The sequence below is a fragment of the Bacteroides ndongoniae genome, from assembly GCF_900108345.1.
Classification (GTDB): Bacteria; Bacteroidota; Bacteroidia; order Bacteroidales; family Bacteroidaceae; genus Bacteroides; species Bacteroides ndongoniae.
This window is the reverse complement of record NZ_FNVV01000013.1, coordinates 805,409-859,704: the sequence shown is the minus strand read 5'-3', so window position 1 is coordinate 859,704 and position 54,296 is coordinate 805,409. Positions and strand designations below refer to the sequence as shown.

Below are 54,296 nucleotides of genomic sequence, written 5' to 3'. Positions count from 1 at the left end.
GATTAAAGAGTGTATCAAGGTTATGGCGGATGACAGCCGCAGGTACGACGAACGCAATATGGCTTCACACGAGGAAGCGAAATGTATCATGGAGTACCTGAAAGAACACGGGAGAAACATACCATTAAAGTGATAGACCGATGAAAAAGAAAGAGGTGGAATTTGCCGGCAGAACTTATTCTTGCCGTGTGGTGAAATCAAATGAAGGTGAAGAACTCCTTATCGGCTCAACAGGTTTGCTTGACGCACTCCAGCCCGGTAGTTTCGACAGCGAGAACGAGGGCTTTGCGAGTAAGGAGGCTGAGAAATTATACGATGAGATTTTCTTCTTCACCGATGCCGGAAGTCTCGAGCTGCCGGATGACGAGCTGGTTGAGATGCTGAAAGAAGACAACCCGGAATGGTTTGAATAAAATGAATATATAAATCTATTAAAAATCAAGATTATGGATAAAGAGTATGTAATGAGAGTGGCTGCGACAATTCGCGAACAGCTGGTAACGATGACCGACACGCCGGTCCTTATGTCATGGGGCATCGGGGAGTTTATGGCAACAGTATTCAATGACCTGCCGGGACTGAAATTCCATGTAAACGGAAGACTCTTCCAAGGGGAAGTGCTGATCTGTCTGAACGGCTCGGACTATTATGAAGTATATCTCCGGAACGGGACAGACATAGAGTGCCTCAGTGACGAAGTCTGCTTCGATGAACTGGGAGAACTGATAGACCGCCATATTGAAAGCGGAACTGACAAAGAGGAATATGCACGCTTCTGTGGACAGGCAGCCATGTCATTCGGATTTGGCAATTGATGAAGTGCTGTACTTATAGGCTAACCCCGAAGGCTCGCGTCTGAACCTCCGGGGTTATTGCTGTGTTATGGATGTGTTTTGTCCTTGTCTGTATCTTGATTCTCACACCGGTTCCCTTGTTTGTCAATGTAGTACCAGTCATCACTTTCCCAATACCAGTGCTCGCTGCCGGAGCCTGCCACCTCTTTCCGTTCCCCCGAATCGGTGACTTTCGCCTTGCCACCCTCGAATGGATAGCCGAAGGCAAAACGAGGACGGATGACGGTCTTGCCTGTCTCGTCTGCGTAACCGATACGCCCTTTCCGGTCCACTATGCGGTACAGTCCTTCACTTACATAGTCGTCTCCGTTGTCATATTGAAACGCTGCATAATGTCTTGCACTGCCGCAACTGCACAGCAGCAATACGGCACTCAGATAAATGATAATCTTGTTCATGATGCGGGTTGTTTTCATTTGATAATCTGTATTTGTTAATGTCAAGGCAGCAGGAACTGCATGTTGAAACGGCAGAACAGCATCCTTCTTTCCCTGATTATATTCATGTCTTCTTTTCTCCATATTCCATTCAATGATACCAAGTAAAAAGCCAGAAGATTAAACATAAATCAATCAGCCACAGACCAAGCGGCAATAGTAACTGAAGCCAGAAATATTTTTTATCCTTTTTTTCAGGATATCGGCGGTAATAGGCTTGTTCTCTCGCTTTTGTGAAATATTTCTTTTCTATCCTGGAAAATTGACGGAAATACACCGAAAGATTCTCCCTTCTTTTTTACTCTTCAAAAAGCAGCAGATATTCCACCTTCCTTCTCCGCTCGATGCTCGGAACTACCTTGCCTTTATAGCAGCGGAAGGAAATGTACTCCTTGTAAATATCCCTGTTTCCGGCTTCCAGTTTTTGTATCAGCTTGCTTTTGGGAAAGTCTTTGCTACCTAAAAGCCGGTACGGGCCTACCTGGTAGGCAAGACACGAGAGCAACGTAGAATCACGCCCGAATCTGCTGAACAGACGGCAAAGTTTCATCATGTCCGCTCGCAGGATGGAGTCTCCCTGAGCTTTTGTGATGTCGTTGGTAAAACTCTCTCCGGGAAGAACCTTATGACCCCATCCCACATAGGGCCAATGTTTTTTCTCACCATGCCAACCCTCATAGTATTTCGTGCATCTGATTGCCCTCTCCAGCGGTGGCAGCTTGTATATGGACAGTTGGGCAGTTCCCGTTTCTGTCCCATGCCTTTCCTTCCCATAGACTGTTGCCACTGCAGATACCAGCAGTATGATGACAAACATCCTTACGTGCTTCATTTCGCACCCCGTTTGTTCAACACATCCTTGATCATCTCCTTCACGTCCTGACCCACCTGCACGAAGTTCTTGTACAGGATGCGTTCCCGTTCCTCCCTCGATTTGAAGGTGTAGAATCTCGGCAGCGGCACATACGCGGCTTCCTCTTTCTTTATCTCTCCCATATCGAAGTCCGTCTTGCAGAAAAACTTTGTGGTCTTGAACTCTTCCGACTCCTGAATGTTCATCGAGCCGCCTACGCCGGTCTTGGTTTTCACGAAGTCCCTCGCTGTCTGCCCGCATATCCATCCCGTTGCCATATCGGAAATCTTTGATGCCGGCACCAGACTGTCCATGTTCTCGTTCAGGTTAATGCTGGTCTTGTCACGGTCAATGGTCACGCCCTTCTTCACTTGCACGACCTTACCGAAAATGTCATTCGACAGCCATTCCAGTGTCTCTTTCGAGCGGGCCGAACCGCTGACCACGTTACCCACGGTCGTGATGATCTTCTGCATACCTACCTTGCCGTAGTCGGCCTCCAGCTGCGGCAGCTCCTGGAATCCCAAGGTCACGCTCACCTTGTTGCTTCGGGCAGTTCCTATCAGTCGGTCTATCTTGTGGAAATACAGCGTCGGCAGCTCGTCCACGATGATGCTCACCGGGATGTTCTTCCCTTGGCCTGTATTCACTCGGGTGACAAGACGGTTCAGGATAAGGGCGTTCAGCGCACCGATAATGCTCTCCATCTCCGGGTCGTTGGCGATGAGCAGGTAGCTCGGGTTCTTCGGATCGCTCACCTTCAGGTCAAAGTCATCCCCGTCACGGTGGAATATCCAGTACGATTCCTTGGTCGCCAGACGGGACGTATAGACACGCAGCGTACCGATCATACCTTCCAACTGCTCCATGGCCTTGTTCCTGAAGGCAGTCTGGAACGGCCCGAGCAGCGGTGCCACCTCGTTGTCAGTCTCCAGTACCTCAAAGATGGTCTGATAACTTTCGTTCAGGAACGATAATATGTGCGGCATGTCCGAATACTTTCCCAGCCAGTAGGCCGGCTCCACGATGTTGCCGCCCTCTTTGTCACGCACGACTCCGGTCGGCTTCCAGAATTTGGTTTCCGGGTCCTGACGTTTCTCCGCATACAGCATGTTTCCGTCCTTGTCATACGGCTCCCGTTCGTAATTGACAAAGAAATAGATGCAGGCAGCAAGGAAGTTCACAGCGGATGTCTGGAAAAACTGGTCGCTTCCGCCGCCACCTTCCTTCTTGCCCTTCTGCAATGACTCGAGCAGGGTTTCCGCCGTCTCACTGGCTGCCGCCAGGTTGTTGATGTATTTTGCCTGAATAGGATTGACACGACGGCTGTATTCCACGTCCACGAAGTTGATCATGTTGAACTTGCACCCCTTGGGAACTCTTCCAAGCTTCTCGTTCAGCTTGTAATGGTAGTAAAGTTTCGTGGCAAGTGTCGGGAATTTATAGTCATATACAACCATGGCAAACCCCTTGGCACTGTGCTGACGGATGAACGGTTCAATGATACTGAATGTTTTACCCGAGCCGGGAGTTCCCACGACCCACGTTCCGCGGAAAGGGTTGCTGATACTGACCCATCCCTTGCGGAACTTCCCCTTGTAATAGTAGCGCATCGGGATATTCACGCTGTATTTGTTCTCCTGAATCTCTTCGCCCTGCTCGAAACTCTCGTTCTCGAAGTTGAAGCGGTCCTTCATCAGGCCCTCCTTGATGAACTTGGAGATATTGTCCAGGGCTATATGTACCAGTATCACTCCCACGAGCGAAGCCGCCATGTATAGGATACGGTTCAGCGGCAGCGTATAGAGCCGCATTTCCATCGGATGTCCGAACAGCCATACGGACAGGACAAGCAGAAGCAGTCCGCCGGTCAGGGGAAAAATCACCTGCTTGCGGGCGTTGAACTCCAGATGCTTCTTGTTCCTCGTACCGATACAGGTGATGCAGATCAGCAGTATCGTGGCTATCTTGCTGTACACGAGATGGCCGTCCTGATAGATCGTCCATCGCTTGATACGTCCGTGGATGTCAGTCAGTATGCCGCCCCACTGGTCGAATACTGCCGGGTCAATGGCATACTCGAAGAACTCCAGCAGAACCGACACATAGACGACTGCACGGAATATCTTGTAGAATCCTTGTAACTCTTTGCTTTCTTCCATTTTTTATAGCTTTTTTATTGGGTTGTGGTTCTGATCGCCTCGGATATTGTTGGACTTGATTATTTTGATTCAGACGAAAATAAATGTCATGTTTTTGCAGTAAAAAACAAGACTTTTCTTATATTTGCATCCGGAACAAAACGATTCGATTATGGTGATTACTAAACAGGTACAGGAAATACTGGACGCCACGCCTCCGGGCAAGGTGCTTACCATTGCCGATTTCAATGTGCTGCCGGAGTACCAGCCTGCGTTGGTCAAGGCACTCAGCCGTCTGGTGGCAGAAGGCTCTATCTGCAAGATTGCCAAAGGACGGTACTACAAGCCTAAACAGACGGTGTTCGGCACATTGAAGCCTCCGGTGGCAGAGGTGGTCAAGGACCTTCTGGAACGTAACGGCAAGCCAATCGGCTATATGACCGGTACGGCAGCATTTGCGCAGTTGGGGTTGACGACACAGATCACATCGGCCATTACGATAGGCACGAACAAATACCGCCGGCCTATGAAACGGGGCGAATACAGCGTGTCCTTCCTTGTACAGCCTAATGCAATCACACGGGAGAACATTCCTCTGCTGCTGATCCTTGACGCGCTCAAATTGCTCCGTGAGATTCCGGCAACATCACCTGACGATTGTGTGCGGGGCGTTGCTCGGCTGATAGCCGCTCTGTCCGAAGGCGATCTGGAGAAACTGGCGGACCTGGCCGAAAATTACCAGCCGTATGTCCGGGCATTGCTGGGTGCCATTCTGGACAGTCTTGGAGCTGACACCCGACAATTGCGTGCGACACTCAATGGGGTCACGACCTACAAACTTCCTGTCACCGCACAGGCTTTACCCACCAAATTAAAATGGAACATCGTATGAGACTACACGAGAATCAGCAACTGTTTGCCGATGCCATAGAAGCGGCTGCACGTCCGGTACAGGACGGCGGACTCGGCATCAAGAGTATCTTTATCGAGAAAGACTATTGGATCTGTCGTTCGCTGTCGCTTATGGCTGCCGGAGACAAGGATAATCGTGCCATTTTCAAGGGCGGAACTTCCCTGACCAAGGCCTACGGCATCGGGGCACGTTTCTCCGAGGACATTGACGTGGCCATCGCCGAAGCATGGACACTGAGCGGAAACCAGCTAAAGAACCTCATACGCCGTACATCGAAGAATATGACAGCCGGACTGGAGGAACTGGTCATCCCCGGCATGACAAGCAAGGGATCGCATTACCACAAGGCGTTTTACACCTATCCACGGGCCATAGATACGGAACAGGTCGGAGCAATCCGGGCTGGGCAACTCCTGGTAGAAATCAACAGTTTTGCCAATCCATATCCCTTCGAGCGGCGTTCTCTCTGCAGTTTCCTGACAGAGTTCCTGCAGGCTACCGGCAACAACCGTATGATAGAGGAATACGGGATGCAGCCGTTCGAGGTAAATGTGCTTGACCGTCGCCGCACGCTGACCGAGAAATTGGTGTCACTCATCCGATGCTCGCTGGCCAATCTATATATGCCGCAGTTGACGGCCAAAATCCGTCATTTCTACGATCTGCATCATCTGCTGAAAGATGAAGAGTGCCTCACGTATCTTCATAGCGATGCTTTCCCCGAAGATTTCAGGTCACTGCTCGAACACGACCGGCAGAGCTTTGACAAGCCCGAAGGCTGGCGTGACCGGCGACTGGAGGAGTCCCCGTTGATGACAGATCTGCCGCAGGTTTGGGGCAACTTGCAGACAGTTTACATGGGTGAACTCCCGGATTTGGCATATCGTGCCATTCCGGCCCCCTCGGATGTCGAGGAAAGCATACGTCGCTTGATGGCATTACTGCGTGAATTCGGCTCTGGTTTGTAATCGTATGTTGTCCAACAATGTCAAAGAACGCAATCGTATATCTCTGGTTTACCGGTTGATGGTTATAATCGGGCGTACCTTGTGCGCCTGTGTCTTGGGTGTTTCCTGTATGGCTCCGCTGCCCATCGAGTAAAGCCAGGCTTTTGCCGTTTCCTGTTCTGCCACTTCCGTGGATGTCCAGTACCAGCAGTCGCCGTCGGTCAGGGGCAACGGATCGCCCCCGCACTGTTCGATGACAGGATTTACCGTTTCCCGGATAGTATATAGCAGACGCATCTGTGCCACCGACGGAACGTATGCGCTCTGCCCGTAACACCAGAGGTCAAAGACCGCTTCCGCCATCGGCGAAGCCGTTTCCTTCGTTTCATATAGAGCAAATGTATTGGCATTGCCGTCATGTGCCGCGAGGTCCGCAGATGTGCCTTGGGCAATACCGAGGCTGTCGGCAAATGCCTGCGGGGTGATGTCCCACAGGTAAACCGCGTAGCCGTTTCCTTCCGCACCCTCATGCTGCCGGGTGTCGAACACGACGGCCACAGCCTTTTTCCCGGATTGCTGGTATTCCGTGTAGGACAAGGCCGTTCCGTCCTCGCACAGGACATGTCCCGGGCGGACAGCCGTGTCCGGTACGTCTATATGCGCGTCACAACCTGTCACGGCGACTGCTGCGACAAGTACCGGTACGAACCGGCTCACCTTTCTGAAAATGTTCTGTTTCATCTTTTCCCTTATTTTATCGGTAGTTTCACACCAAGGGCTACACCTACCCGAAGCAGATCCGCGCCCTTTATCATCAAATCACTCTTCGCCTGCCAGTACAGCGTCCATCCGGACCGCAGCACATAATTGTGCTCGTAACCGAAATGCAGGCCGCCCAGGAACTTCTTCGTGTCGCTTCCTGCCGAAGCTCCTATACGCAGGTTGCCGTAATGATTGCGGCCCCGTACCACGCAAGGCTTGTATGCCACGCCAAAGCCATAGGTGCGGTAGTTGCGCCAGAAGGATTCCGGACAGATATGGCCGCACGGGCCGCATTCGGCCCACTGCAGGTAGCCGTTGGCAAAGAACTCCCACGCGTGCCGGTAGTTCATTTCATGTTCGTATGAAAACGTCACGTCCATACCGTTCCTGTAAAGCAGCCCGACCCCCAGTGAAAGACGGCCGCTGTTGCGTTGTGCGTTCGCGCTGAAGGCAAGGCACATGCAGGCAAACATCAGAATCAGAGTCTTTCTCATAATCATTCCTCCTCCAGCAGGTCAGCGTTAAACGAATCGGCAGACAACACATCCTCATAATCGATGTTCAGGCTGATATTGCGGCCGCTGATTTGCTTTTCCGTCATTTCGACAGTCAGCAGCTTGTCGTTCGGGAAGGTCATCTTCTTGATGACAAGCACATTCCTGTAGCCATGTCGGAATGTCTTTCCCGGTTCCAGTATCATCGCCGGAGTAAGCTCGATAGTCTGGGCGTTGGTGGCCTTGGCGAGTTTCTTGTCAACGAGCTTTACCCTGATCTCATCGATGTCGAAACGGATGTTCGTCTTGTTCTCTATGGAAAAGTCTATGAAGAAGTAGTCCCCGACAGAGTATATGTTGTTCAGGCGCATCACCATACGGTGTGCCTTGGTGGCCACATTCCTGATTCTCGCCGGAGAGTTCCAGATCCGTCTGGCAAAGCGCGTCATCTCGGCGGTTGACATCGATACTGCCGGATTGTTGTAGGCGTTGCGCTCGTGAGGGAGTATCTCCTTGTCCGTTACGGCTTCCTTAAGCCGTGTGGTGTAAACCAGCGCGTATTGCGTGCGGTAGCGTTCCGTGATGACGGTCACGATGGCAATCACCTCGCCGTCCTCGTGCCCGGCTTCTTTGGGTTTCAGCCGTACAATGTTGTCCAAAGGCTGGTCGCCAACCACCTTGTCGGTGGAAATGTCCACCATGCGTACCGGCTCCGATGCCGTGATGACGGTCGTCACCTGTTCGTTGACCGTCAGTTGTTCCATTTCCTCGTAGGTCGTCTGCGCCTGTGCATTCCGCGTTCCCAGCAGTCCGGCTGTCAGAAGAAATACCGTTCCGATTTTCTTGAGATTCATATTCATGTCGTTGATTGTTTATATTCCATTTGTTTTTCTTTTACCCTTATGTCGTCGTATGTATTCGCTCCAGTTCTTCCCGGATACGGAGTTCGGCGATGTCGCAGTACTCCTTCACGGTCTCGAATCCGATATAGTGCCGTCCCGAACGGATTGCGGCAATGGCAGTCGTTCCGGACCCGATGCAGTTGTCCAGCACGGTGTCCCCCTCGTCGGTGTAGGTGCGTATCAGGTACTCGACCAGTGCCACAGGCTTCTGGGTCGGATGATAGAATGCCCCTGTCTTGTGTTCTTTCGGGATGAAAATGACCGATGTCGGATATTTGTTGTCCGCCATGCGTACCGGTACCAGCTTCATCTCCCCGTAGCACCGGTTCGTGAAACTGCCTTCCGTCATGCTGCGTCCATGGTTTCTCCTTTCGGGAGGGCACGGTGTCATCTGCGGATGATACACGGGCTGCTTCATGTAGAACACCAGAATGTCCTCATGCTGGCGCAACGGCATCCGGTTGGCATTGAGATGGCCCGTAACACGGTCCTTCTGCCATACGAGGTTATAACGCCAGATTCCCGGTTGGGAAAGCATGAGATGCGCGGAGAATATTCCCTGGGCGAACAGGATGATCGGACTGTCCGGCTTGATAATCCTACGGTACTGCTCCCACAGCGGACCGAGGGGTATCTGCCTGTCCCAACATGCTGACCGGTTGCCGCGGTTCAATACACCGTAAGGCAGGTCGGCGATGATGGCATCGACGCTTCCCTCCGGCATACGGCTCATGCCTTCCAGGCAGTCCATGTTGTATATCTTGTCCGTCTCTATCATATCGCGTTGTTTTTCGGCCCTCCAAGCTGCAGGGCACTCGCCCAAGTACAACGTCCCTTCCGGTTTTCCCGGACCTCACACTCCCAGAAGGTATTCATCTCCGCGTGCTTGAAATTGACCGCCCCGTCTCCCGGCCCGTAAAAGCCAGTGTATTTCTGGAAGGCGAACAAGGCGATTCTCCGCCCGTCCTCTGCCAGAAAGTTGCATATCAGGGCGAAGCGTCCACCTTTCTGCCACCATTGGGTACTCACGAGTTGCCCGACGAATGTTTCGGCCTTGTCGGGAGCGAGGAAGTCATCGTAGTAAAAGCCGTCCGTTCCCTCATGTAGTTTTGAAATATCTGTTTCCATTGTCTCGAACCTTTTTATTTCCTTTTTTCCTGACCATTGACCAGATAGACGAAAGTCCCGTATTTCAGCTTGACCTTGTTTTTCTTGATGGCCTTGCTGATGGCGTTGCTCGTCTTCTGGTAAGCGTTGTTCACCGCCTGCATTCCCCATTGGGCGAGGCTGTTTCCTGTAGTTCCGGTACTCATGCTCATGTTGCCCGACATGGCACTGCTGGCCACATCCTTGCTCGTTTCCCGGAACTGGCTGTTCGGTACATACAGACCCTCCATACCGTCCGTGTCATAAAGCGCGAGACTGACCTTCACAAGCTCGTCGTCCACAAGGATGCTGTTGATGTTTCCCTTGACACGTCCGGACGAGAAGCCGCTTACCGTGGCGTACAGGTACGTACCCCGTTTCACCACGCACTCGTCTATTTCCACGTCATCCAGCAGGCGCAGCCTGATGCGTGAACCGTCCACAGCCTTGATGTCCTCGTCTATGATGGCCTGGATCAGCTTCGGTTCACGGGCATCCTTCGCCAGCGTGTTGAAATAGTCCGAGGTGGTCTTCACCTTGCGGACTACCGCGCTGGGCGGTTCGTCTGCCGACGGTGCTTGCACCGGACGTTTCTCCTCGTCGATGGTGCCGGCCTCCAGTACATTCTGCGGCGGAACGGTGTCCGTGGTATCCGCCTCTTCAGGGGGCATCACCATGTTCTGTCCTTTCAGCCGTGCTTCGGCAAGGGCCTTTTCCAACTCCGCGAGTGCTTCCTGTTCACGCTCTTTGGCGGCGGCAATTTCCGCTGCCGCTGCTTTTTCCTGCTGTTGCTCATCGAGCAGGGCGATGTCATCCTGCGTGTATTGTGATTCATATTCTTCCTTGTTTTCATCAGGTTCGTCTCTTTCTATGTTGCCGACCGCCGAGTAGTCCTGTATCTTGCCCCACGATTTCTCCATGTTCTCGTATTTGCTGCCAATGCCGTCATCCTTGATCTGCGCTTCCGGCAGTTCCGGATTCAGGAATTCTGTTGTCTGCAGCGTCTTGTCCGGTATATCCGCCGTTTCGGTATGAAACAGGTCGAATATGAAGTAGGACGCACCGAGCAGAGGGATATAAAGAATGGCAGGGAGCATGTACTTCGGCTGTCTGAAATTGATTTTCTCAAATATCTTTTTCATGGCAAGTCTGTTTTGCTACGGTTTGTATTTCCTGTCCCGGTTTCCCTCAGTTCCTCTTCCTGCAACATCCTGTGTCGCTCCCTCAATACCGAATCCTGCATCTCTGTCGCTGTCCTCTCCGCAGGCTGGTGACGATATACCACTGTTATACGGTAGATGTTCCATGCCAGCCCGCCCAGCACGAAAGCGAACACGATGACCAGAAAAAGAGTACGGTGCACGTTGGCAAAGCCCTGTACCTTGGCTGCCGCCTTGTCTATACGGGTCGCCTTGGCAAACTTGCGTCCGGCTTCCACATCACGCTCATAGCGTTCCTTGTACTTCGGATCATTCCTGTCAGGCATCTTTTCGCCCAGCAGCATCCGTCTGAATCCCTTGATGTTCATATCCTTGATTGTTTAATAGTTGCTCTTGCTTTTCTGTTCTATATCCTTGTTAAGGAGAGTGCGCCAGTTCACTATCAGCAGACCGTGAGGGTTGTTCTCCGTTCTCGGTACACGCTTGAGCTGACCGGCAGTCACCAGCTCACGCATCAGGATGTTGCTTCTGCGTTCGATTCGCTGGCGGCCGTAGTAGGTGAACTCCATGGTGCTCTTGTCAAAGCGGATGCTGTCACAATAAATCGAGAACACGGCACTCGTGCCGAGGATGTTGGAATAAAAACCTTTCTCCTTAAGAGTGTTATATTGCGCCAGACCTGTTTCGTCCACCAGGTACATCGCCTTTTCCATCGTGTATTTGATGTATTTGTCATCAGGCGGCAAGGTGAAGAAATAGTGGTGGAACATCTCCACATGGCTTTTGGCTTCCACGTCAAGCGTTTCATCCATCGTGGTACGGTTGACAAGAATGGGCACGTTGCCGTCCAGCACGTACACCTTTTTCTGTGCATCCGACACCATTGTCCTGGCTGTCCAGATGCTCGATACGCTGATGATGACACATCCCACGAGAAAGGCCGTGCAGATAATGCCCACCAGCCGTATCTTGTTTTCCAGATGCTTGATAATCATATCGGTTTATTGTCTTTTCCCGTTCAACATCATTACATATTCATCGTGCAGCATCGGCATGACTGTTTCCTGCAGTTCCGCAGCGAGAGCCCCGAACTCATCGGAAAAGACATGCACGTAATGGCCCAGCGTCATGACCTGCACGAATACCCACCAGATACCGCGTTTGCGCACTTTCGCCTTTTTCTGCAACTTGGCCATTTGCAGACGGTAGGTCAGGTAAGCGGCCAGCGGCGCTGCATAATGGTCGTCATACTCGAAGCCTTCGTCAAGGGCTTCATACTCCGGGGTAACTACATGGTTTTCCGGAACTTCGGTAATCTCTTTTCTCATGCGTTCATTCGCGTAGCGCAGGAAGCGTCCGTCCTTGCACCATTCTTTGATTTGTTCTTGTACGTTCATACTTTTTTATTTTTAAGGATTGTTGTTTATATGTTTTTTATCTTATCTCATGATTGCCCCGATACCGCCTGTCGCTGTCATCTTGGCCTGCTGTGCCACGCCTTCTCCAAAATTTCTCGTACTGAAGGCCGTGTCGCCCTCCGGTATCATCCACGCCGCAAGGTCAGGTACAAGGTTCAGACATTTCAAGGCTACAATGCTTGCCGCCATCAGATAACCGGCGGAGAAGAAACTGTTCTGCAGGTAGGCCGCCATTGTCTGCTCGCTGGCCGTGATTGCGGTCAGGTTTTCCACCTGGATGCACAGCACGATGTCGAAAAGGAGCAATACATAGAAGCCCACGAAGTAGAGCATGGCCCCGTAGAAATGTACCGTCAGGTAACGCGTCAGCCATTTTGCCCAGGAACCTTCCCATTTCGGCAGCAGAGAGAACGCCCATTGCAACGGGCCGAATATCGTCAGCATACCGAGCAATATCTGCTGGCAGTAGATCGTTGCCCACCAGCCTATGCGGAACACGACAAGGGCAATCAGCATGATGATTTTGTCTATTCCCACGACGACACCGGCCGTCAAGGAGGTGAACCACAGTTCCGCGGCATCCTTTTCCATGCTGGTCACTTCATCCACACCGGTCTGCTCCATGGTCGCCTCGATAAGGTTGGGGTCTGATGTTCCCGTGTGGGCGACATCCGCCTGTGCCTGCAGGCTGTGGTACATCGTGTCCCTTACGTGGATGAGCTGCTGCACTTCCTCGAACTTGTCCGCTATCTGTGTGGCTTCCGCCTCGTACAGGTCATGCGTGTACGAACCGATGCAGTTCGGGATGTAGGAAAGGAAGTCCAGAAAACACCAGTCGCTTCCGCTGCCGGCCATACCCGTGTCTGCAGGCGGATACCACCAGCAGAGAACGATGGAAACAGCCAGCGGCCTGAACAGCTTCATCACATCCAGCGGCTCATGCTTCACCATCATCTTGTAGGCCATGCCTGCCGCCATGACAAGCGAGAACAAGGCGGCCAGAGCCATGCACATCTGCAGTATCCACCAGAACGGCCCCTGCGAACCCGTAAACGTCGCGTCCGTGAGGAACTCGTTCGTTTGAAAAATCACATCGTCAATCTCCTCCTCAAGAAGATTGATACCGAAATCAGTGAGTATATTTCCGTCTGCCATTTGCCGTCTGTCTTTTTAGTTTCACCTGTTTACACTCTCTTCACCGTCACCCCCGGAACTGCCGCCCGACTGTGAGCCACGCACCGCGAGACGCGATTCGTTCCAGCGGCTCATGGCTTCCCTGATGACGCTGCCTTTGTCCAAGGTACGGTCCGAGGTCGCGTTCAGCAGGTTGCTCGTCAGGGTGGCATTCTGCCGTTTGGCGAGATAGCTGACAAGAATCTCATTCTGCTGCACCACGTCGTCGTAGATTCGCAGATACTCTTTCTTCCGCTGCGCATTGGGCATATAGGCATCCCTGGTAGCATCAATGGCGCACTGGAAAACATGGTAGTATTCCGTCCAGCGTTCCCTGTCCTCCGGGGTGCCCCCGGCAGGAAGGATACGGTCGATGTTACGCTTCATCCTTTCCATCTGGCCGTTGATCTTGTCACCTTCGGCAAGCCAGGCGATATCAGCCTGTCGGTCCGCCACGTTCAGGGCCTCTATTTTCGCGCGGCTCACCAATGCCGAATCGATGGATTCGGCTTCGTCCGTCTGGTTATAGAGGTTGATGCCGGCTGTTGTGCGGAACCCCAGTTTGTTCTTTGCCGCTGCCGATTTCTTGTATTTGTTGTGTAATGCCCAGTAGTACAGTTCCGGCGTGAGGGAGCCCGCACCGGTTTCCATGACCGTAATCTGGTTCTGCTTCGGCGAGTCGTGGTTATAGGTCACATACTGCGCCTGTGCCGTTGCTGTTGCAATGATCGCAACCGTCATGAGCATGAGTTTTCTGTTCATCTTTTTTCCCTTTTATCGTTAGTAATCAAGCCTTCCGGAGTTGCGCCAACGTCCGAAGGCTCCTTCAATTATCTCCTGTTTGGTATGTTCACGGTATATCTTCGACTTCCAGTAGCCGATTCTTACCTGTATGTATCGCCAGGTCTCCATATAGGCCCGGTTCAGATGCCGTTCGATGTCGTCCAGAGACCTGTTCACGGCCTCCAGCACCATCAGCAGATCCGAAGTGGAGCAGGCCGCCGCTCCCGTGGCATACAGCGCCAGGTCGCTGACCGACTTGTAGAGTTGCTCCCCGTCATGGGCTATATCCCGTATAGCTTTCTCGTTGATGGTGATGAGCAGGGCGTCGGAGGGTTCGATGCGTCCGCGTTTCAGCTCCTTCTCGTGAAATGCCTCCAGCATGGACTTGTAGTCCGCTATCCGGTCACTTACCGTATTGTAGGTGTTCTTTGCGTTCAATACCGTGCGTAACGACTGGTACATCACATCAATGACATCAAAGGCACGGGTGTACCGGTCAAGGTCGATATTCAGCTCCTTGTATTCGCCGACCTCCTTGCGGCTGTATTCGTGCAGCAGCTGGTTGCTGTACTCAAGGGTACTTCGGGCCAGCAACAAGCTACGCTGCTTCTTATGGTCATTGATATAGGCTTCAACGGACACCACGTCGAATGTCCATTGTGCTTTGACGACATCAGGCAGGAGTGCAAGCAGCACTATGGTTATCAGCAAGGCCCGTTTCATGGTCTTTCCTCCTTTCTCCCGCTTCGCAGGCTACGGGCGTTTTCCACCCAACGGTCATGGCATTCTTCCACGAGAGTGAGGCGTCGCCCTTCGTCCATATTCAGATCCGGAAGGACATCCTTCAGCACGTCGATGATGCTGCGCTTGTAATGCATCATCTTTTCCAGGGATACCAGGTCGGCGTATATCTGCGTAATCCGGGAATCCACTTCACGCGCGATTTCAAGACGGTCACTTGACCACAGCAGGTGGTACACCTCTCCGGTAGAGGTATCTTCCATCGGAGTGGTACGGGCATATTCCGTCGTGATCTTGCATGACGGATGCTCCCGGGCGATTTCCGCGATACGTTCATTCACGATCCGCTCTTTTTCTTCTTCCGGAAGGTCCGGGTCGAATGTCAGCACGTCGGCCACATACGTGTCGGTGTATTGCGAGGTCAGTTCCCAGCTGATCTGTACAATGGCACGGTGAATCTTGATGCCGAGGAAGTATTTCGGCTTGCGTGCTATGCTGATGGTTGCCTTGAAAGTTATCTCGCCGTCTATATTCGGCATGGTCGCCTTGCGGACGAACGTGTATCCATTCCACGAACCGCCGTCCTGCCACGACAGACTGTAGGCCGTCTTGCAGTCCTGCATGATGGCCGGGATACGGTAGTAGTCGTCCGTCGGCACGTCATTGTCGTTTGCCGCTTCCTGCTTCGCATCAGCGTATTCCTTCTGTTTCTTCTGCCACTCGGCCAGTTCTGCCTTCAACTCTCCGATACGCGTCAGGTTGGCGTTGTACTGCTGCCTGTAAACGGCAGCATCCTCTACACTGGCCTCGGATATTTTCTTCAGCAGCTCCTTGTTCTCATCCTCCAGTGCCTTGATCTGTGATTGAAGCATGGCTACCTGGTTGTCTGCCTCCCGTATCAGCTCATCCAATTCCGAAAAGTCAAGTTCATTTTCCGTCACGGAGGTCTGCATGGAGCAATCCTTGGTATGGGCATTGGGTGAACCGCCGCATTTCCTGCATTTGTACTGGGTCGAACCTTGGCCCAGGGTGGCCCCGTCCGAGCAGGTGACGCTGATGGTCACGCTCTCGCATCCTTTAAGTTTGGCGGCATCCGTTGCCTGATAGTAGTTCCGCGCGTCGGAAGCTATGTAATAGACATAGCCGTCCTCGTTCTCGTTGAATTCCGACAGACGGGCATTGAGCTGCGCCTTGAAGGTCTCCAGATCCATAGTGTAGGAATCGAATATCTCTTCATACACGATTTCCTCATGGTTCCAGCTTTTCTTGACATGTATCTCGTAGGCGTAAGCCTTCTTTGTCTGCTTGCCGCCGCGGCTGATGATGTAGGCGTTCTGCCAGTAGTTGATGCTGTAAGTGTTGCCGTCATTCTGGTTGTTGAGCTGCTGTACACGGTTTCTCGACCATCCGGCATATCGTTCCGAGTTGGAGAGAGCCTGTTCCCGCTGCGAGGCATTGGGATAAAAACCGGGGTCGCTCGTTTCGAAACGGGTCCACTCACCGCCGTTCAGGATGCTGTTGTCGTCCGTGGGCGGGTAATAGTCACACAATGACACGCTGCCTTGGTCACGTCTGGCGATGTACCAGCGCTGCGTGTAATAAGTCCCGGCTTCGTCGTCTATATAGTCACTGGTCCAGCCGGCAAGGTCGTAATCCCCGAACTCGAACAGGCCGGCCACGTTGTCAGGACCGCCGATCTTGTCCAGCAGCAGGTTCCCGATACCTTGTTCCGCTTCCTCGAACAGACCGGAGTAATGGTCGTACAGGTTGGCAATCTCGCTGACCTTGCCCGAAAGCAGGTTATGGAACATACTTTCAGGCAGCAGGGCATCGCCGAGATTACTCGCACCGGCCGTTGCCAGACCGACACCCAGATTGTAGAGATTGTCAAGGTCGCTTTGCAGGTTCTCCCGTGTAAAGCGGTCAGGAATCCGGGAAAAATCGTCCAGCATCCGCTGCCAGTCTATACCGCCCAGTTCCGAAAGTTTCAGCAGAGGCACGACCTCGCTGTTGATCTCCAGAAAAGCGATGTCCGAGAACGAAAGTGTACTGTTTGTCACAACGCTTTCGAACTGCATACACAGGCTCTTCGTCTCATCGCACACCTTCATCAGGTAGCTGCCCCAGTGGATCGCTGTCTGTGGGGAGTGAAGCATCTGCTTTGCCACCACCCAGATTTTCGGTATGATCTTGTCGGCCACCATGTGGTAGATACGGCGGTAATAGTAGTTTTCCGTGCTGCTACACCAGATACCGAGGTCCGAGAGTGCTTTGTGTTCCAGAAATTTGGAAGAGAAGATTCCGGCTGCCGCCACCTCCGCCGCCGTATAGTGCTTCAGGATGTCATCGACCTGCTCACGGTAGTAGCTTTCAGCCACGACCTCCGTACCGAACGCGGCTGCCATTGCCGCCACGGTACGTGCGTCATAGTTCACGCTGTAATACTGGGCGTGGACATGCTGCGTGAAGGCAAGCAGCAGAACTGCAAAGACAAGTGACAGTCGCTTCATGTTCATTCTGTTCAACGGTTGAAAATATTACCTCTCCGCTTGCTGCGGTTGTTCTTCTCAGGTACTCCCTGCAGGGCCAGTATCAGCTTCTCTGCTTCCTCCATAGCCTCGTATGGGGACAGACCCCTGTATCTGACATACAGGTCTCTGGCTACTTCATACCGGCGCTGGTCCCACTTGACCGCCTCCGATTCCTCGAAACGCATGATAGCCGCGACGGCTTTGTCCTCGTCTGACTCAAGTCCCATATATACGTCCAGTTCCTTTTCAGTCATGCCCAGACGCAATCCGAAATTGCCCAGCATTTCTTCCATGTGCGCGATGCTCCTTTCCCCCAAATGGCGGAAATGAATCAAGTCCCAGTTGCTGTGCAGGCACAGTTCCCGGATGGTGGCAATATCGTGGCTGTTGCACACGTTGCGGATGCGGAGAGCGTAAGGCTCAACTCTGAACAGTTCCGCTATAGGTCGGTCTATATCAAATTTTCCCATTGTATCTGATTTTATTGTTTTGCTTTCAGGTTCAGTACCCGTCCGGCCTCGTTGACCTTCTGGGCGAATGTCAGGGACTTGCTGATGCCGCTGGCATCCCAGTCCCGGCAATAGGCTTCGATGGCTTCCTGATGGCTGCACCGGAGCTCCCTCTTGTAGAGTTTCAGGGCTTCCTTCTCAGCACGTTCGGTCGTGTAGGTCATGTAGCATTCATGCGGCTCTTCCACGCCATACACGCCGCTTGTCGTTCCCCTTCGTATGAATACCTCCCGGAAGAACGAACGGCCGTCCTTGTTGTCCAGCCGGTTGATCGTGAATATCTTCTTGCAGTCAACATCGGTGAGTCCGAGAATGGCCTTGATGGTGTCGAAACGCTCCTTGAACTTGCTCTGGTCAAGCAGCATCACCACATCGCTGTTGTTGATGATGGCCTCTTTCACGATTTCACTGCCGATGATGTCCTGTATCTCCTGTGTCACAACGCCCACGCTGGCCCAGAACTTACGGGCCGTCTTGTACATGAACTTGATGTACTCGGCCATCAGCGGACTGGCAATGGCTTTCCAGGCTTCCTCGATGACAAGCACCTTGCGGTTCTTCTTGATTCGCATCTTCTGCAGGAACACGTCCATGATTATCAGCGTGACAAGCGGGAACAGCAGCGGATCATCCTTTATACTGTCAATCTCGAACACCACGAAGGTCTCGTCGAACAGCGAACTGTCCATGTTCTCGTTCAGGGTCTTTTCATGGTTGCCGCCCCTGTAGAAGTCCTTCATCATGTAGCGGTAAGTTGAGAGGTCTATGCCCGAAATGTGGTTCTCGTGACAGATGTCCGGAATACGCTGGACGGAGTATTCGTAAAATGAATTGAACGAGAGTTCTTCCACCTTCAACTCCTTGCGCCTGCGTTCCATTTCGTCTATCATGCACTCGATACGGCTGTTCCGTTCCTGCTCGCTTTCCTCACGGTTCCCGTCACGGTTGCGTTCGTCTATGGCGAGGCTTTTTCTCAGGTCTTCCCGCTGCATGGGCGTGAAGCCGTCGAAGCCGTTGAAATACGCGTCGTAATAATCGGTGATTACATTTTCCACCAGACGGTCTTCCGTCTTCGTGACTGTTCCCTGCGTGCCCTTCCAGATCAGCAGGACAAGATTCTTCAGGAAGCCGGTCTTTTCCACGTTCATCTCTTCCTTGTGGATACGGAACGGGTTCATCGTGATGGGGCGTTCCTCCGTGTAGCTGATGTACTTGCCTCCCAGATACTCGCACAATCCCTCGTAGGAGTTTCCGGTATCGACCATTACGATGTCTGTACCCTGTTCGTGCAGCTGGCGCACGACAGAGTTCATGTGGAAGGATTTCCCGGAACCGCTCGGCCCGAGGGCAAAAAAGTTCGAGTTGTCCGTCAGTTTCTGTCTGCCTTCCTTGCCGGTGATGTCGATGGCGACAGGCACTCCCTGGCGGTCAGTGTAATAGACTTTCACCGGGGTGTCTTCGCTGTGCTGCACACGTTCCTTGTACATCAGGCACATCGCCGCGTCCGATAGGGTCAGGAACCGGTCATACTCTTCATTCAGGCTGTAGCAGTTGCCTGGGAACGAGCCGACGAACAGCTCCAGCTGGTTGTAGGCTCGTTTGGAGATATGGATTCCCATTCTACCGAAAGCATTCTCCAGATGATTCGTACACTTCTGCAGGTCCGTATCGCCGGACACGGCCACTATAAGGTTGAAATGGCTGTACACGAGCTGCTTGCTCTCGCGGGCAATCACCTCCTGTACACGTTTTATGTCTTCGACCGCTGCCTGGTTGCTCGGGTTGGGAATGCTCGCGTGCCGGTTCTTCTTCTTGTCCAGCAGCGATAGTTCACGCTTCTGGTTGGGAAGGAAGATGACCTGGTTATAGACCACTGTATCGGCATTCGGAATGCTGTCAATGGCCGAGACAAGATCCACGGGCATTTCCGTGTTGTTCACTTCTATATTGGTATAGGGTCTGATCATCGAAGGCAGCGAGATGCAGTCCACGTCCACGAGACTGTACACCTTGCAGCGCTTGTCACCCATCGAGACGCTCTCGTCGTCCGTCTTGAAGTTCGTCATCGAGATGATACGGTCCTTGAAGTTCATGGCGAAATACCGGTCCACGTAATCGCTTGCCTCGGATTTGTTCAGGAAACGCGCCTGCACGCCGCTGTCCCGTAACTGGTCCTGTACCTTGCGGATCTTGACAAGGAAATCACGCCATTTCTTGTTGTCGAACGAGAAAAGGCGGCTTTTCCTGGCTTCCTGCGTGATGGTCAGGTAACACATGCTGTCCGTGTACGCCCTTCCCTTGAAATACCGGAAATACGATTCAGAAAGGAACTCCTGCTTCCCGGTATCCTCGTTGACAAAACGCTTCCTCACGAAGATGTCCTGCTTGTGAATGGCATAACCTTCTCCCAAGGTCAGGGCAAGGGCGGAGAACAGATGCGTGAAATCGTAGTAGCTGTCTATGTTCGCCGAATACTTCTGTACCGGATTCTCGATCTTCAGCACGGCGGAGTATTCGCCCGTCTTGGTGTACAGGACACCCACGCCTTCCGTGTCTTCCACCGAGAAATAGATGTCCTGGAAGATACGCTTGCGCTTGCCTCCGGTACCGAACGCATGGACGGATATGGCCATACCCGCGCATAAGGCAACGAAAATCAGGATAATGTATAGGGTCATTTCAATATACGTTCAATTAAATAGGGGTAGGCCCGTATCTCATACGAACCTACCCGCGTTCAACATTCAATATAGCCACACATTGCTGTGATGGTTTAATTTTGTCAGACCTTACGCGAGTAGGCATAGACGAACACGCCTCGGTCCGTTCTCTTGCTGTGCAGACCTTTCCGCTGCTTGAAGATGATTAGCACGATGCCCACCGACAGAATGACTGTCAGCGCGGCCAGTCCGGCCACGAATCCGGCAAGGCAGTAAGCGGCTATGAAGCCCGCGATGGCTCCGCCTGCCGTTCCTGCCGCCCAATAGATGTAGCGGCCCTGCAATCCCATCACTTCAAGAGGACGTTGCAGCCCCTTGAACAGCGGATAGTCCGGATAACGTGTTTCCTTGCTTTTCATCCCTCGGTACTTTTATGCGTCAATGCCGAAAAACAAAGGAAGAGCCTGTGCTGCTGCAATCAGGAAAAGACATGCACCAACCACCATCATGATCTTCTTTTTGACATCCTGCTCTTCGTTGTTCATGGCGATGTAAACGGAGATGGCGCCGATAATGGCGACTACACCGGCGATGGCATAGCAGAGTTTGACCATGACTGGTACATACTTGACAATTTCCTCCGCCACGGTAGAAAGTGCGGTAGTACCGGCTGAATAGTCGCCGGCCGTACTCTGGGCCATTGCTGTGGTACCAGAGAACAAAGTGAGTGCAAGCATCTTCACTTTGGTGGAAACACCTTGGATGAATCCTTTTGCCTTTCGGCACATTTGTTTTACTTTCTGAAACATACTTGATCGTTTTTGAGTTAATATTTATGTATTGGATTGTTAAACAGCCTTATATGCGATAACCGAAAAATGCCGGAAGCACGATGGAGGCCCCGATGATGAACAGGCACGCGCCAAGCAGCGATAAAAAGGATTTGACGATGCCGTCCTCTCCAGTGTTCATCTTGATGTAGATCTGGAAGGCGGACACGATGACCAGAACGGATGCGATGGAGTAGCATATATACAGGACATACAGCATCATCGTGACCACGAAGTCGTGCATCGTGGCCAGCGCATCCGCTCCCCAGCTGTAGTTCACGCTGCCGCTCTTGGCGAAAGCCGCATAGGGTACAAGAATTAACAGGCATACTATCTTTTGCTTAATCGACATGCTACAATTTGTCTTTAATTGGTTTCCAGGCCATCTCCGGACGATTTTCCAGTTTGCCCCTGGAAAGCATCGCCTTGTACATTTCATCTGCACTGAAGCCATCAGACAGGTAGGGCGTGGTTTCCTCCATCTTTTCCTCCGCCTTGGCTTTGAGACGCTCCAGTCTTTCTTCCGGGGTCTCCTTTGTCTCCGGCTTTTTGTCCGCCGGCTTCTGGTCGGTGGCAGAATCGCCGCCTGATGTTGTTTCAGTATCGTATTGCTCGTTACCGACACGGAACCCGGTTTCACTCTCGCTCACGGCAACACTCTCTTCGTCCTCAAGTGTGCCGAGGTCGAAAACTTCCTCCTCTGTCTTGCCGGTTCTCCTTTTTCCATAGAGATCCTGCATAATGATGACCGCGTAATAAATGAGGTACGCGACCGTCAGAACAATGGCAAAAATGAAATATGATCTCATATCTTTTAGTATGGATATTGAATTTTGTATTAGTTTGATTTCACAAATAAAAAAGGAGAATTCTGAACTACGAAATAATTGTGTATTAAACGGATGTTTTCTTTGCAAGATTTATATCGATTTTGAAAATCGTACTATAAAATCGTACTATATCGCCTTAATGAACGGGAAAAATGAAGAAGTCAGGGCATAAAAAAAGCCCTCCGTTCAGGAGGGCTTCCATTGGCAGATTCGCTTTTTTTAGGTCAGCGTTTCTTGCCTCGCAAGCAATCATTCAGATCCTTGTATTCGCTATATCGGACAGCTTCGTTGCTGACCCGTTCGCCGTATAGTCCGGCTATGGTTTCCACGGTCTTTTGCCCGGCAAGGTCGTTGTCGAGATAACAATGTATATGCAGGTATCTCTGCAGGTACATCAATGCCTTTTTTAGGTTGTTTACGGAGTTCATGACAAGGTAGTCGCAAGGCTGGTCTATACAAATGGTCCAGTTGCATGACTGCTTCAATGTCAGGTAAGACAGAAAGTCCATGAACCCCTCGAACACGCAGACCCGTTCCTGTATCTCTCCGCACTGATGTCCGATCAGGGAGATGTCCTTGTTTTTGATACATCCTTTATAATAGGCGTTGCGCATTTCATATCCGCCCGAAACATTACCGAACGCGAGGGCAAAATAATGCCGGTCACGCAATTCATAATGGATTTCCTTGCAGAACATACGTCCTATGTCAGCATCTATTTTCCGGGACTGAAGGTAAGAGTATAACGCGTGATGCCGTAACGGGACGACAATCAGATTTTTCATATCCGATTCCACGGGACGGGGCGGAAGAGCCTGGAAACGGACTTTCGGCAAAGGCATATCGCTGGAATGCCGCCCGATGTATGCCAGTACCTCGCTTACACTTTCAGTCTGGTAAAGGTATTTACCCAATTCCACGAGGTCGCCTCCGGTGGCCGCCCCAAAATCATACCATTCGTTCAACCGGTCATTGACCTTGAACGACGGCGACTGTTCATCCCTTAACGGCGAGAGATACCAGTACTGATCCGATTTAATGTATTGCGCATGGTGGCCGAGCTGCGCCAGAAAGTCCACTATGCGTACCTGTTTTGCTTCTTCTATAGTCATGGCTGTTTTCTTTCACTTGTTCACACGGGAATGGTTTAGTTTAGTTTTATTCCCTATATATATACATACTAAAGTAAACTGAAATATATATGCCCGCGCCCGGCTTCATTCTTCATCAAAAAGCCTTGCTTCCGCGGGGGTCATGTCATAGTAGAACAGCTTGTCCTGCTTGACAACAAGTTTCAGGTTGTCCGTCAGGTACTGCAGCAGTTTTATCATGACACTGCGGCCACGTTTGAAGCCTATGTTTTCATAAGAGGCGATCAGACGTTGCAGTACATTCTCAAAGCCCCTGATGGGTTTGCCGTCAAAGGCAGCGGAAAGGGCTTCCCGGTGCTGCTCGATGCTCAGCTCCGTAAAGCTTGTCCGTTGCCTGGGCTTCGGGGTGTCACCGAACGTGTGCCCTTCGGCGATGACCGGGAGCCCGTTGTCGTCCACGGTGAACGCGAAGGGTTTGAACTCCTTTTCCCGGATATGCAGGGCATGGACTTCACTGACAGACGGATTCTCGTTGCATTTGCTGATGACCAGTACTGTTTCCGCCTTGTTGCTCATCTCCGTACCGATATGGCCTCGTACATTGTTGTCCCCTTTGTTCAGGTGCAGCACGCAATGGATATGCAGGTCGTAACGAGAGGACCATTCCATCATTTTGTTGATTACCTCCACCGATTCGCTGGTGCTGTTGATGTCCAGCATAAGATCGCGGATACCGTCAATGATAACCAGCCCGTAACCTTTACCCTGACGCAGGGCATAGTCTATCACACTTATACGGACTGTCGGAGAATACTCCCGCAGGCAGATGAAATCAAGGTTCTCGCTGTCTGCTGTGGTAGGAAGCCCGGCCAACCGCAGAATACGTTCCAGCACCGTGTGACAATGATAGCGGCTCTGCTCGGTATCGACATACAGGATCCGGCGTTTGCCTTCCGGCAGATGCGCCCGGTAGTTCAGCACCTGCTTTCCTGCCAGGGAAGCGGCGACAAGGGCGGAGACATTGAATGTCTTCTTGGATTTTGCCTTGCCGGTCGATGCACTGAAATTGCCGAGAGTCGCTATGGTCGAATTGTCAATCCAGATAATTTGCGGCGGGGTCTCGTATGTATCCGTCGCCTTGATTTGGGAAGCTGAAAGAATATCTGACAGACGGGTCTCTTCCAATCCCATTCCCGTCTTCTGGTCAGTTCTTCTTTCGTTTTCCATGGCGTTTCTCGTTTAAGAAGGGTTGTACTGCTGCCGCCTCGTGTGCCATCCGCGTGGCATCATCGACGGCAAGTTCATGATTCTGCAGGAGCCATTCGTCCAGTTCCTCCTTGGCAAAGTAGATCATCTTGCCGCGAGGCTTGTAGTGAGGAATCTCCTTGTTGGCCGTAAGTTTATACAGCATACTTTCTGATACCCCGATGTACATGCAGGCTTCCGAAAAAGTAAAGACCTTTTTGGTCGCGTAAATGTTCTTTTCCAGCAATTCCACCCGTTCCAGAAAGCTCTCGACCGGCTCCAGTTTCCGGATAATCGCTTCAAGGGCCGTGAGCCGTTCGCTCAACCTTTCCATGAATGTCAATCTGTTGGACATATTATTCGTGATTAAATTAGACAATAAGAGATGCACCTCTGTTTGTAACGCGTTGTATACAGAGGCAAAGGTAGAGTGTGAATATCTAAAAGCATTGGATGACAGTATGATACCGGTTTGGTAGCATATCAGTTATCATACTTTTGCTTTTCACATGGTTGACTTCTTAGCACTTCCTTTCATTCCTTCAGCTGGCTTACAAACTTTCTGATATTGTAAGCGGTTGAAGTCATTTTGTTCCTGACCAACGAAAGCGTGGTGGATATGCTCGTTGCGGATATGAAGTGCGAGCCGTCCTTGGATTGCAGGAAACGCCCTCTTTCGAGGACTGATTGCCAGTAAGGCTGAATGAATGAATTCTCAAGAAGGGCATCGAACAGGATAGCCACACGGCGCACGCTGTTCACCCGAAGACAGAAACCTATCTTGCAGGAGAAGAGAGATTCCATGTCGTCAATAGTTACGGGAGAACAGAACAGATGATAAGTATTGGCGCAAGAAACGATACCGGCCAGTTGTTTGCGCGAAAGACTGCAGTCAAAAGAAAGAAATGAAAACTTTGCCGGATTACAATCGGAAGATGCCAGTTCCGATGTGTCATACTTCCGCTTTAGTTCTATGCACTCCTCGAAAGAGAGGCTCGGGGCGGAAAAAAGCGGTTGGATAAGGTAGGGGCAGTCGGTCAGCAGTCCCTTGACGATGTGGATGTTCATTTCGTGGCAGTTCCGGCAGACCGCGTTATCGCAGTCAATATACCGGTGACTGTTCACAAAATCCTCCACATAACGGCGATACTGTTTGCCGTGGATTTTGACCTCCTGGAGATAAACTGTTTTTGCTTCGGTAAGCAGGGCGAAAAGTTCTTCCGCCACGTCCTGTGCCGATTCAATGTGATGCGGGTGTTTGCTCCCCTCAAAAAGAGAGAAGGCCTTTGTCAGCTCTTGTCATGTCGATTTACATTTTATTGGTTTATAATAATATATCATCATAAAGGTATCGTTTTTCGATTGTATCTGCAATCGATGACGCCCTTAAAATATCTACTTGTAAATTTGACATGATATGGTATATCATTGGTCACTCAAACAATCCGTTGACCAGGTTGACCGCATCATCCTTTTTCTGGTTGATGATTTTGGCGTACACCTGTGTCATTTTCACGTCAGCATGGCCGAGCAGCTTGGATGTCGTATATAAGTCTGCTCCGAGTGTCAGCATCATCGTCGCGAACGTGTGCCGCGCCGTATGGAATGTAAAACGCTTGTTTATTCCCGCCGCTTTTGCCCATGGTTTGATAAGAATATTGACCATTGCTGGGGACGGCAGGTCAAACACATGGTCATCAGGAGTTTTGTCTCCACGCGCAGGCATCCACTTCAACGCTTCCGGGGAAAGCGGGAGATAAATCGGTTCTTTGGTTTTCTGCATGGAAACCGACAGACGGTATTGTCCACGGTCAACGAATACATCTTTCCATTGCAACTTGATTATATCACTGATTCGCAGACCGCAGAAACAAGAGAACAGATAGGCACCTTTCACGGATTCATTTTTCATCGGGGTTGCGATCAATGCACGCACCTCTTCAATGGTCATGTATGACCGTTTGCTTTCAGGCAGACGGATCTTTTCCGACTTGCTGATTTTCGTGAAAGGATTGGACTTGATGATCTCGGCCCTGACAGCCGCATTCAAGGCTCCGTTCAATACCCGGTAATAAGTATGCAGTGTGTAATTCGACACTCGTTTACCTCTGGAACGGTATTCGGACTGAAGGTAGTCAAGATAATTCTGGCAGAATGTCTTGTCTATTTGATCCATCAACATACGTTCTCCCGCGTAATCCTTTAAGATGCGTATAGTGATGTCAATTTGATAACCGTCCTTTTTGCCACGCTTGGCCTGGTTCTCCTTGTAGGTATTCATCCAGTCAAGCAGGTAAACTCTCTCTTTGGTTTCTATACCGGCCTCGCCGTTGGTCAGCTCGATAATACGTTTGGACTTGATGGCATTGGCGGCATTCATAGTCGCCTGATTCTGCCGACGGGCATTGTTATCCGTTTCCGGAATGAGATACAACTTAAGATATTCGTATGTTCGTTTTCCGAAACGGTATATATCAAGATACAGACTTTGGCTTCCATCTGCCAGCTTCTTTGTCCGAAGGCGGACAGGCTCTTTTACTTTTGTAGGCTTCTTTACTCGTGGCATATCGATCCCTTCATAATTTTGTTTCTGTTGCAAAGATATGAATAAAGGTCGATATTGAGAAACAAACGAGAAACAAAATTGTACCGAAAAAGAACCAATCAACTGAAAAGAAAGAAAACAACTGAAAACATCAAGTATACTATAATCAATTGTAAATAAGCTGTTTTATTTGCACTTGTTTAGCTCTTGTTTTCATTTTAGGGCTTTACTTTATAAATCTGGCAAATTTAATATGACAGACAATGAACCGTCACCTCCAGACTGCAACGGATGACCCCCTCGTTGCAGCCTGCAGTCTTTGCAGTTTTGCAGTTTCAGGGTTCTAAAAACAGGTATTTCCTGCAAGACTGCAGGAACTGCAAACTGCAAATGACGGTTTCCACTTGCAGGAATCCACAAAAGAGAGCATCATGACCGAATACAGATTCCATCTTCAGAAATACCGTCCGGGCAGCAAGACCGTCTGTCCGGAGTGCGGCAGGAAAGCCTGCTTCACCCGTTATATCGACGAGGCGGGAGAGATTTCCTTCCCTGACAGCGTAGGCATGTGCGACCATATCAACAGTTGCGGTTACCACTACACACCGAAAGAATACTTCCGGGACAATCCGGCTGTCAAAGAAAGATTGAATGGGCAGGAAAGGTTTGGCGGCACACCGATAGCTGCAAGACCGCCAGCAAGAGCATTGCCCGAACAGAAACCACGGATTTCTTTTCTTCCCTCTGATTGGGTGGAGCAGTCCATGCGCAGGTACGACATCAACCCCTTGTACCGATACTTTACCAAAGTGATGGGCAAGGAGAATGTGGACAAGCTATTCAGCCTATACAGGGTCGGTACCTCAAGGAGGTGGGGCGGTGCGACCGTATTCTGGCAGATAGACCGGAACAGCAACGTGCGTGCGGGCAAGATTATGGGCTACGATGCCGTAACCGGACACCGTATCAAGGAGCCTTTTAACCAAGTCAGCTGGGTGCATTCCGTGAGGAAGGTGCAGGATTTCAGGATGAAGCAGTGCCTGTTCGGAGAACATCTGCTGTCGGACAACTCCGCCGTAATGTCCGCCAAGCCTGTAGCCATTGTTGAGAGCGAGAAGACGGCACTGGTCGCCGCCCATTTCATTCCCGATTTCATCTGGCTTGCCACCGGAGGGATACACGGGTGCTTCAATGGCGAAGCGGTGCAGGCATTGGACGGACGGGAGGTGATTCTTTTCCCCGACCTTAAGGCAACGGAGGAATGGAGGCAGCGGCTGCCCATGCTGGAACCCGTATGCAGGCGTGCCACATGCTCCGACCTGTTGGAAAGAATAGCGACCGACGTACAGCGCAGTCAGGGACTGGACATCGCCGACTTCCTGCTGATGGAGGACACGCCGCAGATGATTCTCGCAAAGATGATAGAACGCAACCCCATGTTGCAGACCTTCATCGACACCTTCGGGCTCGAACTGGTGGATACCGGGAGGGTGGAATGACATTTGGCATCAGATACCTTTCCGCCATCCGCCCCTGCCAGTCCGATTCATCTCCGGGCTTGCCCGTGTGCCAGTAATAGACCCTATGAGGGAGCCTAATTTCCGATGTCTATAAACCATGAGAATTAAAGAGAAGATATTTTCACTTATTATCCTTATTTGCAGTTGTTTGCATATAGTTGCACAATTCCCTTCAATTCCGAAAAAATCCCATTTTAGACACATTTTTGTTACCCGTTTTTGTTTCTTTTTCGACTAAAGAGACTATATTTGCAGTGTGATTTCAAGATGCGAACGCACTTATGACGGACAGGAGTAACAAAGATAGCAAAAAATCGCCAGTCAAGATAAGGTTCAAGGCGATGAAAGACGGCCGCAGATCCATTTATCTGGACTGCTACAGTAACGGCCATCGCAGCTATGAATACCTCAAACTGTATCTTGTGCCGGAGACCGACGACAAATCATTGCGCCGGAATGAAGCCACGATGCGGAAAGCCGAGACCGCCTGCAGGAAGAAATTGCGGGAATTGGAAAAGTTACCGACCGAGAACAGACGGCTTATGGATACGCAAGGCTGTATCTCTAATAAGGACATATCCATACTGGAGTGGCTTTCCCGTTTTAAGGAGATACAGCGTAGCCGCGGTGTACATGATATCCATGCTATAGACCGGGTATGTGCCATCCTGTCCGAGATGAACTGTGGCGAGATAAAGGTCAGGGACATCGGCAAGGAGTTCTGCATTGCCTTTGTGGAATACCTGAAGACCGGATACAAGACAGCCAAAGGGGAAAACCTAAAGCCAAAGACTGCCTTCAACCACCAATGCACACTCGTGACCGCTCTCAATGTTGCCGTACGAGAAGGAATCATTCCCACCAATCCCATGAACCTACTCTCACATCACGAAAGGGCAAAAGCGAGCAAAGGGAAAAGAGACTATCTGACCATAGACGAAGTGAAGCGACTGATTGCGACACCTTGCAAAAACAATATGATTAAGAACGCATATCTCTTTGCCTGCAACTGTGGTTTGCGGCTCGGCGATGTCCGTAAATTGAAATGGGGTGACATAACGCAGGACAACGACAGATGGATACTTTCCGTCATCATGAACAAGAGCGAAAAGCCAATACATATACCGCTCGGCGTGCAGGCAAGAAGATGGATGCCCGGATGTGAAGACAGCGGGAAACACGATGCCGGCAGCCTTGTCTTCGAGCATCTGCCCGGAGACTCCCACATCAATGACATCCTGAAAATATGGGCTGCCGATGCCGGAATAGCCAAATCGGTGACCTATCACACAAGCCGACACACCTTTGCCACAATGCTGCTCACGCTCGGCGCAGACCTTTATACCGTTTCCAAACTTTTGGGCCATTCCCAGATAAAGAACACGCAGATTTATGCTGAAATCATCAACCGAAGAAAGGACGAGGCGGTCAATCTTATAGACAAAGTATTCGATTAAAAACAAACCCTTTATAGATGACACCACTATGGCAAAAGCGATAAAGACACCCAGACAGCCCAAGGTCAAGGAACCTGTCAGAGTTCGTTACAAGGCACTCAGTGACGGGAGCCAGTCCGTCTATCTCGACATCTACCGTGACGGCAAAAGGCAGTACGAGTTTCTGAAACTGTATCTTATTCCGGAGACGAATGCGGCAGCCAAGGCTCAGAACAAGGCCACACTTGCTGCGGTTAACACCATAAAGTCGCAGCGCATCATCGAGCTGACCAATGGAGTAGCAGGGCTGAAGAACACCTCCCTGCGGTCGAAGATGCTGCTTCTCGACTGGATGCAGGCATACAAGGAGAGTCAGGAGAAAAAAGGAGTGCGAGGAAGTGGCAAACTGATATCCAACACGATGAATGTGCTGCGTGCCTTCAATGCAAAGGCGACCATGCGGGACATAAACCGCGACTTCTGCCTTGCCTTTATAAACTTCCTGCGTAACATCTATGTAAGCCCGAGTGGTAAGAAACTGTCGCAGTTCACCTGCGTTTCCTACTTCGGATGCTTCCGGGGAGCGTTAAATGCAGCAGTTAGAGAGGAAATCATTGCCGAAAATCCGGTAAACCGGCTTAATACGGACGAGAAAATCAAGATGCCGGAGAGCAAGCGGGAGTTCCTGACCATAGACGAGGTCAAGATTCTTATAGACACTCCGTGCAGACGGGAGGATGTCAAAGGAGCGTTCCTGTTCTCCTGCTACTGCGGCTTGCGAATCAGCGATGTACTGGCCCTGAAATGGAAAAATGTGGATAGTTCCGCTGAGCAGTGGCGCATCAATATCATCATGCAGAAAACCCGTCAGCCTCTTTATCTTCCCCTCTCCATGAACGCAAGGAAATGGATGCCGGAACGGAACGGAGCCGGAGATGAAGACCTTGTATTTCCCACATTGCCATGTGAGGACACCTGTAATGTACAGCTCAAACCGTGGGTCAAGGCGGCGGGCATAACCAAGCATGTAACCTATCATGTCAGAAGACATAATAAAAATTATATCTATCTAAATATGAAGTGATTAAGACTGAAGCGAAATAGACTTGTTAACGGTTTAGAAACCAGCGAACTTCTATATTCTTCCTCATTTTGCATTAAACGAAAGAACTTTCTTACTTTTGCAAAGGTACAAAACTTTACCCGTTTTCACGAATTTCCTAAAACTTTTTTTCATTCACGATTTCATTCCCTTGTTATTTTCACCCCTTCTGAAAGCCACTTCCGACTTGTTGCGTAGAAGCCGCTTTCAGAAACGGCACAAGCAAAGAAAAGCCCACGACGACCACAATGTCACAAGTGACACAGCCCTCGTCGTGGGCACTTCTTTTATATGCTTGTGCAGAACGGACAAGTCCGTTTTATCCATTTTCTTTTTCTCGTCTTCTTTTAGCAGCCGAAATGCCGCCGGATGCAGGGCACGGCAAGCGTGAATCTGCACCTGCGACTATTTCCGGCTGTCATGTCTTCCCTGTCCTCAAACCGTCTTGCCATGCTTTTGCCAAACCGGGCATGGCAGACAAGACCGTTTGAAGACATGTGCCGTCGGCAGAAAACTTGCAACCGCAAGCCATGCACGCATGACAATGACGGTTGCAGGACTTCTGTCACGGCGGCAGGAAAGCGGGGCTTTCCCCTTGTCCGTTGCGCCGCCCTTTGAACTTCCCCGTGGCGCGTTGCGCCATCCTCTATGCTCCCCCCTTTTCCTTCCCGCCTCTCCAGCAAGTATGCCGATATTCCCATGCCGCCATTCCAGACGGCATCAGTGGGGCATTTTCGTTGCAGGGGCAAAGGTAAAGACGGGATTAGGAACACAAATTTTTTAGCCACAATCTCCACACTTCGCAGGCTCAGGTAGTATTCTGTCGAAAAAATTTGCTGAACCTACTCCCTAACCTTTGCATGGCCCCAGAAACGAAAACGACCGATGCGCGGTCGGAAGACGTCACAAGGAAACATCGGACATACGGAGAGGCGAAAAGAAAAAGGACTCGACCCGACCTCCTCATCCGAGCAAGACAAGTAACAACAACTTAAAAATTGGAAGATATGAGAATGACATTGAACGACATCGGAAAGGCTTTGCGGAAAGTATTGTCCGCAGTAGCGAGAGCGGCATGGGGCATTACCCTTTGCGCAGGAGGTTTGGCGGTAGGCATCGCAGGGGAAATCCTATTGGGCGTGTTGAACTTCATGTTCGGCATCCTCACCGCACTACTTTCAATAGTGACAATTATTTGGACATTCATTTGGTTATTAACCCTTTAATTCATAAGGATATGGCGAAAAGAAACAGCAAGACGGCAGCGCAGCAATGCAGGTTTTACGAGGTGGACAACATCTTTGAGTATATGGTTGAAACGTACATTAACGGCAATTTCGGCACATTCCGAGAAATATACAAGGAGTTGTGCAAGGATGCAAGAAAGGACTTCATTGACTTTCTTTTAAGCGAGGTAGAGCCAATCTATTGGAGAGAGATTTTGAAAGAAACCATTTGACAACCAATCAAAAGAGAACCTTATGAACAAGACAACGGAAAAGATACCCACATGGAGTTTAGGGTACATCATCAACGGTGACATGACGGGACTGACGGACGAGGAAATCCGCATGATTGACGAATGGTTGAGCAAGTGGAAAGTGCAGATTGTCTCACCCCTTACGGACGAAGAAGGCAACACACAGCCCTATTTCTCACGTTATCCCCTTTTCGGACTTCCAGCCGAAGTGGAGGACTGCGACATACTTTACACGAATGACAACATCTAAAATCTGACGATATGAACAAGACAACAGACCATTTCAAGCGTACAATCCAAGCCTATCTGGACAACCGTGCAGCGGAGGACAAACTGTTTGCAGCAAATTACAACAAGCCGAACAAGAACATAGAGGATTGCGTGACCTATATCCTCAATTGGGTACAGAAAAGCGGCTGCAACGGCTTTACGGACGGTGAAATCTATTCCCAAGCCGTCCACTACTATGACGAGGACGACATTGAAGTGGGCAAGCCACTGCAATGCCAAGTAGTCGTGAACCATACGGTAGAACTGACTGACGAGGAAAAGGCGGAAGCACGGCAGCAAGCCATCCGCCAATACCAAGCCGAGGAATTGCGCAAGTTGCAGAACCGAAACAAGGCTAAGGCAAGCCAAAAAACAAACGCACAACAAGTTGAACTCTCATTATTCTGAACCTATGAAACCGAGAAACAAATTCGAGAAAGCGGTACTTGCACAGAGCAAGAAACTCCGCCCCATAACCAAAGCACAGATGAATTGGGCTTTCCGTGAGTGCATTGACCATTACGCCCACCGTTTGCCCAAAGGACGCACCACCTGCATGGACTGCGGTCATAGCTGGATTATGGACAAACAGACAAAATACTACACTTGCCCCGAATGTGGGGCAAGGCTGGAAGTGGTAACAAGTTATGTCCGCAAAGTGCAGCAGAAACAATACTTCACCGTTCTTACCACGTGTGGGGAATACCAAGTGCTGCGTATGTACCTCCTTTTCGTGGAGATGGAGAAAGGTTGCAAGGCTGACCCCTATGTACTTGAAATCGGTCAGTACTGGTGGAACAAGGAAGGACGCACGGCGGTTGTCGGCAAACAGCGGATTTGGGGCAGGTATCTTGACCTTTTCTCTTTTGCCTCTCCTATGGCTATCCGGCAGGACAACATCGCATACGACCACATCGCCCATTCTCCGATATACCCTAAATTCAAGGTGACGGACACGTTACGCAGAAACGGTTTCAAGGGTGACTTTCATGGCATTGTGCCGACCAAGCTCATCCCTGCATTGCTTTCGGACAGCCGTGCGGAAACCCTGATGAAGTCGGGCAATATCGAGCATTTGCGCTATTTTCTCTCCAAACCGCAAGCACTTGACAGATGTTGGCACTCGTACAAGATAGCCATGCGGAACAAATATGCCATAACCGACCTATCATTGTGGTGCGACCTTGTATATCTGTTGGAGAAATTGGGGAAAGACCTGCGCAACCCCCATTTCATCTGCCCGACCGACCTCAAGGCAGCCCACGACCTATATATGGAGAAAAGACAAGCCCAATTGGAGCGTGAACGGGAGCAACAGCGCATTGCAATGGAAGCCGAGCGGTTGGAGCGTGAGCGGAAACGTTTGGAGGATATGGTGAAAGAGAAAGACGAGTATATCCGAAAGAAAGCCGCTTTCCTCAACCTTGTACTGACGGACGGACTAATCATTGTAAAGGTATTGCAAAGCGTGGATGAGTTTTACGAGGAAGGGAAAGCCATGCACCATTGCGTCTATACCAACGCTTACTACAATGATGAAAATTCGCTGATACTGTCCGCACGAATTGACGGAGAACGCATCGAAACGGTGGAAGTGGACTTGCAGACGTTGAAAGTGGTGCAGAGCCGTGGCGTATGCAACTCCAACACCGAATACCACGACCGTATCATCAAATTGGTGGAGGACAATGCCGAGCAGATACGGCAGCGGATGAAAGCGGCATGATTGTATAACAACCTAATAAATACAGATATGGAAGTGAAAATAGAAAATATGGTTTTCGGATGGCACGAAGAACTGCCCGAAATGTTTATCGAATTGTTGAACACGCTTGTACTGACAAAGAACGAGCAGGATGTAAGGGGTGTAATGGAGGTATTCGCCCGAAAGGAACTTTTCAATGCTCTTTTCGCCTTTGGATATGGCGCACACCATTTATGGGTGACGCAGAAAAAGGCATCCGACCCCGACCAATGTTTGGAGAACAGATTACTGATTGTTGAATTTTAATTGATAAGGCTATGACAACGAGAATGACCATTAACGGAGTAAGCACCTGCCAAACGGCAGGAACGGAGAAATACGAGAGTTTCCAAATGAGTATCGGTAGGAAAAGGCGCACTTTCGTGCAATACGACTATCGCCATACAGACGGAGAGTTGTTCTCCTGCGTGAAACCCACTTTGGACGAGTGCAGGCGGCTGCGTGACGAATGGATTAAAGCGAAGGAGGACAGGCTATGACAGCAGGCTATGATACGCTGATAGTTACGTTCAGCGACCCAATCAAGGTATTGGACAATATGTTTTCCGATGTGGACGCATGGGGAACTGACACCCTCAAAGGATGGGTGGAGGACTATGAAAGTACGAGGTTTACGCAAATAAACGAGCATACGGCAGTCATCACTTCCGAATACAACATGCCCTGCGTAAAGGAATGGCTCACACACTGTACGACTATCGCCGAAATGAGAGAATTTTGAGTGCGTGGCGGTGAACACCACCTCCCACACTTACCATTAAAAGAAAAAGCATCATGAAATACTATTTTATACTGACAGACGGCAAGGACGCATGGTTGCAGTTCGTTTACCTCCCTTCGGGAGATTATGTGTCCGGCTATATCCGTGACCTGCGGAGCGTGGGAGTATCCGTGCATGACTATGACCTATGGACAAAAGATACACGCCCCATTGCCGAGCGTACCCTTGAAAATATCCGCCAGCGGATGAACTTCAAATAAAAAATCGGGGTGGCAAAAGCCACCCTTAACAAAGGACAACTTAAATATAAACGATGATAGCAAAGACGATTTTAGAACAGATGGGCGGACGCAGGTTTGCCGCCATGACGGGCAGCAAGGATTTCATAGGCTTGCGGAACGGGCTGCAAATGAGCCTTGCGAGGAACAAGACTTCCGCCAACCGCTTGAAAGTGATATTGGACGAGGATACAGATACATACACCATGTATTTCTACCGCCAGTCCATGACTAAGCACTTCGACATCAAGGTCAAGGAGATTGCCAAGTACGAGGGAGTGTATTTTGATATGTTACAAGACATATTCACGCAGGTAACGGGACTATACACCCGTTTCTGACCCTTCGGCGGGTGGCGGAGTTTGCCGCCCGCTACTTTTGACGGTGAGCAGGAGGCGGCTCAAAAGTAGCAAAAAGCCCTTTTGTTCCCATCTTCGATAAATAGGTATCATAAAAATAATTACATGATATGGACGAAATCAGACAGAACGGCAAGACCGTGTTATACAGCGAGGACGGGAGAAGCATCCCTATGTTCTTCAATAATCTGACAGGCAAGAATTTCAGCGGCAAGGAATACGAGGACTATATCCGATGTGTCGCTTTGACAGACATGGGATTTAGTCCGGGTGTCATTGAACTTTGCAGGAACGGTAAGACCATCAAACAAGGTGTCATACCGAATGTGATACCATAAATGCCATACAAGGAAAAAGAACCGATGAAATTGCTTCATCGGTTCTTTTTTATCCCATAGCCTCACGGCTCATATAGCAGCAGGAACTCCATTTTGCGCCGCCGCTCTATCGAGCGGACGGTTTTGCCCTTGTACCGGCAGTAGGCTGTGTATTCACGGTAAATGTCCCTGTTTCCGGCTTCCAGCTTGCGGACAAGCCTGCTTTTCGGATGCCCTCCATGACCGAGCAGCACCCCTTGCCCCACGTTGTAACTGAGAACCGTAAGCAGGAGCGCGTCCTTACCATACTTGCGGAACAGCCTGTAACGCACCGCCAAATCCTTGCGGAGCAGGGCTTCGGCTTCCGACTCCGTCATGCCGTAGGACAGCTTCTCGTTTGGCAGCCTGCGGTGTCCGTAGCCGTAATACGGGTAGTCGGAACGGTCATGCAGCCCCTCATATTTCTTCACCAGTTCGACGGCTATGTCCGCTTTCGGGTGGCTGTTGAACAGCGCCAGCAGCCGTGCCGTTTCCTCCGTATCCTGTGCCGGCAGGCTGCCGCAGAGGACAGCCGCCAGCAGCAGGAGTAACGCCTTGCGCATCATCGGCTGACGTTCAAGGTGTCCGACACCGCTGCATCCGAGTCGTTGTTGAACTCGACTTCCCACTCGAAGGCATTGCCGAAGTTGTCCTCCACCGTGATGGTCAGGCTCTGCGACTCGTCGCACTCCGAGGTGTAATACAGGCGGAACTTCTCGTTCTCCAACAAGTAGCGGTCGTTGGGCAGGAATACCAAGCCGTTATCCAGCTTCAGCGTGCCCTCGCCGTCGTATTGGAAATAACGGATGGTATAGACCGCCCCGTCAAATTCGCCCTCACGCACCAGCTCGCAGCGTATCTCCGCCGTTTCGCCCTGCGCCAGTTCCTTCGGCACGGGCATGGTCTCCACCGTGAACGGGTAGGCTTGCGTCACGTCCAAGTCATCATCGCAGGCGGTGAAGCCGAAGGAGAGCATACCCACACAGAGGGCAGCAAAGGTTCTTACTATGTTTCTTTTCGCTTTTTGTCTGTTGTCCAATTTATTCATGTTCATAATCTGTTATAGTCTGATGGATTTGTTTTTCTTTTCGTTCTCGCTTTGAGCCTGCCTTTCGGCAAGCACCCTTTGCAGGTGCTCGTTCAAGTCCTTGCACCCGTCATAGATGCCGGAGCAGTCCGATACCCTTCCGCCGTAACGTGCAAGCAAAGCCCCCAGCGTCCGCCGCCCGGCTTCGTCATTGTCAAGGTAGCACTTTATCCGCCCGTAGCCGTCCAGTTGGCGGTACGCCCTCGCCACGTTGGACACCGAGTTGAGCACGAGGTGGTCTTCCTTGCCGCCTATGCCCAGCGCACGGGCGGAGAGGTAGTCCATGAAGCCCTCGTACACGTTGCAGGACGCCGAGCCGACCGACAGCAGAGTCACGTCCTTCGGCGGCACGCAGCCCTTGAAGAACGGGTTGCGTATCTCGTAGCCGCCGCTTTCGTTGCCGAAAGCCACGGCGAAATACCGCTTGCCGTGCGTGGTGTAGCGCATCTCCTTGCAGTTCGCAATGGCGACGGCGGACGGTATGCCCCTCTCTTGCAGGTAATGGAGCAACGCCCGGTTCTGTAAAGGCAGCACCTCCACATCCTCGAAGCTGTGTCCGTCGGAACGGTGCGTATCAACGGCTTTTTGCGGTCCATAGTCCTGTGCCGGCATACCCGCCACTTCCGCCACATACCTCGCTTGCGTGAGGAAGTCGCCCGTCTTGATGAACTCGCCTGCCAATGCGAAGATGTTGCCGCCCTTGCCCTCGCCGAAGTCAAACCAGAGGTTCTTCTCCGGGTTTACCTTGAAGGAAGGCGTATGCTCCTCCCTGTAAGGCGACCTGTACCAGACGGCATTGGCACGCCTTTGCACGGGATGATGCCCCAGCCGGGCGAGGAAGTCCTCTATCGGAAACCGTTTCATCGCTTCTATGTCCATAGGCATCCGTCAGTTGATGATGAACTTGACACCTATCCCGTACTCCGTATGGCACACCCCCATGCTTCCGCCCCAGAGGAAACGCTCCCTGAGCGAAGCCGTCAGCGCGATGAAGTCCGCGAGGTACACCTCCATGTCCAGCGTGGCGGCGCAGCCATAGACGAAAGCATCCCCGTTGTTCAGCCTTGCCCCGTCGTACAGCGTCTTTTCGCCCCAGTTCACCGTTTCATATCCGGCAAGGGCTGACGCGCCCGCATAGAGGAACACCACCTTTTTCGCGTCCGACAGGAAGTTGTAGTAGAAGCCGCCCTCCGCCGTGAACTGCGCCGCAGGGATGGTCGTACTCCTATAATCATGGTTGGTTTGCAGGTATTCCACCCCGTACACCCACTTGTTGCCGCCTCTGGCGTAGCTTGACAGCGTGGCTCCCAGCACATAGCCGTCCGCCCCGTTCAGCCCGGCTTTCAGTTCGATGCCCCGCATCTTCGGCAGGCACCGCTGGGCTTCCGCCCGTCCTGCCAGGAGGACGGACAGAAGCGTTATAAGGAAAAAGACTCTCACTTTCATCGCACGCGCAGTTCGTTGATGGTTTCAGCCTGTACCAAGTCCTCGTTCTCCACGGTGAACGTCTGGTGGCGTCCGCCGTCCTTCTCGTTCATCTCCACCACGAGCTGCTTGCCGTCGGGGATGGTGAACTTCGGAAGGCAGAACACCGTGCGCTCGGACTGCTTCCCGGCTACACGGACGGCGTAGTTGTAGGCGCGGAGCGGGAACAGCACCTGTTCCTGCATGGCGGTACGCTTCGCCACCTTCTTGTCCACAATCTTGAACGTGATGTAGTCCACGTCAAACGGCACGTTGCTCTGGTTCTTGATTTCCGTGTGGAAATACAGCAGGTCATTGTGGACATAAATCCCTTTCAGCAGGTACTGGATGCCGAAACGCTTGCAGCCGATGTGCTTTACCTTGCGCTTGTCCTCCTTGTGCAGCGACTTCATGATGAGGTGCACCAGCATCGGGCTTTCGCTTCCCAGTTCCTTCAGGTAGATTTCCTGCGCGTTGTTCGGTCGGTTCACCGTGCTGCCGTCGTGGATAAAGTCCTTCATTTCCACGTTCAGGATAAGCGGCTCGTCGGCGTACTTCACGTTAAAGGTATAGAAGCTGCCATCCTCCGTGATGACGCTCATGTTCGTCTCGCTGCGGAAGTCCCTGACCGTCGCCTTCACACGGATGACGTTCTCCGCGCCGTCCGCCTTGCCCGCTATCAGGTTGGGCGAACCCAGGTCCACGTAGCGCACCGCCGCCGGAAACAGGATGTGGACGGTCTTGTCATACGTGACTTCCAGACCGTGCGGCGGTATCATGCGGTCGAACATCAGCTTCTTCGTCAGACCGTGGTACAGGTCGCCGTCCTCCTCCGTCTGCGGATAGACGTCCTTCACCAGTTCCAGCCCGTCCTCCTTGGCGGTGGCGGTGCTGTCGTTCGTCACTCCCTGCGCGTAGGTCGCACAAGCGATGCCCATCAGCAGGGCAAACATTGTCATTACTTTCTTGATACTCATTTTACGTTGGATTTAGTGGTGATTAAAAATTGGTTTGTTGATTATTTTTTCTCTTTTTTCGCCTTTATGTTTTTGGGCTGTTCATTCCTTTTCTTGATACAGCAGCACCTTGTACCCCGATTTCAGATGCACCTTGACCGTGCGCATCATTTTCGAGATGTACTGCGAGATGCCCTGTATCGCCCCTCGCCCCAAGTCGGAGGCGAGCTGCGCCCCCGCGTCGGTCGATATGTTGATGCTGCTGCCGAGCGAGCTGCCCATGTTCGCCCCGATTTCCTTTGCCGCGTCTATCTCCATCGAGCCGGGGATGAAGATGCCCGCCTGCCCGTCGCTGTCGTACACCTCCAGTTCTACCGGGATGATGCTTCCCCCGTGTTCCAGCGAGGTGATGCCGATGCCGAGCCTTTCGCCCTGCAACCGTGCCGCGCCCACAAGGAGCGTGTTCCGGGGGATGACGCGCCCCGACACGCGCATCGGCTCCAGCAGCCGGAGCTTCACCGTCTGCCCGTCCGTAACGGTCTGGTCGCCCTGCACGCAGGCGGCGATGGTGTTCTTTTCCGACGCTTCCACCGTGCCGATGGCGGTGTGGAAACCGTAGTTCCGTTCACCTGCGTAGTCCGCGATGAAAGCCGAGTCCGTCATGGGCTGCGGCAAGGCGGACACCACCGCCGGACGCACCCCGCTTACCGGTTCCGCCTTCATGTTCCTTTCGTCAGCCTTGGCGGATGTTTCCGTCCCTTCGGGCTGTGCGGTCTGCCCGGCATTGCCTTTCCCGTTCTGGTATCTTGCCGCCAGTTCGTAGGACTTTTCCAAGAGCGCGACCTGTTCCTCCATCGAGGACGGCTTGCCCTCCTGCGCCATCAGCATGGCTTCCAGTTCGTCAATGCGTTCCCGAAGCTCCTCCTTTTCCCGGTCCTCCTTCGGCGGCTCGTAGAACGTGCCCAGCGAAGTGTTCAGCCGCTCATAGGCGGCAGCGGAGGTGCGTATGCCCGCCTGTTGCTTATCGGCACGCTCATTTTCGGACGGTTCCGTCTGTGTCAGGCGGTAGTCGTCCGATGCAGCCGCCGTGTCCGGCTTTTCCGCGCCGTCGTGCCAGAACGAGGACAGGTCGCCCACCATGCCCCGGCGTTCTTTCTGCCGGTTCTCCAACTGCAACTGCTCGTAGGCTTTCGCCTTGTCACCGATGATTTTCGAGTCTTCGGGCAGGGGCATGTCCGTGTTGAATCCCTGACCCTGCTTCGCCTTCTCCCTGTCCTCGGAGGACGGTGCGAAGATGAGCCACATGCAGCCCAAGAATAGCAGTCCCATCAGCGGATAGACCAGCATCTTCCTGCGCTGCTGCCGCTGCTGTTCGGTCAGCGGCTTTTTCTCTTTCTGTTCATTTTTCTTCTGTTCCTTTTCCATACACATTATTATATAGGTTCATATTCTCCTGCACAGGCAGGTCCAATTTCTCGATGTGCCGCATCTCCATTGCCCCGTTCCCCTTGCCGAAACCGGCGATGGCGGTGACGGTCATGTACAGGCAAAGGACGGCGAAGAGGGCAAATGCCGTGAGGACTATCCCCAGACGCGCCTTCGGCGGCAGGGCTTCCAGTTTCCTGCGTACCCCGCCTTTCAAGCCTTCAATCAGAGTTTTCATCTTTCCCATACGCGCATCATCTTTCTATGGTTCGGATGTCCTTGTTCTCCAGCACCGTGAAGCCCTCGATGGTAAAGCCGTTGGGGTTGTCGTCCGAGCGGCTCGCGTTGAGCAGGCGGCAGGCGGTCACAAGCGTGCGTTCCGTCACGTTGCTCTCGCGGATAATCATCTGTCTTGCGTATGTCCTCGCCTCGTAGGGGTAACGGTCAAAGTTGCACACCACGCTGTCCACCTGAAGCACTTGGTTGATGTTGCCGGCGATGATGCGGTTGTAGAAGCCCTTTTCGGCGAAGTCGGCGTAGTAGTTGTACGCGCTCTTGTCCGCCAAGAGCAGGGCACGCTTCACGTTGTGCTCTATCGCGCTTTTCTCCGGTGAGAGCGTGAAAAACAGCTCATGGAAACGGCGCACGTGTTCCCTCGCTTCCGCCGGACGGTTCTGCGACAGGTCCTGCGAGAGCGCGAGCATCAGGCTCTTGCCCCCGTCGAGGACGTATATCTTCTGCCGCTGTGCCTCGGCAAAGCGGAAGGCGCACACCACCGAGCAGACCACCACGAGGGCGCAGGCTGCCGTATAGACGATGCCGAACAGACGTATCTGCCGGAAACTCGTCTCGATGTTCTTTAGTGATTTGAATTCCATTTTCTTTTCGTCTTTCTTTTTCTGTTTGTAAAATCATGTTTCGGTATCCTTTTTCCGAAGTGGCACTTCGGGGAGGTCAGAGTGGCACATAGGCAACCCCAATGTGCCACTTCGACCGTTCCGGCTGTTACCTCTTGAACACCTTTCCAGCCGTTCCCTTGATGAGCTTCCCGGCACGCCCCGCCACGTTTCCTGCGGCTGCACCTGCCACGCTGCCGCCCAAAGCCCCGGCGGTCCCGATGTTCTTGTTGTAGCTGCCGATGCCGCCTCCGGCCTGGATAATCCAGCCCGCCACCGTCGGTATGGTGAAATAACCCACGATGCCGATGATAAGGAATACGATGTACACCCCGTCGCTCGCGTCCAGCGAAAAGTTCGGGTCGGTCTGCATACGCTCGATGTCCTGCTGGAGCATCAGTATCTGGATTTTCGCCAGTATGGTGCTGAACAAATCCGACACGGGAAGCCACAGGTAAATCTGTATGTAGCGGCTGAACCACGCCGAGAGCGTCGAGTGGAAGCCGTCCCACACGGAGAAGGCGAAGGCTATCGGTCCCAGTATGGACAGTACCACGAGGAAGAACGTCCGTAGCGTGTCGATGATGAGTGCGGCTGCGGCGAACATCAGTTCAAGCAGTTCCCGGAACCAGTCACGCACGCTTTTCTTGATGTTGTACGCCGCCCGGTCCATGTACATCCCTGTCATCGTCACCATGTCCGAGGGCGACCAGCCCAGCTCGTCCAACTGGCGGTCGAACTCCTCGTCCGAGGCGAGGTAGGCGGTTTCCGGGTTGCGCATCAGCGCCTCATACTCCAGTTTGTCCTTCTGCTCCCGGTACTCGTTCATGTCGAAGGTCTGCTCTTCGAGAATCCCGTGTACGCCCTGCACGATGGGACTCAGCACGCTGTTCATCGTGCCCAATACGATGGTCGGGAAGAACAGGATGCACAGACCTAATGCAAAAGGTCTCAGCAGCGGGTACACGTCTATCGCTTCGGCACGGGCGAGCGACTGCCACACGCGCATCGCCACGTAGAACAGTGCGCCCAGCCCGGCAAGCCCTTTCGCCACGCCCGTCATGTCCGCGCAGAGCGGCATCATCTCGTCGTAGAGCGAAAGGAGTATCTGGTGAAGGTTGTCGAACTCTCCCATAGCCTACCAGTACCTTTCGTTAGCCGTTCCGTACAGCGACATCACCCGGTCCATGTCGTTCTTCTTCCTTGCCCGCAGGTAGCTTACCGAGATGGTCTTGCCCGTGTAGTAGCGCACGAGGTTGCGGTAGTTCATCAGGCTGCGGTAGGCGTTGTCGATAATCGCCAGCCGTTCCGCGTCCGAGAGCGACATCCCCGTGACGTTCACCACGTTCTTCAGGTCTTGCAGCACGTCCGAGCTTTCGTCTATCAGCATGGCGTAGCCCGACGAGATGGCGGCAAGCTCCTCCGGTGTATAATTCTCGTCCGAGAGCATCTTCTGGTAGTTTTCCACGTAGATTTCGGAGATTTCCATCACCAGCCCGATGCTCTTCGTCACCTTCACGCCGCCTCTTACCACGTCATGCACGGATTTCAAGGCGTCGTAATACTTCTTGCCCTGCTCGAACACTTTCTTGGTTTCCAAAAAGCCGTTCAGGGTGTTCGCCTTCGTGCCCGCCGTCTCCACCATCTCCTTGGCGGAGTTGATGATGCTCTGGGCGAGGTTGCCGGGGTCGGACACCACCCACTGGGCGTTTGCCGTGCCCGCACCCGTGAGGCACAGGCAGACCGCTATCAGCGGCATTTTCAGTTTCTGTTTTATTCTCATTCACGTTGGATTTAGTGGTTCGTTGTCTTTTCATTATTCTTCTTTCTTTTCGCCGTCCGAAGCATTATCCGTGTCCACCCGGATGTAGTCGCCGTTCGGCGAGAAGGTCAGCACGTCCGTTTCCTCGTTGTACGCCACGTCGATGCGGAAGCCCGTGTTCATGTAGAGGTTGCCGTTCTCCTCCCGTTGGAGCAGGTAGGTTTCCGGCTTCAGCCTGCGGCGCACGCCCGACCGCCGGAACAGCGTCACCTTGTAGTGTTCACCCTCCTTGTACACCAGCACATCGGGTCCCGCCTCCGCACTCTGCCAGTTGCCGCAAATCTTCTCACGGACATCCTCGTTTTCCTTCATTACCGTTTCGCAGGCTTGCAGCATCAGCGATGCCAAGCCAATCAGACCGCCGCAAAGCAGCAGCCGTTGTGTTTTTGTCAGTTCAATGTTCATTTTCTGTTTCAATTTTTAATGTCGTTGAATAATCTGTTTACTGTTTTTCTTCTTTCCGCCTTTCCGCTATCTGCCGTATGGCGGCTTCCATGTCACCGCCCAGCTTCTCCGCCAGTTCGCGGACTTCCATCTTCTCCGTTTCCTCCGTCGTGTAGGCGAGGTACTCGTGCATGGACACCTCCGTGGCGTACACCGCCGACTGCGTGCCGCCCAGCCCTATCCAGACCTCCTTGTACCGCCTTGACGGGTCATTGGACTGGTTGATGGAGAGTATCTGCGACTTCTCCTTTTCCGTCAGCCCCAACAGCCCCTGTATCTGGTCAAAGCGGTTCATAAACTTCCGTTGGTCGAGCAGTATCTTGCAGTCCGAGTTGTTGATGATGCTCTCCTTCACGATGGGCGACGAGATGATGTCGTCCACCTCCTGCGTCACCACAATCGCCTCGCCGAAGTATTTTCTGACCGTCTTGTACATATAGCGCAGATAATCAGCCATGTTCGCCGAAGAAAGGGCCTTGCCGGGTAGGTCAGGGGCATTACTGCCCCTTTCCCCCCTCAGAACCGTACATGAAAGTTTCCAATCATACGGCTCAAGCAGTGTTAAATTTCTATTTAATAGAAACCAGCTCATAGTTACATCTTATTAGTTTGAATGACTTTTCTTCTACAGCTGTCATGCAGCAGGAAATTTACTTTCTTGCCATTGACTATTTGTTGGGAAGTTCCCCAAGGATGTTCCTTGTCTATGGGTTTACCACATACGGGACATAAATGGTTCTGTCTTTCCCACATGTACAGCAATGATTTTCTACCGTTGAGCGACTGTAGCATCTTGTAAGTCTTACGCTTTTCAAAATACTCTGTCCATTCGGGGTCAAAGGGATTTGCTTCACCTTTTATCTTGACATATCGGGTAATCTTTGTGTCATACAGCCTTTTCAGTGCAATCCTGTCATCAGTCTTGCCTTTCTTGAAGTTTGCCACGAAGCACCAGTTGCGGTTTTTTACCCGTGTAAAGTACCGGTCGGCAATCCAGTATTTGCCTTTCTTGGGGTGTCGTCTCTTAGCCCATTGCCATAACTTTTCAAATATCAGGTAGTCAGCTTTTCTGAATGTGTCAGAAGCCACACAATTCTTATAGTAGTTTACCCAGCCTGTTATCACAGGATTCAAGAGCCTTATAAGTGATTCCTGTTTGCTTCCTTTATTGGAATCAATGATTCCCCGGATTTTCTGCATGAATTTCTTCAGGCTCTTTTTGGACGGTTTGATTAGAAGCACTCCTTTGTATTTTCGGATATTGTACCCAAGAAAATCAAATCCGTCATCAATGTGTGTAATCTTTGTTTTCTCTTCCGATAGGGTTAATCCCCTTTCCTTGAGAAAGTCTACTACTAACGGTTTGATTTCTTCCAAAGCTTCCTTGCTTCTACCCGTGATGATAAAATCATCCGCATAGCGTACAAGATGTACTTTGGGATAGTAGGTCGTTTTCCTGTTTACAAATTTCTTGTGATACTTCTCTGCAAGCATAGTTTGCAGCCCGTCCAGTGTCATATTCGCAAGAGTTGGTGAAATGATACCGCCCTGTGGGGTACCCTCTTCCGTGGGGAATAGCTCCTTGTTGAAGACAAAACCGCATTTGAGCCATTTCCGCAGCATCACTTTATCCATAGGGATATTGTTCAGCAGCCATTCGTGGCTGATGTGGTCGAAACAACCTTTGATGTCACCCTCCATAATCCATTCGGGAGAAGTTTTCTTTGCAAGGACACAAAAACATTGTTCCCTTGCATCTCCAGTACTTCTCTCTTTACGGTAACCGTAGGAATTACTGTCCGCAGTTGTTTCCGATACAGGTTCCAACGCAAGCAGGTATAATGCCTGCATAGCCCTGTCTTTCATCGTCGGGATACCTAAAGGACGTAGTTTCCCATTACTCTTTTTGATATTGACCCTTTTTAACGGCTGGGGCTTGTAGCCTCTTCTTTTCAGTTCACCGATAGCCTTGAATCTGGCATTGGGAGTTGACCATTTCACCTTGTCAACGCCTGCGGTGTCACTGCCACTGTTTGATGTAACACGCTTTACGGCTAAAGCTTTAGCGTAAAACGAATGCGTTAGCACCCATTGCAAGGATTTCACCTTGCCGTGTTTGCCCGCCTTTTGAGCTTTTACAATACGTGCTTGTAGCTTATTAACCGCTATCTCACACTTGTTCCAGTCTATGCTTTCCCAAGTGCTCCATTTCCGGTCAGTAGATGCACACGATGTTTTAATCTCGTTCATTTGCTTTTCTCCTTTAATAAGTTCTATAAGTTTCTTGTAAAACATCCACCATGCGGAAGTCTGCCCACTTTCGTGTGAGGTGATGTTTCAACCTCTATCCGTTCCGTTACAGAACGGCATTCGCTTTCTCCGCATTCCTCTGCCCGCACTCCATTCGGCTTCACTTACGGTCTGCTTACCTGCTGTTAACAGGAGAAGTACGGGTTTACCATGTTTCTCGTATATGACAAACGAATGGGTTAGAATCCGTCTATCCGCCGGCAGTCGTTATGTCCGTGTAACCTTAGCATGGAGAAGGTTATCCGACTGCATCCCTTTTGGGTTAGAGCCCAGTATCATTAGCAGCTCATTCGAAGTTACGACGTTTATCAACGGTTCACATTACGTTATTCATACCATTCAGCCTAGCTCCCCTGTCGTTCGATACTAACGGCAGTTGTCATCCCCTCACGGTTCAGACTTCTCCTTTCGGAAGGGCTTCATTGTTGGTTCTGTTACCGCACGGGTTCATTGCTTAATACCGCACGTTCCCATAGGCTACTGTTGACGGAACAACAGGTTCAATCGTTCTATTTCCAACTCGTGGAATGAAAGTTGAACAATCATATACAAGACTTACATGTCACAGCCAAGCCTCCTCCACGATAAGCTGTTTTCGGACGCCTTTCAGCCGCCGCATCTTGTTGATAAATGCTTCCATGATGATAATCGTAACCACCGGAAAAAGCTCGGCATTATCCTTCACCGAATCAATTTCGAAGACCACGAACCGCTTGTGCAGCAGGTCGATGTTCTCCGTGGAGTTGAGCAGGAAGTCGTACCGTCCGCCCCGGTAATACTGCCGGAGCGTGGTCAGGAAGTTGTCGATGTTGAAGTCCGTCTTCGCCACCTTGATGTAGCGTTCCTCCATCTCCTTGCGGTACACGTCCCGCATGTACTCGTAGAACGAGTCGAACGACGGCACGATGCTCCTGTCCTGCTGGATTTTCAGGATGTAGGCGTTCACCGCGCTGCCCAGTTCCGCCGACTCCGTTTTTGTGGCGGGTTCGTTCTCGCTTTTCCACAGGGTAAGCAGCAGAGTCTTGATGCTGTCCTTCTTTTCCACGTCGAACAGCCCGTCGTCCGTGTAGAACGGGTTGAACGAGATGGGCTTTTCCTCCGTGTAGGTGAAGTAGATGCCGTCCCTGCCCTTCGTCTTGCGGTGTATCATCTCGCACAGCCCTTGGTAGGAGTTGCCCGTATCGACCAGCACCACGTGGGATCCTTGTTCGTAATACTGCCTGACAAGGTGGTTCATGAAGAATGACTTGCCGCTTCCCGAAGGGCCCAATACGAACTTGTTTCTGTTCGTCGTCACGCCCCGCTTCATCGGCACGTCGGAGATGTCGATGTGCAGCGGCTTGCCGCTGATACGGTCCGCCATGCGGATGCCGAAGGCGGAGGGCGAGTCCTTGTAGTTGGTCTCGCCGGCGAAGAGGCACACCGCCTGCCCGATGAACGTGTGGAACGCTTCTTCCGCCGGGAAGTCGGCGGCGTTGCCGGGGATGCCCGCCCAGAACAGCGTCGGGCAGTCCGTCGTGTTGTGGCGCGGCACGCAGCCCATGCTCGCCAACTGGCTGCCTACATCGTTCTTGATGCGTTTCAGTTCCTCCGCGTCGTCGCTCCACGCCATCACGTTGAAGTGGGCGCGGACGGACTTCAGCCCCTGCGAGTGCGCTTCGTTCAGGTATTCCTCCACCCACTCACGGTTGATGACGTTCTGGCGGCTGTACCGCGAGAGCGACTGCATGTTTCTCGCCGTTTTCTCGAAGCGGCGCAGTTCCTCGTCGCTGTTGCCGATGAGCACGTACTGGTTGTATATGTGGTTGCAGGGAAGCAGCAGCCCCACGGGGGCGGCGAACGACAGGCGGCAGTCCGAGCGGTCGGTCGAGAGCCGTTCGTAACGGCTGTCCGTGGCCACCGCAGCGGGCAGGTCTTCCGTGTCCGACAGGGTGTGCAGGCACAGCCGGTTGTCGCCGATGCGCATCTCCCTCGCCGTCATTTCCATGTCCTCCAGACAGTCCACATTGCCCGGCGAGAGCGCGAAGTACCTGCCTATGATGCCCGTTTCCTTTTCCGTGCCCGTAAGCTCGTCATCGGAGAGCCGGCGCAGCCGGATGTGCCCCGAATCGTTCAGGATACGCGCGAACTGTTCCACCGCCTCGATGAACTTCACCGCCGTTTCCTTGTCCTGCATCTCCTTCGGCACGATGTGCCCCCGGCACAGGGTGTTCCAGTTGCTCTGCTGCCTCATGCGCTCCTTTGTCGTCTTCGTCAGGAACAGGTAGCACTTGTGATGGAGGAAAGGTCTTTCGTTGAAGTGCATCTCGTAGCTGCGGGCAAGGAAGCCCATGCCCTCCCTGCCTGTGTCGGGGCGGTACCGCTCTTTCACGTACCAGTCCTGCTTGTGCAGCACCGAGTAGTCGGGCAGCACCTTTATCGCCTTGCACCACGTGGCGTGGATGGCCTCGTACTCCTCTGCCGTGACGGTATAGACCTCCGGCAGTTCCACCTCGAAGGCGGCGGTAATGTCCGCGTCCTTCGAGACGATGCAGCCGTGCTCCACCGAGAGCAACGGGAAGCGGCTTTCCAGCGTGGTGGCTTTCATTACATTTCTCATACGTTTCTTCCTTTCTTTTTTCGTCTTAACAGATTGGACACCCGTCTGCGGTGGAGCACATGGCGGGGGCGCATCCGTGCCGCGCCCAGCTTCATCAGCCCGTGTTCGCCGTACTTCGCGTTCAGGCGGAACGTGAGCCAGACGGTGGCGGAAGCCGACACCACACCGAAGCCGATGCAGAGCCACTGGCCCGCGCCTGCCATGTACAGGATGACAAAGAGGATGAAGGCGGCAAGCAGTCCGCCTGCGAAGATGAACAGGTATTGCGCCTTCAGTCCCTTGAACTCCACCGGACGGCCTATGCCCTTGTTGATAGGGTATTCAGCCATTGTCCTTATACCTTATTATATATGTATAGGTATGCCCGTTTATTAAAGGAAGAACGAACGGAGAATCGTCGCGCTCACAATCAGGAAGATGCACGCCCCGAACCAGCTCGCGGCGGTCTTCGAGGTGTCGGGGTCGCCCGATGAGAACTTGCCATATACCTTGATGCCCCCGATAAGCCCGACGACCGCTCCGATGGCGTAGATGAGTTTCGTGCCGGGGTCAAAATAGCTGGTCACAAGGTTGGTAGCCTCATTGATGCCCGCCATGCCGTTGCCTTGTGCGGACGCTGAGATGTTTGCAGCCAGCAGAAGGGCTGCGAGAATGATTTGTTTTTTCTTCAATGTCTTTGTCATAATCGTTTCTTTTTTTGTGCCTCCGGGTTGGATAGTCCCTTTGGCGGTTGATACTTGTTTTTACTTCTTGCGGCTTTGGATGAAGCCGGCTTGTGGATTTAGTGGTTCGGTGGCAAGCCGAAGTTTAGCCGTAGTCGATTTTCTTTTTTCGCATCATTGTTTCGTTTTACTTGTTATACAAAATCACGGATATTGAAATCCTCAATATTGTCCGGCACGTTGGGGACTGTAGTCCGTACCGCCGTCGGGGTCGGTTCCTTCCGTATGGCGGCGGAAACGCTGTCCATATAGAAGTCCATCAGTTCGTTCAGTTTCCTGCGGGTCGCTTCCGAACTCTTTTCTATCATCGCGAACAGCTCGTTGCCCTTCATGTCGCAGAACACCATCCCGGCATGGCGGCGTTCCTCCCTTGTGACTACCGGTTTCTTTACCGTCCGCATGGCAAGGTCGATGTCCTCGAAGGTCAATCCTCCCGCCTCATGGGGTTCACCGTCATATTCCTCGTCCTCGTCATATTCTGCCATGTCCGACACGCGGCTGTCTGCAAACACCTCGTCCAGTTCCCCGTCGGGCACTTGGCGAGGATGGCGTTCCGGTGTTTCGTCGGCAAAGGTAACGTCCTTTTCGTCCACATCTTCACTTTGGGCATCCGTGGCAGCATTTGGCTTCATTGTGGCAGCTTGTGGCTTCCTTTCCGCCATTCGGAACCGGCTTTTCCCCACAATATCGTCGGGCATTCCTTTCATTTCGCAATCCTTCCCCTTGCCGTCTTCCGCCTTGTTGTCTTCCCGGCGTTCCCAAGTCAGGTAGATGACCATCCACAGGTTGAAGGCCATCATCAGCACAATCAACAGCTCGGCCATGATTAAAGCGGTTGAGAGGATTCACGGCGTATCAGGGCATTGATGTCGTCCCCGTAGGTCCGGAGGTGTTCCTCCAGCACGTTCTCGATATACCCGCCGATGGTACTGCCGTTCACGCCCAATGTCCGCACGATACGGGAGAGTTTCCCGTGCATCTCGCGGCTGAGGTAAATGCACTGGCGGTGTGTCCCCTGCCGGGGCTTCAGGTAGCGGAGGAAGCCGGCAGCCTTTTCCGTCCGGGCGTCGTCCACGATGTGGATGACCACATCCGCCGCTTCCGGGTTCTTCACTTGGGGAGTGTCCGCCTCCGGGCAGCCATTCCCCTTTTTCTTTGTTCTCGCATTAAAAAATCCCATCTTGTTTTCGTTTTTAAGGGTGAATAATCAATAAATGTCCTCGTAATTTTTCCGGTATAACCGGCGGATCACTTCCTCGTACTCGCGGAAGTGTTGCTCCAGCACGCGGTCCACATAGACCGACAGCGTAAGCCCGTTTTTCCCGATGACTTGCACGATGCGCTGTATCCGTTCATGGTAACTCTTGCGGATGTAAGCGGTCTTGCCCGAACACACGGGAACTCTCGGAGCGTATAGGAAGCGTTCCAGATAGGCCTCTTCTTTCTTCGCCTCTTCCTTTCTCGTCTTTGCCTGCGGCTTCTCCGCCGCGCTTGCCGCTTTCTCCGGGGCATTTCCTTCCGTCACGGCCTCTTCCGGGGCGGCGGGCGCGGGCATCTCCGGACGGAACGAGTCCAGGAACTTGCCGGGGTCAATATCGACATCGAGTTTCTTCGCCATCGGTTCAACGCTTTACGATGCCGAGTATTTCTTCCGCAAGGGCGTCGATGCCGCTCCCTTTTGCCAGCGCCTTGTCCGGCGGCAGCAATGTGGAGCGGAAAAACGGGCGGTCGCCTTCCTCCGAGCCTTCCTTGCGGAAACGCTTGCTGTCGGGCAGGCTGGTGTTCAGCACTTCAAGCCCCATCCCGACTATCACCTTGTCGTAGATGTCGTACAGGTCGGTCTTCTCGCGCTTGTCCACCATGTTCCACAAGAGGCGGATGCCCTTGATGTTCGACTTGCCGGTGGTGATCAACGTGTCGTTGATGATGCTTGCATATTTCAGCGAGCTTTCCATGATGAAACGGTCGGCGGCTATCGGGCAGAAGATGTAATCCATTGTCGCTACTGTCTTGATCAGTCCGAGGTTGTTCACCGTGCCCGTCAGGTCGAAGAAGATGAAATCGGGCGGTGTCGCCGACTCAATGAAGGGCTTGACCGTTTCTATCGCATTGTCGGGTCGGCTGCCCACGATCGGGTAGGCACGTTTGCCAATGCGCTTGAACTGGTCGTATGCCAGCTTGCGCAGGTACGGGTTGCGTTCGATGTTCTTCAGGTCACGCTCGCGCATGTCCTTGATGCTGAACTGGGGATAGTCGCAGTCCACGACCGCCACGTCATACCCCTTCACGTAATACAGGTAACTCGCCATCAGCACGGTGAGTGTCGTTTTGCCGGCCCCTCCCTTCTGGGTGGAGAAGGCGATGAACAAAGGTTCTTTTTTCATGCTTTCTTTTTTATTTATCGTTAAACATCAGCTCATGGTCTGGCAGGCAGCCGCCCGTGCAAACAGGCTGGCAGTCCGGCATCCTGTCCTGCCCTTGTGCCTTTCTGCCGGCAGGCAGGCACGGGGGCAGGCAGGAAGGCAGGCGGGAGGGCAAGGATGCCAGCCCGACGGCAGGAAGGCGTGCCGGCCATTCCGACTGCAAAGGAAAGGGACTTTCGCCAAGGTTGTATCACTCCGCCGGTGCGTGGCAGCATTTGGCTCCGATGTGGCAGCTTGTGGCGTTGTTCGCCCGCCTTTGCCGCCGCTTTCCCTGTCGCTTCCTCCGTTTGCACATCTTTTAATCCCGACCGTCCCGTTGCGTTCTTGCCTGTATGCCCCCGTGCCGGCAGGCAGGCACAAGGGCAGGCAGGGATGCAGGCGGAAGGGCAAGGATGCCAGCCCGACGGCAGGAAGGCGTGCCGGCCATTCCGACCGCAAAGGAAAGGGACTTTCGCCGAACTTATGTCCCTTTGCCCTTGCGTGGCAGCATTTGGCGCCGATGTGGTAGCCTGTGGCGTTCCTCAGCCCCTTTCCGACCCGGATTTACCCCCTACCTTTGCACCCAAGCGGCAGGGCAATGCTCCCGGCGCGTACCGCAGGCCCCGGCTCCGTCCTTCTTTTGGGCAGCCGGAGGGTATCGGGCGACCGATACCCAGTCAAGTCGGGAATGACAGGTTTACCCCAATCCGTCTGCTACGGATTTTTGTGTCCTCTAAGACACAGCAAGGTGTCCTTTGAGTAACTCAAAGGGTTTCGGGTTACTCCCGAAACGACCTTGCCCCTTGCGGGGAGGGGCTTCCTCTCCGAAGTCGGGAAGCCTGTTTTTCCTACCTGCGGTGCGGTTGCCGGAAGCTGCGCTTAGGCCGTGACACCACTAAATCCATTGTAATATGAACGAGAACAAGAACGGGGCTGCAAGCCCCAAGTGGGGGCGGCACCCGAAAGAAAGCCGCAAGTCGCACTGCGTGATGGTGCGTTTTGACGACGGGGAATGGCTCAGGTTCCTCGCCATGTACGAGAAGTCCGGCGTGTACGCGAAGGCGGTGTTCCTGAAGGCGCACTTCTTCGGGCAGCCCTTCCGGGTATTGGTCACGGACAAGGCTCTGCTCGACTACTGCACGAAGCTCTCCGCCTTTCATGCGCAGTACCGTGCCATCGGCAACAACTACAACCAAACGGTCAAGGAACTGCGTTGCCATTTCTCCGAGAAAAAGGCGATGGCATTGCTCTACCGGCTGGAGCAATGCACGAAGGAACTGGCGGCATTGATGCGCCAAGTCATGGAACTGTCCAAAGAGTTTGAGGGAAGATGGTCGCAAAAATCAATGTAGGCACGTCGCTGTACGGCGCACTCGCCTACAACGGACTGAAGGTGAACGAGGGCGAGGGCAAGCTCCTCGCCGTGAACAAGGTCTTCGACGACGGCAGCGGACGGGTGGACATCGCCCGTGCCGTGGGGGACTTCCGGCGCTATATGCCGGAGAACGTGCGTACACGGAACAAGGTCATCCACATCTCCCTCAATCCGCATCCCGACGACCGCCTGACGGACATGGAGATGGAACAGCTTGCACGGGAGTATCTGGAAAAGCTGGGCTACGGCGACCAGCCCTTTCTTATCTTCAAGCACGAGGACATCAACCGCCACCACCTGCACATCGTTTCCGTCAATGTGGACGAGCGGGGCAGGCGGCTGAACAAGGACTTCATCCACCGCCGCAGCAAGCGCATCACCACCGAACTGGAACGCAAGTACGGTCTGCACCCCGCAGACCGCAGGCAGCACCGCCATGACAACCCCTTGCGGAAAGTGGATGCTTCGCAAGGCGACGTGAAGCGTCAGGTGGCGAACACCGCCAAGGCGGTCATGGCGACCTACAAGTTCCAGACGATGGG

General features: G+C 52.3%; 68 protein-coding genes and 1 pseudogene (2 of these 69 running past the window's edge). 22 read left to right on the top strand and 47 right to left on the bottom strand.

Going from position 1 to position 54,296, the window contains the following annotated elements:
* The 3 genes in view from BQ5591_RS08075 to BQ5591_RS08065 are tightly spaced (at most 33 nt apart) and all read left to right on the top strand, a layout consistent with a single transcriptional unit that may run on beyond the window.
* A protein-coding gene (locus BQ5591_RS08075; protein ID WP_005807124.1) for an RNA-binding protein crosses the window boundary here: on the top strand, positions 1-133 show its 3' end. The gene continues 146 nt to the left of window position 1, outside the view; the window shows 133 of its 279 coding nt (coding positions 147-279); the start codon falls outside the window, past its left edge; it ends in the stop codon at positions 131-133.
* Between the two features lie 7 nt (positions 134-140).
* On the top strand, positions 141-413 hold the full coding sequence (locus BQ5591_RS08070; RefSeq protein WP_005807122.1) for a hypothetical protein: 273 nt from the start codon (positions 141-143) through the stop codon (positions 411-413).
* A gap of 33 nt (positions 414-446) precedes the next feature.
* Positions 447-815, top strand: a complete 369-nt coding sequence (locus BQ5591_RS08065; protein ID WP_071148953.1) for a hypothetical protein — start codon at positions 447-449, stop codon at positions 813-815.
* 65 nt (positions 816-880) lie between these two features.
* On the opposite strand, the gene BQ5591_RS08060 is transcribed toward BQ5591_RS08065, so the two are convergent.
* The 3 genes from BQ5591_RS08060 to BQ5591_RS08050 all read right to left on the bottom strand — a co-directional run bounded on the left by BQ5591_RS08060 (position 881) and on the right by BQ5591_RS08050 (position 4,306).
* Positions 881-1,252: a WG repeat-containing protein gene (locus BQ5591_RS08060; protein WP_149874216.1), complete on the bottom strand. Its 372-nt coding sequence runs from the start codon at positions 1,250-1,252 to the stop codon at positions 881-883.
* Between the two features lie 337 nt (positions 1,253-1,589).
* Complete coding sequence (locus BQ5591_RS08055) at positions 1,590-2,123, bottom strand: glycoside hydrolase family protein (protein ID WP_005807116.1); 534 nt, start codon at positions 2,121-2,123, stop codon at positions 1,590-1,592.
* The gene (locus tag BQ5591_RS08050; RefSeq protein WP_071148952.1) at positions 2,120-4,306 is read right to left on the bottom strand and encodes a type IV secretory system conjugative DNA transfer family protein; all 2,187 of its coding nucleotides are present in this window, start codon (positions 4,304-4,306) and stop codon (positions 2,120-2,122) included. The genes BQ5591_RS08055 and BQ5591_RS08050 overlap by 4 nt, the downstream gene beginning before the upstream one ends.
* 151 nt (positions 4,307-4,457) lie before the next feature.
* Between BQ5591_RS08050 and BQ5591_RS08045 the strand changes: the two genes are divergently transcribed.
* Positions 4,458-5,177: a DUF6088 family protein gene (locus BQ5591_RS08045; RefSeq protein ID WP_005816027.1), complete on the top strand. Its 720-nt coding sequence runs from the start codon at positions 4,458-4,460 to the stop codon at positions 5,175-5,177.
* Positions 5,174-6,166 (top strand): nucleotidyl transferase AbiEii/AbiGii toxin family protein, encoded by a 993-nt coding sequence (locus tag BQ5591_RS08040; RefSeq protein WP_007216011.1) that lies wholly within the window; start codon positions 5,174-5,176, stop codon positions 6,164-6,166. The genes BQ5591_RS08045 and BQ5591_RS08040 overlap by 4 nt, the downstream gene beginning before the upstream one ends.
* 48 nt (positions 6,167-6,214) lie before the next feature.
* Here BQ5591_RS08040 and BQ5591_RS08035 read toward each other — a convergent pair whose 3' ends face one another.
* The 24 genes from BQ5591_RS08035 to BQ5591_RS07915 form a co-directional block, all read right to left on the bottom strand.
* A complete protein-coding gene (locus BQ5591_RS08035; protein WP_005807109.1) occupies positions 6,215-6,886 on the bottom strand; it encodes an Lcl C-terminal domain-containing protein in 672 nt (223 codons plus the stop codon).
* A gap of 8 nt (positions 6,887-6,894) precedes the next feature.
* Complete coding sequence (locus tag BQ5591_RS08030) at positions 6,895-7,407, bottom strand: hypothetical protein (protein ID WP_005807106.1); 513 nt, start codon at positions 7,405-7,407, stop codon at positions 6,895-6,897.
* On the bottom strand, positions 7,404-8,255 hold the full coding sequence (gene traN / locus BQ5591_RS08025) for a conjugative transposon protein TraN (protein WP_032534606.1): 852 nt from the start codon (positions 8,253-8,255) through the stop codon (positions 7,404-7,406). Before traN (BQ5591_RS08025) ends, BQ5591_RS08030 begins: the two co-directional genes overlap by 4 nt.
* Positions 8,256-8,301: 46 nt before the next feature.
* Positions 8,302-9,081 carry a DNA-methyltransferase gene (locus BQ5591_RS08020; RefSeq protein WP_005807102.1) on the bottom strand — a complete coding sequence of 260 codons (780 nt, stop codon included), beginning with the start codon at positions 9,079-9,081 and terminating at the stop codon, positions 8,302-8,304.
* Positions 9,078-9,431 (bottom strand): hypothetical protein, encoded by a 354-nt coding sequence (locus BQ5591_RS21785; RefSeq protein WP_008781599.1) that lies wholly within the window; start codon positions 9,429-9,431, stop codon positions 9,078-9,080. Before BQ5591_RS21785 ends, BQ5591_RS08020 begins: the two co-directional genes overlap by 4 nt.
* Before the next feature lie 14 nt (positions 9,432-9,445).
* Positions 9,446-10,591 carry a conjugative transposon protein TraM gene (traM, locus tag BQ5591_RS08010; protein WP_071148951.1) on the bottom strand — a complete coding sequence of 382 codons (1,146 nt, stop codon included), beginning with the start codon at positions 10,589-10,591 and terminating at the stop codon, positions 9,446-9,448.
* Positions 10,588-10,977: a hypothetical protein gene (locus tag BQ5591_RS08005; RefSeq protein ID WP_005807095.1), complete on the bottom strand. Its 390-nt coding sequence runs from the start codon at positions 10,975-10,977 to the stop codon at positions 10,588-10,590. The genes traM (BQ5591_RS08010) and BQ5591_RS08005 overlap by 4 nt, the downstream gene beginning before the upstream one ends.
* Before the next feature lie 12 nt (positions 10,978-10,989).
* The gene (gene traK / locus BQ5591_RS08000) at positions 10,990-11,604 is read right to left on the bottom strand and encodes a conjugative transposon protein TraK (protein ID WP_007216015.1); all 615 of its coding nucleotides are present in this window, start codon (positions 11,602-11,604) and stop codon (positions 10,990-10,992) included.
* A gap of 6 nt (positions 11,605-11,610) precedes the next feature.
* Positions 11,611-12,006 carry a hypothetical protein gene (locus tag BQ5591_RS07995; RefSeq protein WP_071148950.1) on the bottom strand — a complete coding sequence of 132 codons (396 nt, stop codon included), beginning with the start codon at positions 12,004-12,006 and terminating at the stop codon, positions 11,611-11,613.
* A gap of 42 nt (positions 12,007-12,048) precedes the next feature.
* A complete protein-coding gene (locus BQ5591_RS07990; protein ID WP_071148949.1) occupies positions 12,049-13,182 on the bottom strand; it encodes a hypothetical protein in 1,134 nt (377 codons plus the stop codon).
* Positions 13,183-13,203: 21 nt separating this feature from the next.
* On the bottom strand, positions 13,204-13,962 hold the full coding sequence (locus BQ5591_RS07985; protein ID WP_007216017.1) for a DUF5045 domain-containing protein: 759 nt from the start codon (positions 13,960-13,962) through the stop codon (positions 13,204-13,206).
* An 18-nt stretch (positions 13,963-13,980) separates the two neighbouring features.
* Positions 13,981-14,706, bottom strand: coding sequence for a hypothetical protein (locus BQ5591_RS07980; RefSeq protein ID WP_071148948.1), 726 nt, complete (start codon positions 14,704-14,706; stop codon positions 13,981-13,983).
* Positions 14,703-17,240 carry a hypothetical protein gene (locus tag BQ5591_RS07975; RefSeq protein ID WP_449374828.1) on the bottom strand — a complete coding sequence of 846 codons (2,538 nt, stop codon included), beginning with the start codon at positions 17,238-17,240 and terminating at the stop codon, positions 14,703-14,705. Before BQ5591_RS07975 ends, BQ5591_RS07980 begins: the two co-directional genes overlap by 4 nt.
* Before the next feature lie 5 nt (positions 17,241-17,245).
* Positions 17,246-17,725, bottom strand: a complete 480-nt coding sequence (locus BQ5591_RS07970) for a hypothetical protein (protein WP_071148947.1) — start codon at positions 17,723-17,725, stop codon at positions 17,246-17,248.
* 11 nt (positions 17,726-17,736) lie between these two features.
* Complete coding sequence (locus tag BQ5591_RS07965; RefSeq protein ID WP_071148946.1) at positions 17,737-20,442, bottom strand: TraG/VirB4 family ATPase; 2,706 nt, start codon at positions 20,440-20,442, stop codon at positions 17,737-17,739.
* A gap of 104 nt (positions 20,443-20,546) precedes the next feature.
* Positions 20,547-20,843 (bottom strand): hypothetical protein, encoded by a 297-nt coding sequence (locus tag BQ5591_RS07960; protein WP_005807076.1) that lies wholly within the window; start codon positions 20,841-20,843, stop codon positions 20,547-20,549.
* 12 nt (positions 20,844-20,855) lie between these two features.
* Positions 20,856-21,233, bottom strand: a complete 378-nt coding sequence (locus tag BQ5591_RS07955) for a DUF4134 domain-containing protein (RefSeq protein ID WP_005807074.1) — start codon at positions 21,231-21,233, stop codon at positions 20,856-20,858.
* A 49-nt stretch (positions 21,234-21,282) separates the two neighbouring features.
* On the bottom strand, positions 21,283-21,606 hold the full coding sequence (locus tag BQ5591_RS07950; protein ID WP_005807072.1) for a DUF4134 domain-containing protein: 324 nt from the start codon (positions 21,604-21,606) through the stop codon (positions 21,283-21,285).
* Position 21,607: 1 nt separating this feature from the next.
* A complete protein-coding gene (locus BQ5591_RS07945) occupies positions 21,608-22,063 on the bottom strand; it encodes a hypothetical protein (RefSeq protein WP_071148945.1) in 456 nt (151 codons plus the stop codon).
* A gap of 245 nt (positions 22,064-22,308) precedes the next feature.
* Positions 22,309-23,196, bottom strand: a complete 888-nt coding sequence (locus BQ5591_RS07935) for a toprim domain-containing protein (RefSeq protein WP_007216023.1) — start codon at positions 23,194-23,196, stop codon at positions 22,309-22,311.
* A 105-nt stretch (positions 23,197-23,301) separates the two neighbouring features.
* Positions 23,302-24,402, bottom strand: coding sequence for an AAA family ATPase (locus BQ5591_RS07930; RefSeq protein ID WP_005807066.1), 1,101 nt, complete (start codon positions 24,400-24,402; stop codon positions 23,302-23,304).
* Complete coding sequence (locus BQ5591_RS07925; RefSeq protein ID WP_008781592.1) at positions 24,380-24,754, bottom strand: helix-turn-helix domain-containing protein; 375 nt, start codon at positions 24,752-24,754, stop codon at positions 24,380-24,382. The genes BQ5591_RS07930 and BQ5591_RS07925 overlap by 23 nt, the downstream gene beginning before the upstream one ends.
* A 200-nt stretch (positions 24,755-24,954) precedes the next feature.
* Positions 24,955-25,647 carry a hypothetical protein gene (locus tag BQ5591_RS07920; protein ID WP_051035920.1) on the bottom strand — a complete coding sequence of 231 codons (693 nt, stop codon included), beginning with the start codon at positions 25,645-25,647 and terminating at the stop codon, positions 24,955-24,957.
* Between the two features lie 205 nt (positions 25,648-25,852).
* Positions 25,853-26,986, bottom strand: coding sequence for a site-specific integrase (locus tag BQ5591_RS07915; RefSeq protein WP_005807062.1), 1,134 nt, complete (start codon positions 26,984-26,986; stop codon positions 25,853-25,855).
* A gap of 410 nt (positions 26,987-27,396) precedes the next feature.
* Between BQ5591_RS07915 and BQ5591_RS07910 the strand changes: the two genes are divergently transcribed.
* From BQ5591_RS07910 to BQ5591_RS07845, 14 genes are all read left to right on the top strand, one after another.
* Positions 27,397-28,464, top strand: a complete 1,068-nt coding sequence (locus BQ5591_RS07910; protein WP_071149383.1) for a DUF6371 domain-containing protein — start codon at positions 27,397-27,399, stop codon at positions 28,462-28,464.
* Between the two features lie 302 nt (positions 28,465-28,766).
* The gene (locus tag BQ5591_RS07900; RefSeq protein WP_071148942.1) at positions 28,767-29,942 is read left to right on the top strand and encodes a site-specific integrase; all 1,176 of its coding nucleotides are present in this window, start codon (positions 28,767-28,769) and stop codon (positions 29,940-29,942) included.
* Between the two features lie 28 nt (positions 29,943-29,970).
* The gene (locus BQ5591_RS07895) at positions 29,971-31,005 is read left to right on the top strand and encodes a site-specific integrase (RefSeq protein ID WP_071148941.1); all 1,035 of its coding nucleotides are present in this window, start codon (positions 29,971-29,973) and stop codon (positions 31,003-31,005) included.
* A gap of 1,025 nt (positions 31,006-32,030) precedes the next feature.
* A complete protein-coding gene (locus tag BQ5591_RS20785; protein ID WP_021963139.1) occupies positions 32,031-32,249 on the top strand; it encodes a hypothetical protein in 219 nt (72 codons plus the stop codon).
* Positions 32,156-32,482, top strand: coding sequence for a hypothetical protein (locus tag BQ5591_RS07890; protein WP_394331806.1), 327 nt, complete (start codon positions 32,156-32,158; stop codon positions 32,480-32,482). Before BQ5591_RS20785 ends, BQ5591_RS07890 begins: the two co-directional genes overlap by 94 nt.
* Before the next feature lie 22 nt (positions 32,483-32,504).
* Positions 32,505-32,753, top strand: coding sequence for a DUF6926 domain-containing protein (locus BQ5591_RS07885; protein WP_071148940.1), 249 nt, complete (start codon positions 32,505-32,507; stop codon positions 32,751-32,753).
* An 11-nt stretch (positions 32,754-32,764) separates the two neighbouring features.
* Complete coding sequence (locus BQ5591_RS07880; RefSeq protein WP_071148939.1) at positions 32,765-33,181, top strand: PcfK-like family protein; 417 nt, start codon at positions 32,765-32,767, stop codon at positions 33,179-33,181.
* A gap of 4 nt (positions 33,182-33,185) precedes the next feature.
* Entirely contained in the window at positions 33,186-34,499 is a 1,314-nt protein-coding gene (locus tag BQ5591_RS07875) for a PcfJ domain-containing protein (RefSeq protein ID WP_071148938.1), read from the top strand.
* Between the two features lie 27 nt (positions 34,500-34,526).
* Positions 34,527-34,784, top strand: a complete 258-nt coding sequence (locus BQ5591_RS07870; protein WP_071148937.1) for a hypothetical protein — start codon at positions 34,527-34,529, stop codon at positions 34,782-34,784.
* A gap of 11 nt (positions 34,785-34,795) precedes the next feature.
* Positions 34,796-35,017 (top strand): DUF3873 domain-containing protein, encoded by a 222-nt coding sequence (locus tag BQ5591_RS07865; RefSeq protein WP_021963145.1) that lies wholly within the window; start codon positions 34,796-34,798, stop codon positions 35,015-35,017.
* Positions 35,014-35,259 (top strand): DUF6956 domain-containing protein, encoded by a 246-nt coding sequence (locus BQ5591_RS07860; protein WP_071148936.1) that lies wholly within the window; start codon positions 35,014-35,016, stop codon positions 35,257-35,259. The genes BQ5591_RS07865 and BQ5591_RS07860 overlap by 4 nt, the downstream gene beginning before the upstream one ends.
* Before the next feature lie 53 nt (positions 35,260-35,312).
* Positions 35,313-35,519, top strand: coding sequence for a hypothetical protein (locus BQ5591_RS07855; RefSeq protein ID WP_071148935.1), 207 nt, complete (start codon positions 35,313-35,315; stop codon positions 35,517-35,519).
* 53 nt (positions 35,520-35,572) lie between these two features.
* On the top strand, positions 35,573-35,878 hold the full coding sequence (locus tag BQ5591_RS07850) for a hypothetical protein (RefSeq protein ID WP_071148934.1): 306 nt from the start codon (positions 35,573-35,575) through the stop codon (positions 35,876-35,878).
* Positions 35,879-36,006: 128 nt separating this feature from the next.
* Entirely contained in the window at positions 36,007-36,234 is a 228-nt protein-coding gene (locus tag BQ5591_RS07845) for a DUF7688 family protein (protein ID WP_071148933.1), read from the top strand.
* A gap of 62 nt (positions 36,235-36,296) precedes the next feature.
* On the opposite strand, the gene BQ5591_RS07840 is transcribed toward BQ5591_RS07845, so the two are convergent.
* From BQ5591_RS07840 to BQ5591_RS07745, 20 genes and pseudogenes are all read right to left on the bottom strand, one after another.
* Entirely contained in the window at positions 36,297-36,818 is a 522-nt protein-coding gene (locus BQ5591_RS07840; RefSeq protein WP_071148932.1) for a glycoside hydrolase family protein, read from the bottom strand.
* Positions 36,815-37,306 carry a DUF3872 domain-containing protein gene (locus BQ5591_RS07835; protein WP_083380904.1) on the bottom strand — a complete coding sequence of 164 codons (492 nt, stop codon included), beginning with the start codon at positions 37,304-37,306 and terminating at the stop codon, positions 36,815-36,817. The genes BQ5591_RS07840 and BQ5591_RS07835 overlap by 4 nt, the downstream gene beginning before the upstream one ends.
* Before the next feature lie 6 nt (positions 37,307-37,312).
* Positions 37,313-38,224, bottom strand: a complete 912-nt coding sequence (locus BQ5591_RS07830; protein ID WP_071148931.1) for a toprim domain-containing protein — start codon at positions 38,222-38,224, stop codon at positions 37,313-37,315.
* A 3-nt stretch (positions 38,225-38,227) separates the two neighbouring features.
* Positions 38,228-38,785, bottom strand: a complete 558-nt coding sequence (locus tag BQ5591_RS07825; RefSeq protein WP_071148930.1) for a conjugal transfer protein TraO — start codon at positions 38,783-38,785, stop codon at positions 38,228-38,230.
* Entirely contained in the window at positions 38,782-39,780 is a 999-nt protein-coding gene (gene traN, locus BQ5591_RS07820) for a conjugative transposon protein TraN (RefSeq protein ID WP_239464699.1), read from the bottom strand. The genes BQ5591_RS07825 and traN (BQ5591_RS07820) overlap by 4 nt, the downstream gene beginning before the upstream one ends.
* Positions 39,781-39,861: 81 nt before the next feature.
* A complete protein-coding gene (gene traM / locus BQ5591_RS07815) occupies positions 39,862-41,190 on the bottom strand; it encodes a conjugative transposon protein TraM (RefSeq protein ID WP_205410626.1) in 1,329 nt (442 codons plus the stop codon).
* Entirely contained in the window at positions 41,159-41,431 is a 273-nt protein-coding gene (locus BQ5591_RS07810; protein ID WP_071148928.1) for a TraL conjugative transposon family protein, read from the bottom strand. Before BQ5591_RS07810 ends, traM (BQ5591_RS07815) begins: the two co-directional genes overlap by 32 nt.
* Before the next feature lie 7 nt (positions 41,432-41,438).
* Entirely contained in the window at positions 41,439-42,062 is a 624-nt protein-coding gene (gene traK, locus BQ5591_RS07805) for a conjugative transposon protein TraK (protein ID WP_004322024.1), read from the bottom strand.
* 127 nt (positions 42,063-42,189) lie between these two features.
* Complete coding sequence (gene traJ, locus BQ5591_RS07800) at positions 42,190-43,215, bottom strand: conjugative transposon protein TraJ (protein ID WP_071148927.1); 1,026 nt, start codon at positions 43,213-43,215, stop codon at positions 42,190-42,192.
* Positions 43,216-43,218: 3 nt separating this feature from the next.
* Entirely contained in the window at positions 43,219-43,863 is a 645-nt protein-coding gene (locus tag BQ5591_RS07795) for a DUF4141 domain-containing protein (protein WP_071148926.1), read from the bottom strand.
* A gap of 33 nt (positions 43,864-43,896) precedes the next feature.
* Positions 43,897-44,307, bottom strand: a complete 411-nt coding sequence (locus tag BQ5591_RS07790) for a DUF3876 domain-containing protein (protein WP_071149380.1) — start codon at positions 44,305-44,307, stop codon at positions 43,897-43,899.
* Positions 44,308-44,344: 37 nt separating this feature from the next.
* Positions 44,345-44,827 (bottom strand): annotated as a pseudogene (locus BQ5591_RS07785) (TraG family conjugative transposon ATPase); the annotation flags it as partial.
* A gap of 113 nt (positions 44,828-44,940) precedes the next feature.
* Positions 44,941-46,596 carry a group II intron reverse transcriptase/maturase gene (gene ltrA, locus BQ5591_RS07780; RefSeq protein WP_071149379.1) on the bottom strand — a complete coding sequence of 552 codons (1,656 nt, stop codon included), beginning with the start codon at positions 46,594-46,596 and terminating at the stop codon, positions 44,941-44,943.
* A gap of 622 nt (positions 46,597-47,218) precedes the next feature.
* The gene (locus BQ5591_RS07775) at positions 47,219-49,255 is read right to left on the bottom strand and encodes a TraG family conjugative transposon ATPase (protein ID WP_083380902.1); all 2,037 of its coding nucleotides are present in this window, start codon (positions 49,253-49,255) and stop codon (positions 47,219-47,221) included.
* On the bottom strand, positions 49,252-49,584 hold the full coding sequence (locus BQ5591_RS07770) for a DUF4133 domain-containing protein (protein WP_071148924.1): 333 nt from the start codon (positions 49,582-49,584) through the stop codon (positions 49,252-49,254). The genes BQ5591_RS07775 and BQ5591_RS07770 overlap by 4 nt, the downstream gene beginning before the upstream one ends.
* Before the next feature lie 42 nt (positions 49,585-49,626).
* Entirely contained in the window at positions 49,627-49,938 is a 312-nt protein-coding gene (locus BQ5591_RS07765) for a DUF4134 domain-containing protein (protein WP_055220740.1), read from the bottom strand.
* A 173-nt stretch (positions 49,939-50,111) separates the two neighbouring features.
* On the bottom strand, positions 50,112-50,801 hold the full coding sequence (locus tag BQ5591_RS07760) for a conjugal transfer protein TraD (protein ID WP_071148923.1): 690 nt from the start codon (positions 50,799-50,801) through the stop codon (positions 50,112-50,114).
* Positions 50,802-50,803: 2 nt separating this feature from the next.
* The gene (locus BQ5591_RS07755; RefSeq protein ID WP_071148922.1) at positions 50,804-51,157 is read right to left on the bottom strand and encodes a DUF3408 domain-containing protein; all 354 of its coding nucleotides are present in this window, start codon (positions 51,155-51,157) and stop codon (positions 50,804-50,806) included.
* Positions 51,158-51,184: 27 nt separating this feature from the next.
* A complete protein-coding gene (locus BQ5591_RS07750; RefSeq protein ID WP_071148921.1) occupies positions 51,185-51,595 on the bottom strand; it encodes a DUF3408 domain-containing protein in 411 nt (136 codons plus the stop codon).
* Positions 51,596-51,599: 4 nt separating this feature from the next.
* Entirely contained in the window at positions 51,600-52,361 is a 762-nt protein-coding gene (locus BQ5591_RS07745) for a ParA family protein (RefSeq protein ID WP_071148920.1), read from the bottom strand.
* 34 nt (positions 52,362-52,395) lie between these two features.
* Here BQ5591_RS07745 and BQ5591_RS07740 point away from each other — a divergent pair, with 34 nt between their 5' ends.
* From BQ5591_RS07740 to mobB, 3 genes are all read left to right on the top strand, one after another.
* Positions 52,396-52,908 carry a hypothetical protein gene (locus BQ5591_RS07740; protein WP_235817058.1) on the top strand — a complete coding sequence of 171 codons (513 nt, stop codon included), beginning with the start codon at positions 52,396-52,398 and terminating at the stop codon, positions 52,906-52,908.
* Between the two features lie 382 nt (positions 52,909-53,290).
* On the top strand, positions 53,291-53,731 hold the full coding sequence (mobA, locus tag BQ5591_RS07735) for a conjugal transfer protein MobA (protein ID WP_071148919.1): 441 nt from the start codon (positions 53,291-53,293) through the stop codon (positions 53,729-53,731).
* A protein-coding gene (gene mobB / locus BQ5591_RS07730) for a conjugal transfer protein MobB (protein ID WP_071148918.1) crosses the window boundary here: on the top strand, positions 53,710-54,296 show its 5' portion. The gene runs 661 nt beyond the window's last position; the window shows 587 of its 1,248 coding nt (coding positions 1-587); its start codon is at positions 53,710-53,712; its stop codon lies beyond the right edge, outside the window. The genes mobA and mobB overlap by 22 nt, the downstream gene beginning before the upstream one ends.

Coding starts and splice junctions, on each gene's coding strand:
- BQ5591_RS08070 (WP_005807122.1), top strand. CDS start 141: ATGAAAAAGAAAGAGGTGGAATTTGCCGGCAGAACTTATTCTTGCCGT.
- BQ5591_RS08065 (WP_071148953.1), top strand. CDS start 447: ATGGATAAAGAGTATGTAATGAGAGTGGCTGCGACAATTCGCGAACAG.
- BQ5591_RS08060 (WP_149874216.1), bottom strand. CDS start 1,252: ATGAACAAGATTATCATTTATCTGAGTGCCGTATTGCTGCTGTGCAGT.
- BQ5591_RS08055 (WP_005807116.1), bottom strand. CDS start 2,123: ATGAAGCACGTAAGGATGTTTGTCATCATACTGCTGGTATCTGCAGTG.
- BQ5591_RS08050 (WP_071148952.1), bottom strand. CDS start 4,306: ATGGAAGAAAGCAAAGAGTTACAAGGATTCTACAAGATATTCCGTGCA.
- BQ5591_RS08045 (WP_005816027.1), top strand. CDS start 4,458: ATGGTGATTACTAAACAGGTACAGGAAATACTGGACGCCACGCCTCCG.
- BQ5591_RS08040 (WP_007216011.1), top strand. CDS start 5,174: ATGAGACTACACGAGAATCAGCAACTGTTTGCCGATGCCATAGAAGCG.
- BQ5591_RS08035 (WP_005807109.1), bottom strand. CDS start 6,886: ATGAAACAGAACATTTTCAGAAAGGTGAGCCGGTTCGTACCGGTACTT.
- BQ5591_RS08030 (WP_005807106.1), bottom strand. CDS start 7,407: ATGATTATGAGAAAGACTCTGATTCTGATGTTTGCCTGCATGTGCCTT.
- traN (WP_032534606.1), bottom strand. CDS start 8,255: ATGAATCTCAAGAAAATCGGAACGGTATTTCTTCTGACAGCCGGACTG.
- BQ5591_RS08020 (WP_005807102.1), bottom strand. CDS start 9,081: ATGATAGAGACGGACAAGATATACAACATGGACTGCCTGGAAGGCATG.
- BQ5591_RS21785 (WP_008781599.1), bottom strand. CDS start 9,431: ATGGAAACAGATATTTCAAAACTACATGAGGGAACGGACGGCTTTTAC.
- traM (WP_071148951.1), bottom strand. CDS start 10,591: ATGAAAAAGATATTTGAGAAAATCAATTTCAGACAGCCGAAGTACATG.
- BQ5591_RS08005 (WP_005807095.1), bottom strand. CDS start 10,977: ATGAACATCAAGGGATTCAGACGGATGCTGCTGGGCGAAAAGATGCCT.
- traK (WP_007216015.1), bottom strand. CDS start 11,604: ATGATTATCAAGCATCTGGAAAACAAGATACGGCTGGTGGGCATTATC.
- BQ5591_RS07995 (WP_071148950.1), bottom strand. CDS start 12,006: ATGAACGTACAAGAACAAATCAAAGAATGGTGCAAGGACGGACGCTTC.
- BQ5591_RS07990 (WP_071148949.1), bottom strand. CDS start 13,182: ATGGCAGACGGAAATATACTCACTGATTTCGGTATCAATCTTCTTGAG.
- BQ5591_RS07985 (WP_007216017.1), bottom strand. CDS start 13,962: ATGAACAGAAAACTCATGCTCATGACGGTTGCGATCATTGCAACAGCA.
- BQ5591_RS07980 (WP_071148948.1), bottom strand. CDS start 14,706: ATGAAACGGGCCTTGCTGATAACCATAGTGCTGCTTGCACTCCTGCCT.
- BQ5591_RS07975 (WP_449374828.1), bottom strand. CDS start 17,240: ATGAACATGAAGCGACTGTCACTTGTCTTTGCAGTTCTGCTGCTTGCC.
- BQ5591_RS07970 (WP_071148947.1), bottom strand. CDS start 17,725: ATGGGAAAATTTGATATAGACCGACCTATAGCGGAACTGTTCAGAGTT.
- BQ5591_RS07965 (WP_071148946.1), bottom strand. CDS start 20,442: ATGACCCTATACATTATCCTGATTTTCGTTGCCTTATGCGCGGGTATG.
- BQ5591_RS07960 (WP_005807076.1), bottom strand. CDS start 20,843: ATGAAAAGCAAGGAAACACGTTATCCGGACTATCCGCTGTTCAAGGGG.
- BQ5591_RS07955 (WP_005807074.1), bottom strand. CDS start 21,233: ATGTTTCAGAAAGTAAAACAAATGTGCCGAAAGGCAAAAGGATTCATC.
- BQ5591_RS07950 (WP_005807072.1), bottom strand. CDS start 21,606: ATGTCGATTAAGCAAAAGATAGTATGCCTGTTAATTCTTGTACCCTAT.
- BQ5591_RS07945 (WP_071148945.1), bottom strand. CDS start 22,063: ATGAGATCATATTTCATTTTTGCCATTGTTCTGACGGTCGCGTACCTC.
- BQ5591_RS07935 (WP_007216023.1), bottom strand. CDS start 23,196: ATGACTATAGAAGAAGCAAAACAGGTACGCATAGTGGACTTTCTGGCG.
- BQ5591_RS07930 (WP_005807066.1), bottom strand. CDS start 24,402: ATGGAAAACGAAAGAAGAACTGACCAGAAGACGGGAATGGGATTGGAA.
- BQ5591_RS07925 (WP_008781592.1), bottom strand. CDS start 24,754: ATGGAAAGGTTGAGCGAACGGCTCACGGCCCTTGAAGCGATTATCCGG.
- BQ5591_RS07915 (WP_005807062.1), bottom strand. CDS start 26,986: ATGCCACGAGTAAAGAAGCCTACAAAAGTAAAAGAGCCTGTCCGCCTT.
- BQ5591_RS07910 (WP_071149383.1), top strand. CDS start 27,397: ATGACCGAATACAGATTCCATCTTCAGAAATACCGTCCGGGCAGCAAG.
- BQ5591_RS07900 (WP_071148942.1), top strand. CDS start 28,767: ATGACGGACAGGAGTAACAAAGATAGCAAAAAATCGCCAGTCAAGATA.
- BQ5591_RS07895 (WP_071148941.1), top strand. CDS start 29,971: ATGGCAAAAGCGATAAAGACACCCAGACAGCCCAAGGTCAAGGAACCT.
- BQ5591_RS20785 (WP_021963139.1), top strand. CDS start 32,031: ATGAGAATGACATTGAACGACATCGGAAAGGCTTTGCGGAAAGTATTG.
- BQ5591_RS07885 (WP_071148940.1), top strand. CDS start 32,505: ATGAACAAGACAACGGAAAAGATACCCACATGGAGTTTAGGGTACATC.
- BQ5591_RS07880 (WP_071148939.1), top strand. CDS start 32,765: ATGAACAAGACAACAGACCATTTCAAGCGTACAATCCAAGCCTATCTG.
- BQ5591_RS07875 (WP_071148938.1), top strand. CDS start 33,186: ATGAAACCGAGAAACAAATTCGAGAAAGCGGTACTTGCACAGAGCAAG.
- BQ5591_RS07870 (WP_071148937.1), top strand. CDS start 34,527: ATGGAAGTGAAAATAGAAAATATGGTTTTCGGATGGCACGAAGAACTG.
- BQ5591_RS07865 (WP_021963145.1), top strand. CDS start 34,796: ATGACAACGAGAATGACCATTAACGGAGTAAGCACCTGCCAAACGGCA.
- BQ5591_RS07860 (WP_071148936.1), top strand. CDS start 35,014: ATGACAGCAGGCTATGATACGCTGATAGTTACGTTCAGCGACCCAATC.
- BQ5591_RS07855 (WP_071148935.1), top strand. CDS start 35,313: ATGAAATACTATTTTATACTGACAGACGGCAAGGACGCATGGTTGCAG.
- BQ5591_RS07850 (WP_071148934.1), top strand. CDS start 35,573: ATGATAGCAAAGACGATTTTAGAACAGATGGGCGGACGCAGGTTTGCC.
- BQ5591_RS07845 (WP_071148933.1), top strand. CDS start 36,007: ATGGACGAAATCAGACAGAACGGCAAGACCGTGTTATACAGCGAGGAC.
- BQ5591_RS07840 (WP_071148932.1), bottom strand. CDS start 36,818: ATGATGCGCAAGGCGTTACTCCTGCTGCTGGCGGCTGTCCTCTGCGGC.
- BQ5591_RS07835 (WP_083380904.1), bottom strand. CDS start 37,306: ATGAACATGAATAAATTGGACAACAGACAAAAAGCGAAAAGAAACATA.
- BQ5591_RS07830 (WP_071148931.1), bottom strand. CDS start 38,224: ATGCCTATGGACATAGAAGCGATGAAACGGTTTCCGATAGAGGACTTC.
- BQ5591_RS07825 (WP_071148930.1), bottom strand. CDS start 38,785: ATGAAAGTGAGAGTCTTTTTCCTTATAACGCTTCTGTCCGTCCTCCTG.
- traN (WP_239464699.1), bottom strand. CDS start 39,780: ATGAGTATCAAGAAAGTAATGACAATGTTTGCCCTGCTGATGGGCATC.
- traM (WP_205410626.1), bottom strand. CDS start 41,190: ATGTGTATGGAAAAGGAACAGAAGAAAAATGAACAGAAAGAGAAAAAG.
- BQ5591_RS07810 (WP_071148928.1), bottom strand. CDS start 41,431: ATGGGAAAGATGAAAACTCTGATTGAAGGCTTGAAAGGCGGGGTACGC.
- traK (WP_004322024.1), bottom strand. CDS start 42,062: ATGGAATTCAAATCACTAAAGAACATCGAGACGAGTTTCCGGCAGATA.
- traJ (WP_071148927.1), bottom strand. CDS start 43,215: ATGGGAGAGTTCGACAACCTTCACCAGATACTCCTTTCGCTCTACGAC.
- BQ5591_RS07795 (WP_071148926.1), bottom strand. CDS start 43,863: ATGAGAATAAAACAGAAACTGAAAATGCCGCTGATAGCGGTCTGCCTG.
- BQ5591_RS07790 (WP_071149380.1), bottom strand. CDS start 44,307: ATGAACATTGAACTGACAAAAACACAACGGCTGCTGCTTTGCGGCGGT.
- ltrA (WP_071149379.1), bottom strand. CDS start 46,596: ATGAACGAGATTAAAACATCGTGTGCATCTACTGACCGGAAATGGAGC.
- BQ5591_RS07775 (WP_083380902.1), bottom strand. CDS start 49,255: ATGAGAAATGTAATGAAAGCCACCACGCTGGAAAGCCGCTTCCCGTTG.
- BQ5591_RS07770 (WP_071148924.1), bottom strand. CDS start 49,584: ATGGCTGAATACCCTATCAACAAGGGCATAGGCCGTCCGGTGGAGTTC.
- BQ5591_RS07765 (WP_055220740.1), bottom strand. CDS start 49,938: ATGACAAAGACATTGAAGAAAAAACAAATCATTCTCGCAGCCCTTCTG.
- BQ5591_RS07760 (WP_071148923.1), bottom strand. CDS start 50,801: ATGGCCGAGCTGTTGATTGTGCTGATGATGGCCTTCAACCTGTGGATG.
- BQ5591_RS07755 (WP_071148922.1), bottom strand. CDS start 51,157: ATGGGATTTTTTAATGCGAGAACAAAGAAAAAGGGGAATGGCTGCCCG.
- BQ5591_RS07750 (WP_071148921.1), bottom strand. CDS start 51,595: ATGGCGAAGAAACTCGATGTCGATATTGACCCCGGCAAGTTCCTGGAC.
- BQ5591_RS07745 (WP_071148920.1), bottom strand. CDS start 52,361: ATGAAAAAAGAACCTTTGTTCATCGCCTTCTCCACCCAGAAGGGAGGG.
- BQ5591_RS07740 (WP_235817058.1), top strand. CDS start 52,396: ATGGTCTGGCAGGCAGCCGCCCGTGCAAACAGGCTGGCAGTCCGGCAT.
- mobA (WP_071148919.1), top strand. CDS start 53,291: ATGAACGAGAACAAGAACGGGGCTGCAAGCCCCAAGTGGGGGCGGCAC.